63 protein-coding genes (1 of these 63 only partly in view) are annotated in these 54453 nt (G+C 66.0%); 49 read left to right on the forward strand and 14 right to left on the reverse strand.

What is annotated here, in order from left to right; genetic code table 11:
• The 30 genes from ACZ9YD_RS08730 to ACZ9YD_RS08875 form a co-directional block, all read left to right on the forward strand.
• Window positions 1–258 (forward strand): EF-Tu C-terminal domain-related protein (locus ACZ9YD_RS08730; protein WP_465074787.1); only part of this gene is annotated, 258 nt, incomplete at its 5' end.
• A gap of 542 nt (window positions 259–800) precedes the next feature.
• Complete coding sequence (rpsJ, locus tag ACZ9YD_RS08735; protein WP_047137645.1) at window positions 801–1112, forward strand: 30S ribosomal protein S10; 312 nt, start codon at window positions 801–803, stop codon at window positions 1110–1112.
• Between the two features lie 10 nt (window positions 1113–1122).
• Entirely contained in the window at window positions 1123–1776 is a 654-nt protein-coding gene (gene rplC / locus ACZ9YD_RS08740) for a 50S ribosomal protein L3 (RefSeq protein WP_465074788.1), read from the forward strand.
• Between the two features lie 11 nt (window positions 1777–1787).
• Complete coding sequence (gene rplD / locus ACZ9YD_RS08745; protein WP_232134459.1) at window positions 1788–2393, forward strand: 50S ribosomal protein L4; 606 nt, start codon at window positions 1788–1790, stop codon at window positions 2391–2393.
• A complete protein-coding gene (gene rplW, locus ACZ9YD_RS08750) occupies window positions 2390–2689 on the forward strand; it encodes a 50S ribosomal protein L23 (protein WP_232134460.1) in 300 nt (99 codons plus the stop codon). Before rplD ends, rplW begins: the two co-directional genes overlap by 4 nt.
• Before the next feature lie 10 nt (window positions 2690–2699).
• The gene (rplB, locus tag ACZ9YD_RS08755; protein WP_159679901.1) at window positions 2700–3527 is read left to right on the forward strand and encodes a 50S ribosomal protein L2; all 828 of its coding nucleotides are present in this window, start codon (window positions 2700–2702) and stop codon (window positions 3525–3527) included.
• A gap of 6 nt (window positions 3528–3533) precedes the next feature.
• Window positions 3534–3806 (forward strand): 30S ribosomal protein S19, encoded by a 273-nt coding sequence (rpsS, locus tag ACZ9YD_RS08760; RefSeq protein ID WP_055246837.1) that lies wholly within the window; start codon window positions 3534–3536, stop codon window positions 3804–3806.
• A 10-nt stretch (window positions 3807–3816) separates the two neighbouring features.
• Complete coding sequence (gene rplV / locus ACZ9YD_RS08765) at window positions 3817–4209, forward strand: 50S ribosomal protein L22 (protein ID WP_055246839.1); 393 nt, start codon at window positions 3817–3819, stop codon at window positions 4207–4209.
• Window position 4210: 1 nt separating this feature from the next.
• Window positions 4211–4951, forward strand: coding sequence for a 30S ribosomal protein S3 (gene rpsC, locus ACZ9YD_RS08770; protein ID WP_310236748.1), 741 nt, complete (start codon window positions 4211–4213; stop codon window positions 4949–4951).
• Window positions 4952–4953: 2 nt separating this feature from the next.
• Window positions 4954–5367, forward strand: coding sequence for a 50S ribosomal protein L16 (rplP, locus tag ACZ9YD_RS08775; RefSeq protein ID WP_232115896.1), 414 nt, complete (start codon window positions 4954–4956; stop codon window positions 5365–5367).
• Window positions 5367–5555 carry a 50S ribosomal protein L29 gene (gene rpmC / locus ACZ9YD_RS08780; protein ID WP_159679895.1) on the forward strand — a complete coding sequence of 63 codons (189 nt, stop codon included), beginning with the start codon at window positions 5367–5369 and terminating at the stop codon, window positions 5553–5555. Before rplP ends, rpmC begins: the two co-directional genes overlap by 1 nt.
• A 10-nt stretch (window positions 5556–5565) precedes the next feature.
• A complete protein-coding gene (rpsQ, locus tag ACZ9YD_RS08785) occupies window positions 5566–5826 on the forward strand; it encodes a 30S ribosomal protein S17 (protein ID WP_150928979.1) in 261 nt (86 codons plus the stop codon).
• Between the two features lie 15 nt (window positions 5827–5841).
• A complete protein-coding gene (rplN, locus tag ACZ9YD_RS08790) occupies window positions 5842–6210 on the forward strand; it encodes a 50S ribosomal protein L14 (RefSeq protein WP_159679893.1) in 369 nt (122 codons plus the stop codon).
• 14 nt (window positions 6211–6224) lie between these two features.
• Entirely contained in the window at window positions 6225–6542 is a 318-nt protein-coding gene (gene rplX / locus ACZ9YD_RS08795; protein ID WP_465074789.1) for a 50S ribosomal protein L24, read from the forward strand.
• A 10-nt stretch (window positions 6543–6552) separates the two neighbouring features.
• On the forward strand, window positions 6553–7095 hold the full coding sequence (gene rplE, locus ACZ9YD_RS08800) for a 50S ribosomal protein L5 (protein WP_159679889.1): 543 nt from the start codon (window positions 6553–6555) through the stop codon (window positions 7093–7095).
• An 18-nt stretch (window positions 7096–7113) separates the two neighbouring features.
• Window positions 7114–7419: a 30S ribosomal protein S14 gene (rpsN, locus tag ACZ9YD_RS08805; protein ID WP_465074790.1), complete on the forward strand. Its 306-nt coding sequence runs from the start codon at window positions 7114–7116 to the stop codon at window positions 7417–7419.
• Window positions 7420–7560: 141 nt separating this feature from the next.
• The gene (gene rpsH / locus ACZ9YD_RS08810) at window positions 7561–7956 is read left to right on the forward strand and encodes a 30S ribosomal protein S8 (RefSeq protein ID WP_465074791.1); all 396 of its coding nucleotides are present in this window, start codon (window positions 7561–7563) and stop codon (window positions 7954–7956) included.
• Window positions 7957–7970: 14 nt separating this feature from the next.
• Complete coding sequence (gene rplF / locus ACZ9YD_RS08815; RefSeq protein WP_232134466.1) at window positions 7971–8498, forward strand: 50S ribosomal protein L6; 528 nt, start codon at window positions 7971–7973, stop codon at window positions 8496–8498.
• A 29-nt stretch (window positions 8499–8527) separates the two neighbouring features.
• Window positions 8528–8884 (forward strand): 50S ribosomal protein L18, encoded by a 357-nt coding sequence (gene rplR, locus ACZ9YD_RS08820; RefSeq protein WP_465074792.1) that lies wholly within the window; start codon window positions 8528–8530, stop codon window positions 8882–8884.
• A 167-nt stretch (window positions 8885–9051) separates the two neighbouring features.
• The gene (rpsE, locus tag ACZ9YD_RS08825; RefSeq protein WP_465074793.1) at window positions 9052–9585 is read left to right on the forward strand and encodes a 30S ribosomal protein S5; all 534 of its coding nucleotides are present in this window, start codon (window positions 9052–9054) and stop codon (window positions 9583–9585) included.
• The gene (rpmD, locus tag ACZ9YD_RS08830; RefSeq protein WP_310150837.1) at window positions 9578–9775 is read left to right on the forward strand and encodes a 50S ribosomal protein L30; all 198 of its coding nucleotides are present in this window, start codon (window positions 9578–9580) and stop codon (window positions 9773–9775) included. The genes rpsE and rpmD overlap by 8 nt, the downstream gene beginning before the upstream one ends.
• Before the next feature lie 5 nt (window positions 9776–9780).
• Complete coding sequence (gene rplO / locus ACZ9YD_RS08835) at window positions 9781–10215, forward strand: 50S ribosomal protein L15 (protein WP_465074794.1); 435 nt, start codon at window positions 9781–9783, stop codon at window positions 10213–10215.
• Between the two features lie 5 nt (window positions 10216–10220).
• Window positions 10221–11597 (forward strand): preprotein translocase subunit SecY, encoded by a 1377-nt coding sequence (gene secY, locus ACZ9YD_RS08840; RefSeq protein WP_465074795.1) that lies wholly within the window; start codon window positions 10221–10223, stop codon window positions 11595–11597.
• A gap of 386 nt (window positions 11598–11983) precedes the next feature.
• Window positions 11984–12340, forward strand: a complete 357-nt coding sequence (gene rpsM, locus ACZ9YD_RS08845) for a 30S ribosomal protein S13 (protein ID WP_232134471.1) — start codon at window positions 11984–11986, stop codon at window positions 12338–12340.
• A gap of 11 nt (window positions 12341–12351) precedes the next feature.
• The gene (rpsK, locus tag ACZ9YD_RS08850) at window positions 12352–12744 is read left to right on the forward strand and encodes a 30S ribosomal protein S11 (RefSeq protein WP_096297427.1); all 393 of its coding nucleotides are present in this window, start codon (window positions 12352–12354) and stop codon (window positions 12742–12744) included.
• Window positions 12745–12758: 14 nt separating this feature from the next.
• Entirely contained in the window at window positions 12759–13394 is a 636-nt protein-coding gene (rpsD, locus tag ACZ9YD_RS08855; RefSeq protein ID WP_465074796.1) for a 30S ribosomal protein S4, read from the forward strand.
• A gap of 55 nt (window positions 13395–13449) precedes the next feature.
• A complete protein-coding gene (locus tag ACZ9YD_RS08860; protein ID WP_310236754.1) occupies window positions 13450–14448 on the forward strand; it encodes a DNA-directed RNA polymerase subunit alpha in 999 nt (332 codons plus the stop codon).
• A 180-nt stretch (window positions 14449–14628) separates the two neighbouring features.
• Window positions 14629–15009 carry a 50S ribosomal protein L17 gene (gene rplQ / locus ACZ9YD_RS08865; RefSeq protein ID WP_232134474.1) on the forward strand — a complete coding sequence of 127 codons (381 nt, stop codon included), beginning with the start codon at window positions 14629–14631 and terminating at the stop codon, window positions 15007–15009.
• 130 nt (window positions 15010–15139) lie between these two features.
• A complete protein-coding gene (locus ACZ9YD_RS08870; RefSeq protein WP_465074797.1) occupies window positions 15140–15640 on the forward strand; it encodes a disulfide bond formation protein B in 501 nt (166 codons plus the stop codon).
• 68 nt (window positions 15641–15708) lie between these two features.
• Window positions 15709–17112 (forward strand): class II 3-deoxy-7-phosphoheptulonate synthase, encoded by a 1404-nt coding sequence (locus ACZ9YD_RS08875; protein ID WP_465074798.1) that lies wholly within the window; start codon window positions 15709–15711, stop codon window positions 17110–17112.
• Here ACZ9YD_RS08875 and ACZ9YD_RS08880 read toward each other — a convergent pair whose 3' ends face one another.
• The 4 genes from ACZ9YD_RS08880 to typA all read right to left on the reverse strand — a co-directional run bounded on the left by ACZ9YD_RS08880 (window position 17113) and on the right by typA (window position 20582).
• Window positions 17113–17643, reverse strand: a complete 531-nt coding sequence (locus ACZ9YD_RS08880; protein ID WP_465074799.1) for a hypothetical protein — start codon at window positions 17641–17643, stop codon at window positions 17113–17115.
• 70 nt (window positions 17644–17713) lie between these two features.
• Entirely contained in the window at window positions 17714–18172 is a 459-nt protein-coding gene (locus ACZ9YD_RS08885) for a DUF2127 domain-containing protein (RefSeq protein WP_465074800.1), read from the reverse strand.
• Window positions 18172–18756 carry a 2'-5' RNA ligase family protein gene (locus ACZ9YD_RS08890; RefSeq protein WP_465074801.1) on the reverse strand — a complete coding sequence of 195 codons (585 nt, stop codon included), beginning with the start codon at window positions 18754–18756 and terminating at the stop codon, window positions 18172–18174. The genes ACZ9YD_RS08885 and ACZ9YD_RS08890 overlap by 1 nt, the downstream gene beginning before the upstream one ends.
• Complete coding sequence (typA, locus tag ACZ9YD_RS08895) at window positions 18753–20582, reverse strand: translational GTPase TypA (protein WP_465074803.1); 1830 nt, start codon at window positions 20580–20582, stop codon at window positions 18753–18755. The genes ACZ9YD_RS08890 and typA overlap by 4 nt, the downstream gene beginning before the upstream one ends.
• Window positions 20583–20766: 184 nt before the next feature.
• On the opposite strand from typA, the gene ACZ9YD_RS08900 reads away from it, so the two are divergent.
• The 5 genes from ACZ9YD_RS08900 to ACZ9YD_RS08920 all read left to right on the forward strand — a co-directional run bounded on the left by ACZ9YD_RS08900 (window position 20767) and on the right by ACZ9YD_RS08920 (window position 25444).
• Window positions 20767–21261: a peptidylprolyl isomerase gene (locus tag ACZ9YD_RS08900; RefSeq protein ID WP_465074804.1), complete on the forward strand. Its 495-nt coding sequence runs from the start codon at window positions 20767–20769 to the stop codon at window positions 21259–21261.
• A 52-nt stretch (window positions 21262–21313) separates the two neighbouring features.
• Complete coding sequence (locus ACZ9YD_RS08905; RefSeq protein ID WP_465074806.1) at window positions 21314–22096, forward strand: hypothetical protein; 783 nt, start codon at window positions 21314–21316, stop codon at window positions 22094–22096.
• 116 nt (window positions 22097–22212) lie between these two features.
• A complete protein-coding gene (locus tag ACZ9YD_RS08910) occupies window positions 22213–23412 on the forward strand; it encodes an aminotransferase class I/II-fold pyridoxal phosphate-dependent enzyme (RefSeq protein WP_465074807.1) in 1200 nt (399 codons plus the stop codon).
• 67 nt (window positions 23413–23479) lie between these two features.
• A complete protein-coding gene (locus tag ACZ9YD_RS08915; RefSeq protein WP_465074808.1) occupies window positions 23480–24466 on the forward strand; it encodes a malate dehydrogenase in 987 nt (328 codons plus the stop codon).
• A 12-nt stretch (window positions 24467–24478) separates the two neighbouring features.
• On the forward strand, window positions 24479–25444 hold the full coding sequence (locus tag ACZ9YD_RS08920; RefSeq protein ID WP_465074809.1) for a glycosyltransferase: 966 nt from the start codon (window positions 24479–24481) through the stop codon (window positions 25442–25444).
• On the opposite strand, the gene ACZ9YD_RS08925 is transcribed toward ACZ9YD_RS08920, so the two are convergent.
• Complete coding sequence (locus ACZ9YD_RS08925; protein WP_465074810.1) at window positions 25374–26951, reverse strand: ArnT family glycosyltransferase; 1578 nt, start codon at window positions 26949–26951, stop codon at window positions 25374–25376. The two genes, ACZ9YD_RS08920 and ACZ9YD_RS08925, sit on opposite strands and share 71 nt — an antisense overlap.
• Here ACZ9YD_RS08925 and prpE point away from each other — a divergent pair.
• Entirely contained in the window at window positions 26950–28851 is a 1902-nt protein-coding gene (gene prpE, locus ACZ9YD_RS08930) for a propionate--CoA ligase (RefSeq protein WP_465074811.1), read from the forward strand. The two genes, ACZ9YD_RS08925 and prpE, sit on opposite strands and share 2 nt — an antisense overlap.
• Before the next feature lie 265 nt (window positions 28852–29116).
• Here prpE and ACZ9YD_RS08935 read toward each other — a convergent pair whose 3' ends face one another.
• The gene (locus ACZ9YD_RS08935; protein ID WP_465074812.1) at window positions 29117–30334 is read right to left on the reverse strand and encodes a citrate synthase family protein; all 1218 of its coding nucleotides are present in this window, start codon (window positions 30332–30334) and stop codon (window positions 29117–29119) included.
• 104 nt (window positions 30335–30438) lie between these two features.
• On the opposite strand from ACZ9YD_RS08935, the gene prpB reads away from it, so the two are divergent.
• The 5 genes from prpB to prpF all read left to right on the forward strand — a co-directional run bounded on the left by prpB (window position 30439) and on the right by prpF (window position 37024).
• The gene (gene prpB, locus ACZ9YD_RS08940; protein WP_465074813.1) at window positions 30439–31323 is read left to right on the forward strand and encodes a methylisocitrate lyase; all 885 of its coding nucleotides are present in this window, start codon (window positions 30439–30441) and stop codon (window positions 31321–31323) included.
• A 52-nt stretch (window positions 31324–31375) separates the two neighbouring features.
• A complete protein-coding gene (prpC, locus tag ACZ9YD_RS08945; protein ID WP_465074814.1) occupies window positions 31376–32536 on the forward strand; it encodes a bifunctional 2-methylcitrate synthase/citrate synthase in 1161 nt (386 codons plus the stop codon).
• 72 nt (window positions 32537–32608) lie between these two features.
• Window positions 32609–35206, forward strand: a complete 2598-nt coding sequence (gene acnD / locus ACZ9YD_RS08950) for a Fe/S-dependent 2-methylisocitrate dehydratase AcnD (RefSeq protein WP_465074815.1) — start codon at window positions 32609–32611, stop codon at window positions 35204–35206.
• A 10-nt stretch (window positions 35207–35216) separates the two neighbouring features.
• Window positions 35217–35795: a 2'-5' RNA ligase family protein gene (locus ACZ9YD_RS08955; protein ID WP_465074816.1), complete on the forward strand. Its 579-nt coding sequence runs from the start codon at window positions 35217–35219 to the stop codon at window positions 35793–35795.
• 32 nt (window positions 35796–35827) lie between these two features.
• Window positions 35828–37024 carry a 2-methylaconitate cis-trans isomerase PrpF gene (gene prpF, locus ACZ9YD_RS08960; RefSeq protein ID WP_465074817.1) on the forward strand — a complete coding sequence of 399 codons (1197 nt, stop codon included), beginning with the start codon at window positions 35828–35830 and terminating at the stop codon, window positions 37022–37024.
• Between the two features lie 90 nt (window positions 37025–37114).
• On the opposite strand, the gene ACZ9YD_RS08965 is transcribed toward prpF, so the two are convergent.
• From ACZ9YD_RS08965 to ACZ9YD_RS08975, 3 genes are all read right to left on the reverse strand, one after another.
• A complete protein-coding gene (locus tag ACZ9YD_RS08965) occupies window positions 37115–37729 on the reverse strand; it encodes a glutathione S-transferase family protein (RefSeq protein WP_465074818.1) in 615 nt (204 codons plus the stop codon).
• Between the two features lie 72 nt (window positions 37730–37801).
• Window positions 37802–38281, reverse strand: coding sequence for a cell wall hydrolase (locus ACZ9YD_RS08970; RefSeq protein WP_232134491.1), 480 nt, complete (start codon window positions 38279–38281; stop codon window positions 37802–37804).
• Between the two features lie 373 nt (window positions 38282–38654).
• Window positions 38655–40700, reverse strand: coding sequence for an oxidoreductase (locus tag ACZ9YD_RS08975; protein WP_465074819.1), 2046 nt, complete (start codon window positions 40698–40700; stop codon window positions 38655–38657).
• Between the two features lie 126 nt (window positions 40701–40826).
• Here ACZ9YD_RS08975 and ACZ9YD_RS08980 point away from each other — a divergent pair, with 126 nt between their 5' ends.
• The 4 genes from ACZ9YD_RS08980 to ACZ9YD_RS08995 are packed head-to-tail and all read left to right on the forward strand — an operon-like array spanning window position 40827 to window position 46112.
• Window positions 40827–42281 carry a hypothetical protein gene (locus tag ACZ9YD_RS08980; RefSeq protein WP_465074820.1) on the forward strand — a complete coding sequence of 485 codons (1455 nt, stop codon included), beginning with the start codon at window positions 40827–40829 and terminating at the stop codon, window positions 42279–42281.
• Window positions 42278–43000, forward strand: coding sequence for a hypothetical protein (locus ACZ9YD_RS08985; protein ID WP_465074821.1), 723 nt, complete (start codon window positions 42278–42280; stop codon window positions 42998–43000). Before ACZ9YD_RS08980 ends, ACZ9YD_RS08985 begins: the two co-directional genes overlap by 4 nt.
• Complete coding sequence (locus ACZ9YD_RS08990) at window positions 42993–45803, forward strand: AAA family ATPase (protein ID WP_465074822.1); 2811 nt, start codon at window positions 42993–42995, stop codon at window positions 45801–45803. Before ACZ9YD_RS08985 ends, ACZ9YD_RS08990 begins: the two co-directional genes overlap by 8 nt.
• Before the next feature lie 15 nt (window positions 45804–45818).
• A complete protein-coding gene (locus ACZ9YD_RS08995) occupies window positions 45819–46112 on the forward strand; it encodes a hypothetical protein (protein ID WP_465074823.1) in 294 nt (97 codons plus the stop codon).
• A 54-nt stretch (window positions 46113–46166) separates the two neighbouring features.
• Here the strand turns inward: ACZ9YD_RS08995 and ACZ9YD_RS09000 are convergent, their stop codons facing one another.
• On the reverse strand, window positions 46167–47192 hold the full coding sequence (locus ACZ9YD_RS09000; protein ID WP_465074824.1) for a zinc-binding alcohol dehydrogenase family protein: 1026 nt from the start codon (window positions 47190–47192) through the stop codon (window positions 46167–46169).
• A gap of 106 nt (window positions 47193–47298) precedes the next feature.
• Between ACZ9YD_RS09000 and ACZ9YD_RS09005 the strand changes: the two genes are divergently transcribed.
• The 4 genes from ACZ9YD_RS09005 to ACZ9YD_RS09020 all read left to right on the forward strand — a co-directional run bounded on the left by ACZ9YD_RS09005 (window position 47299) and on the right by ACZ9YD_RS09020 (window position 51165).
• The gene (locus tag ACZ9YD_RS09005; RefSeq protein ID WP_465074825.1) at window positions 47299–48216 is read left to right on the forward strand and encodes a LysR family transcriptional regulator; all 918 of its coding nucleotides are present in this window, start codon (window positions 47299–47301) and stop codon (window positions 48214–48216) included.
• Window positions 48217–48518: 302 nt separating this feature from the next.
• Entirely contained in the window at window positions 48519–49592 is a 1074-nt protein-coding gene (locus ACZ9YD_RS09010) for an OmpA family protein (protein WP_465074826.1), read from the forward strand.
• A gap of 243 nt (window positions 49593–49835) precedes the next feature.
• Window positions 49836–50336 carry a hypothetical protein gene (locus ACZ9YD_RS09015; protein ID WP_465074827.1) on the forward strand — a complete coding sequence of 167 codons (501 nt, stop codon included), beginning with the start codon at window positions 49836–49838 and terminating at the stop codon, window positions 50334–50336.
• A gap of 58 nt (window positions 50337–50394) precedes the next feature.
• Window positions 50395–51165, forward strand: a complete 771-nt coding sequence (locus ACZ9YD_RS09020) for a pseudouridine synthase (RefSeq protein WP_465074829.1) — start codon at window positions 50395–50397, stop codon at window positions 51163–51165.
• Here the strand turns inward: ACZ9YD_RS09020 and ACZ9YD_RS09025 are convergent.
• From ACZ9YD_RS09025 to tdh, 4 genes are all read right to left on the reverse strand, one after another.
• Window positions 51125–51520 (reverse strand): HNH endonuclease, encoded by a 396-nt coding sequence (locus ACZ9YD_RS09025; protein WP_465074831.1) that lies wholly within the window; start codon window positions 51518–51520, stop codon window positions 51125–51127. The genes ACZ9YD_RS09020 and ACZ9YD_RS09025 overlap by 41 nt on opposite strands.
• A gap of 145 nt (window positions 51521–51665) precedes the next feature.
• On the reverse strand, window positions 51666–52859 hold the full coding sequence (gene kbl, locus ACZ9YD_RS09030) for a glycine C-acetyltransferase (RefSeq protein ID WP_465074832.1): 1194 nt from the start codon (window positions 52857–52859) through the stop codon (window positions 51666–51668).
• 31 nt (window positions 52860–52890) lie between these two features.
• Window positions 52891–53799 carry a hypothetical protein gene (locus ACZ9YD_RS09035; protein ID WP_465074834.1) on the reverse strand — a complete coding sequence of 303 codons (909 nt, stop codon included), beginning with the start codon at window positions 53797–53799 and terminating at the stop codon, window positions 52891–52893.
• Window positions 53800–54011: 212 nt separating this feature from the next.
• Window positions 54012–54453, reverse strand: the end of a protein-coding gene (gene tdh, locus ACZ9YD_RS09040; RefSeq protein WP_465074836.1) for an L-threonine 3-dehydrogenase. Its footprint extends 593 nt past the window's final position; the window shows 442 of its 1035 coding nt (coding positions 594–1035); its start codon lies beyond the right edge, outside the window; its stop codon occupies window positions 54012–54014.

Consider the following 54453-nt stretch of genomic DNA (forward strand, 5'->3'; position numbering starts at 1 on the left):
TATGTCCTGTCGAAGGACGAAGGCGGCCGTCACACGCCGTTCTTCAAGGGCTACCGTCCGCAGTTCTACTTCCGCACCACCGACATCACGGGTGCGTGTGAACTGCCGGAAGGCACCGAGATGGTGATGCCGGGCGACAACGTGAAGATGGTGGTCACGCTGATCAACCCGGTGGCGATGGACGAAGGTCTGCGCTTCGCGATTCGCGAAGGCGGCCGTACCGTCGGCGCCGGCGTGGTGGCCAAGATCATCAAGTGACGTATTGGCCCGAGCGCGCCTAGCGCGCTCGGCTGCCAGCACGTCATCCCCGCGAAAGCGGGGATCCAGCGACTTCCGGGCAGTCACGCGGATGTCGACGAAAGAAGTCTCTGGATCTCCGCTTTTTCGGCAATGGCGATCGAAAAACGGACCGGCCCAGTTGGTCCGTCCGGTCTTCGAAGAGCAGGGCTTGCGCCCACCCGTCCAGACCCGCTATGATGCAAGACCATCGCGGGCAGGCCTTTATTGGATGTCCGCGAAATCGCGAAATGAGGTGCAGGATGCCCTCGTCTTCGCCAGACACGGAAATGTCGCGAGGCTGTGCTCCACCCGTTCCGGAAATGTCCGGAGCACGAAGGGATGGAGCGGATCACCGCGTCTGAATTTCTGATGTCTGGGCGGATCGGGAAACCGGTCTGCCTTTTGTGTTTGCACGGAACGGTCCCGAAGCGCGGGTGAATGCTTCGGATAGCCACGAATCAATGGGGTTCTGCGCACCCAGCCGCAGGCCCGTCGCTCTTTCAACCAAGGATATTTCCGTCATGACGGACCAAAAAATCCGGATCCGCCTCAAGGCATTCGATCACCGTCTGATCGATCGCTCTGCAAGCGAGATCGTCGAGACCGCAAAGCGTACCGGTGCACAGGTGCGCGGCCCGATCCCGCTGCCGACCAAGATCGAGCGTTACACCATCCTGACGTCGCCGCACGTCGACAAGGATGCGCGTGACCAGTACGAGACCCGCACGCACAAGCGTGTGCTGGATATCGTCGACCCGAATGACAAGACCGTTGATGCGCTGATGAAGCTTGAGCTCGCAGCCGGCGTCGACGTCCAGATCAAGCTGACCTGAGGACCGCACCATGACCGCGAAGATTCATTCGTTGGGCATCGTCGGCCGTAAGGCCGGCATGAGCCGAGTGTTCACCGAAGACGGCAAGTCCGTGCCGGTGACGCTGATCGAGGCAACCCCGAACCGCATTACCCAGATCAAGACCGTCGAGACCGACGGTTACAGCGCCGTGCAGATCACCGCAGGCGTCAAGCGCGCATCGCTGCTCAACAAGCCGGAAACCGGTCACCTCGCCAAGGCGAAGGTCGAAGCCGGCCGCGGCCTGTGGGAGCTCCGCGTGGCCGACGACAAGATCACCGACTTCATCGTCGGTGGCGAGATCAAGGCCGACATCTTCGAAGTGGGCCAGATCGTCGACGTCCAGGGCGTCACGAAGGGCAAGGGCTTCCAGGGCACGATCAAGCGCTGGAACTTCAAGATGGGCGACGCGACGCACGGTAACTCGCTGTCGCACCGCCAGCCGGGTTCGCTCGGTCAGCGCCAGACGCCGGGCCGCGTGTTCCCGGGCAAGAAGATGTCCGGTCACATGGGTGCCGACGTGCAGACCACGCAGCGCCTGCAGATCGTGCAGGTCGACGCCGAGCGCGGCCTGATCGCCGTCAAGGGCGCCGTACCTGGCGCGCCGGGCGGTGACGTGATCGTGCGTCCGTCGAGCAAGGCATAAGGAGTAGCACGATGGAACTCGCAATCAACAACAGCAGCACGAAGCTGTCGGTCTCCGACGAAGTCTTCGGCCGCGATTTCAGCGAAAACCTGGTCCACCAGGTCGTCGTTGCCTATCGCAACGCCGGTCGCGCTGGCACCAAAGCGCAGAAGACGCGCTCTGAAGTCAACGGCACGACCAAGAAGTCGAAGAAGCAGAAGGGCGGCGGCGCGCGTCACGGCGCGCTGACGGCTCCGATCTTCGTCGGCGGTGGCGTGACGTTCGCGGCCAAGCCGCGCAGCTTCGAGCAGAAGGTCAACCGCAAGATGTACCGCGCGGCGATGTCGGCGATCCTGTCCGAACTCAACCGCCAGGGCCGTCTGACCGTCGTCGAGACGTTCGACCTCTCCGAGACCAAGACCAGCGGCATGGTCGCCAAGCTCAAGGAATTCGATCTGGGCAAGCGCCCGCTGATCGTGACCGAAGACGCTTCGGAGCACCTGTACCTGTCGGCACGCAACCTGCCGTACGTCGAGATCCGCGACGTGCAGGGTCTGGATCCGGTCGCGCTGGTCGGCGCCGATACCGTGCTGATCACCACCGATGCGGTGAAGAAGATCGAGGAGTGGCTGGCATGAACGACGCCAAGCTCTATGAAGTGATCCGTGCGCCGCGTGTGTCCGAAAAGACCGCGCGCCTGCAGGAAGTGTCCAACCAGTACGCGTTCGAAGTCTCGACGGTCGCCACCAAGGCGGACATCAAGGCCGCGATCGAGAAGCTGTTCGACGTCAAGGTCGAGGCGGTCAATGTGTTGAACGTGAAGGGCAAGAACAAGTCCTTCCGTCAGCGCCAGGGCACCCGCGGCGATTGGCGCAAGGCCTACGTGAAGCTGGCCGACGGCCAGTCGATCGACGTCATGAACGCGAAGGTCTGAGGAAGCCCCGATGCCATTGATGAAGTTCAAGCCCACTTCGCCCGGCCGCCGTTCCGCGGTCCGCGTCGTGCACCCCGATCTGCACAAGGGTGCGCCGCACGCTGCGCTGGTCGAGAAGAAGACCAACACCGGTGGTCGCAACCACCACGGCCGCATCACCACCCGTCACATCGGTGGTGGCCACAAGCAGCACTACCGCATCGTCGATTTCAAGCGGGACAAGGAAGGCATTCCGGCGCGCGTCGAGCGCATCGAATATGACCCGAACCGTACCGCCCACATCGCACTGCTGTGCTATGTCGACGGCGAGCGCCGTTACATCATCGCGCCGAAGGGCCTGAAGGCCGGCGACCAGGTGATCTCCGGTTCGGATGCCCCGATCAAGACGGGCAACACGCTGCCGCTGCGCAACATCCCGGTCGGTTCGACGATCCACTGCATCGAGATGAAGCCGGGCAAGGGTGCGCAGATCGCGCGCGCCGCCGGTGCCGGCGTGCAGCTGGTGTCGCGCGAAGGCGTCTACGCCACCGTGCGTCTGCGTTCGGGCGAAGTGCGTCGCGTGCCGTCCGAGTGCCGCGCCACGATCGGCGAGGTCAGCAACGACGAGCACAGCCTCGAGAAGCTGGGCAAGGCCGGTGCGAAGCGCTGGCGCGGTGTCAAGCCGACCGTCCGCGGCGCGGCCATGAACCCGGTCGACCATCCGCACGGCGGTGGTGAAGCGAAGGCCGGTCAGGGCAACCCGCACCCGGTTACTCCCTGGGGCGTTCCGACCAAGGGCTACAAGACCCGCCATAACAAGCGGACGCAGCAGTTCATCGTGCGCGATCGCAGGAGCTGATAGACCATGGCACGTTCACTCAAGAAGGGTCCGTTCGTCGACCACCACCTCGTCAAGAAGGTGGAAGCCGCGGGCACCAACACCAAGAAGCCGATCAAGACCTGGTCGCGTCGCTCGATGGTTCTGCCGGACATGATCGGTTTCACCATCGCTATCCACAACGGCAAGAACCACGTCCCGGTGCTGGTCAACGAGAACATGGTTGGCCACAAGCTCGGCGAATTCGCGTTGACGCGGACCTTCAAGGGTCACGGCGGCGACAAGAAGTCGGGCAGGTAAGGAGCGCACAATGGACAAGGCAACGAAAGCCCGCCTCGAAGAGCAGAAGCGCGCTCGCACCGAGGTCAACAAGCGCACCGCGATCCTTCGCACCGCGCGCATCTCGCCGCAGAAGGCACGTCTGGTCGCTGACCAGGTCCGTGGTCTGCCGGTCGAACGCGCCGTCGGCCTGCTGAAGTTCTCGGACAAGAAAGCCGCTCACATGATCAAGAAGGTCGTCGAGTCGGCCATCGCCAACGCTGAGAACAACGCTGGCGCGGACGTCGACGAACTCAAGATCGCCACCATCACGGTCGACGAAGGTCCGACGCTGAAGCGCTTCATGGCGCGCGCAAAGGGACGCGGTACCCGCATCCTCAAGCGCACCAGCCACATCACCGTCGTCGTGGGAGAGGGCAAGTAATATGGGTCACAAAGTTCATCCCATCGGCTTCCGTCTGGGTATTTCCAAAGACTGGAACTCCAAGTGGTATGCCGGCAAGAAGGAATATGCCGACTACCTCGTCGCTGATCTGAAGGTTCGCGAGATGCTGCGCAAGCGTCTCGCCTCGGCCGGCATCAGCAAGATCCTGATCGAGCGTCCGGCAAAGACGGCGCGCGTGACGATCCACACCGCCCGTCCGGGCGTGGTGATCGGCAAGCGCGGCGAGGACATCGAGAAGCTCCGCAAGGACGTCAGCGACATGATGGGCGTTCCCGCGCACATCAACGTCACCGAAGTCCGCAAGCCGGAACTCGATGCGCAGCTGGTGGCCGAGTCGATCGCGCAGCAGCTCGAGCGTCGCATCATGTTCCGCCGCGCGATGAAGCGCGCTGTCGGTAACGCGATGCGCCTCGGCGCGCTGGGCATCAAGGTCAATGTCGCCGGTCGCCTCAACGGCGCCGAGATCGCGCGTTCGGAGTGGTACCGCGAAGGCCGCGTGCCGTTGCACACTCTCCGCGCCGACGTCGACTACGGCTTTGCCGAAGCCAAGACGACCTACGGGATCATCGGCATCAAGACCTGGATCTACAAGGGCGAGATCTTCGATTTCAGCCAGGTGGGCCAGGAGAAGCAGGACGACACGCCGCGTGGCGGCGACCGTGGTGATCGCAATGACCGCGATCGTCGGGGTCCGCGTCGCGAGCGCGAGGCGAGGGACTAATCATGTTGCAACCCAAGCGAACCAAATACCGCAAGATGCACAAGGGTCGTAACGACGGCCTGGCATGGAGCGGCAACGCAGTCAGCTTCGGCGAGTTCGGTCTGCGGTCCACCGCAACCGGCCAGCTGACCGCACGTCAGATCGAAGCCGGTCGTCGTTCCATCAGCCGTCACGTCAAGCGCGGCGGCAAGATGTGGATCCGCGTGTTCCCGGACAAGCCGATCACCAAGAAGCCGATCGAAGTCCGAATGGGCTCCGGCAAGGGCAGCGTCGAATACTGGGTCGCGCAGATCCAGCCCGGCCGCATGATCTTCGAGATCGAGGGTGTCGAGGAGGAGGTGGCGCGTGAAGCGTTCCGCCTGGCCGCCGCGAAGCTGTCGGTCACCACCCAATTCGTGACCCGGACGGTGCGCTGATGGCTACGACGAAGGAACTCCGCGAAAAGTCGGTCGAGGATTTGCAGTCGCATCTCCTCGAACTGCACAAGGAGCGTTTTTCGCTCCGCATGCAGAAGGCCACTGGCCAGCTGACCAAGACGCATGACACCCGTCGGGTGCGCCGCGAGATTGCGCGCGTCAACACCCTGATCGGTCAGAAGAAGTAAGGACCCGACCATGAATACCGAAAAGAAGCAGCGTACGGTCCAGGGCCGCGTGGTCAGCAACAAGATGGACAAGACCGTCACCGTGCTGGTGGAGCGTCAGGTCAAGCACGCGTTGTACGGCAAGTACATCAAGCGTTCGACCAAGCTCCATGCCCACGACGCCGAGAACGCGTGTCAGGAAGGCGACCTGGTAAAGGTTGTCGAGATTGCACCGATGTCCAAGACCAAGAACTGGCGCGTGGCTGAAATCGTCACGCGCGCCGCCGAATAACGAGGAGGGCATACCATGATCCAGATGCAGAGCCACCTCGATGTGGCGGACAACAGCGGTGCCAAGGAAGTGATGTGCATCAAGGTGCTGGGCGGTTCCAAGCGCCGTTATGCCGGCATCGGCGACATCATCAAGGTGTCGATCAAGGAAGCGATTCCGCGTGGCAAGGTCAAGAAGGGCGAGGTCTATGACGCCGTCGTGGTGCGTACCCGCAAGGGTGTGCGCCGTCCCGACGGTTCGTTGATCCGCTTCGACGGCAATGCCGCGGTGTTGCTCAACAACAAGCAGGAGCCGATCGGCACCCGCATCTTCGGGCCCGTGACCCGTGAACTGCGTTCCGAGAAGTTCATGAAGATCGTCTCGCTCGCGCCTGAAGTGCTCTGAGCGGAGAAACGAAAATGGCTAATCGAATCAAGAAGGGCGACCACGTGATCGTGATCGCCGGCAAGGACAAGGGCAAGCGCGGTGACGTGGTGCGCGTGATCGGCGAGAAGGTCGTCGTCTCGAACATCAACCTCGTCAAGCGCCACACCAAGCCGAACCCGCAGGCGGGTCAGGCCGGTGGCGTGATCGAGCGCGAAGCGCCGATCCATGCTTCGAACGTGATGCCGTTCAACCCTGCCACCGGCAAGGGCGAGCGCATTGGAACCAAGACACTCGAGGATGGCCGCACGCTGCGCGTGTTCCGCTCGAGCGGTGAGGCGCTCGACGCCTGAGGATGCAGAAATGACGACCCGTCTGGAACAGTTCTACAAGGATGAGGTGGTACCGAAGCTCATGGAGCAGTTCGGTTACGCCAACATCATGCAGGTCCCGCGCCTGAGCAAGATCACCATCAACATGGGCGTGGGCGAAGCTGCCGCGAACAAGAAGGTGCTCGAGAACGCCACTGCCGACATGGCCAAGATCAGCGGCCAGAAGCCCCTGGTGACCAAGTCGCGCGTGTCGGTGGCCTCGTTCAAGATCCGCGATGGCTGGCCGATCGGCTGCAAGGTCACGCTGCGTCGCAATGGCATGTACGAGTTCTTCGACCGCCTGGTCAACGTCGCGCTGCCGCGCGTCCGCGACTTCCGTGGTGTCTCCGGCCGGTCGTTCGACGGTCGTGGCAACTACAACATGGGCGTGAAGGAACAGATCATCTTCCCGGAAATCGACTTCGACGCAGTCGACGCGATCCGCGGTATGGACATCGCCATCACCACGACCGCCCGTACCAACGAAGAAGCCAAGGCCCTGCTGGAAGCCTTCCGCTTCCCGTTCCGCAACTGATCCGAAGGCAGAGCACTTATGGCAAAGACGTCCATGATCAACCGCGAGGTCAAGCGCAAGAAGCTGGCCAAGCAGCACGCCGAAAAGCGTGAAGCGCTGAAGAAGATCATCAGCAGCCCGACCGCCGGTTATGAAGAAAAGACCGACGCAGTCAACAAGCTGCAGAAGCTGCCGCGCGACTCGTCGCCGGCTCGCCAGACCACGCGTTGCGCGCTTTCGGGTCGCCCGCGTGCGGTCTACAGCAAGTTCGGCCTGGGCCGTAACAAGCTGCGCGAAGCCACCATGCGTGGCGACGTGCCTGGCCTGCGCAAGGCCAGCTGGTAAGAGCGTCGCACTGCAGGTCTGGCGTTCGCGCGCCGGACCTGTAGAATACCGGCCCTCACGTTGTACCCCGCACGAAGTCCGTGCGGGTCAAAAACTAGTGTTCGCGCAAGCGGATATCGGTGCACTCAGAAGGTAATCATCATGAGCATGACTGATCCCATCGCCGACATGCTGGTCCGCATTCGAAATGCGGCAGCGGTTGGCAAGCAGACGGCTGCGATGCCCTCGTCCAAGATCAAGGTCGCAATCGCCACCGTCCTGAAGGACGAGGGTTACATCAGCGACTTCCGCGTGACCGAGAACGGCGCCAAGTCCGAACTCGAGATCGTCCTCAAGTATTACGAAGGCCGTCCGGTCATCGAGACCCTGAAGCGTTTCTCGCGCTCGGGTCTGCGTCAGTACCGCGGCAAGGACGCGCTGCCGAAGGTCCTCAACGGCCTGGGCGTGTCCATCATTTCCACGTCGAAGGGCATCATGACCGACGCGCAGGCACGCCAGCACGGTGTCGGCGGTGAAGTCCTGTGCTTCGTGGCTTAAGGGAGTAACGCACAATGTCCCGAGTTGCCAAGAAGCCGATCGCCCTTCCGAAGGGCGTCGAGCTCAACATCCAGCCCGAGCTGGTCAGCGTGAAGGGCCCGAAGGGCACCCTGTCGCTCATCAAGCCGTCGGATATCGAGATCACCATCGAAGACGGCAATGCGCTGCTTTCGGCCAACGATCCGTCGCAGATTCCGCTCACCGGTACCCTGCGCGCAATCGTCGCGAACATGGTGCACGGCGTGTCGCAGGGCTTCGAGCGCAAGCTTGAGCTCGTGGGCGTCGGTTACCGCGCAGCAGTCCAGGGCAAGGACCTGAACCTCTCGCTCGGTTTCTCGCATCCCGTCGTGTTCCAGGCGCCGGAAGGCATCACGCTGACCACGCCGACCCAGACCGAGATCCTGGTCCAGGGTGCAGACAAGCAGCTCGTCGGTCAGGTCGCCGCCAAGATCCGCGGATTCCGTCCGCCGGAGCCGTACAAGGGCAAGGGCGTGAAGTACTCCGACGAAACCATCATTCGCAAGGAAGCCAAGAAGGCCTAAGGCCCATCCGCTTTCCGGGGATCAAGATCATGAGCATCAAGAACAACGCCCGCCTGCGCCGCGCCAAGACCACGCGTTCGCACATCCGTGTCCTCGGCGTGCCGCGCCTGTCGGTGCTGCGCACCGGCCAGCACATCTACGCCCAGCTGTTCAATTCGGATGGTTCCAAGGTGCTGGCTGCGGCCAACACCACGCAGGCCGGCGTCAAGGACGGCCTGAAGAACGGCAAGAACGCCGACGCCGCCACCGCGGTGGGTCGTGCGATTGCAGAGAAGGCCAAGGCCGCGGGTATCGAGAAGGTCGCATTCGACCGTTCGGGCTACCGCTACCACGGTCGCATCAAGGCGCTCGCCGACGCTGCCCGCGAGGGTGGTCTGCAGTTCTGATTCAATCGCTGTCGACGCCGGGCCTCGCGCCCGGCGTCGCCTGACCCGCCGGCACGGGATGTGTCGGGCGCCCGCGGCCTTATGCGCCGCGTCTGCGTTTCACGGATTCATTTCCCAACTCCAAGCGGCATCAGCCGTACATCCTTCTTCCAATACAGGCAATCCAGATGGCAAACGAAAGGGACAACCGCGGCCGCGGCCGCGACCGTGAGGAGCTCGACGACGGCATGATCGAAAAGCTGATCACGGTCAACCGTGTCAGCAAGACCGTCAAGGGCGGTCGCCAGTTCACGTTCACCGCGCTGACGGTCGTCGGCGACGGCAACGGCAAGGTCGGTTTCGGTTACGGCAAGGCGCGCGAAGTGCCGGTCGCGATCCAGAAGTCGATGGAGCAGGCCCGCAAGAATCAGAAGGCCGTTGATCTCAACGGCAGCACCCTCTGGCACACGGTCAAGTCGCGCCACGGCGCCGCGAGCGTGTTCATGCAGCCCGCGTCCGAAGGTACCGGCGTGATCGCCGGTGGCGCGATGCGCGCCGTGCTCGAAGCCGTCGGTGTCAAGGACGTGCTGGCCAAGGCGGTGGGTTCGCGCAATCCGATTAACCTCGTGCGCGCCACGATCCGCGGCCTCAACGAAATGCATTCGCCGGCGCAGATCGCTGCCAAGCGCGGCAAGAAGGTGGAGGATCTGATCAATGGCTAAGAAGGAATCCGCCGGCGGCACCGTCAAGGTGCGTCTGGTCAAGGGTCTGCGCGGTTCGCAGGCCAAGCACCGCCTTTCGGTGAAAGCACTCGGTCTGGGCAAGCTCAACGACGTGCGCGAACTGAAGGACAGCCCGCAGGTCCGTGGCCTGATCAACAAGGTCCACTACCTGGTCCAGGTCGAGGAATAATCGAAATGAAGCTCAATTCTCTCAAGCCCGCACAGGGCGCCCGCACCGAGCGCACGCGCGTCGGTCGCGGTATCGGTTCGGGCCTGGGCAAGACTGCCGGCCGCGGCCACAAGGGTTCGTTCGCGCGCTCGGGCAAGGGCAAGATCAAGGCCGGCTTCGAAGGCGGCCAGATGCCGCTGCGCAAGCGTCTGCCGAAGGTCGGTTTCCGCTCCAAGCTGAAGCTCGATTGCGCCGAAGTGATGCTGTACCAGCTCGACAAGCTCGACGGTGACGTGGACTTTGCTGCGCTCCGTGCCGCCAAGCTGGTGCCGAGCACCGCCAAGCGCGCGAAGATCGTCCTCAAGGGCGAGATCGGCAAGAAGCTCGTGCTCAAGGGCCTGCTGGCCACGGCCGGTGCCCGCGCGGCGATCGAAGCCGCTGGCGGCAAGGTCGAGGAGTAAGCCGGATGTCGCGAAGCGGCAGCGCAATGGGTGGGGTCGGCGCCGGGCTCGGTAAATTCACCGAGCTCCGCCAGCGCCTGCTGTTCGTGCTCGGTGCTCTCGTCGTCTATCGCATCGGGTGTTTCATCCCGGTGCCGGGCGTCAATCCCGAGGCCATGCTGCAGCTGATGGAACAGCAGCAGGGCACCATCGTGGACATGTTCAACATGTTCTCCGGTGGTGCGCTGTCGCGTTTCAGCCTGTTCGCACTGAACGTGATTCCGTACATCTCGGCGTCCATTGTGATGCAGTTGCTGGTGCAGGTCGTGCCCAGTCTGAAGGCCATCCAGAAGGAAGGCGAGTCGGGCCGGCGCCGGATCACCCAATGGTCGCGCATCGGTGCGATCCCGCTGGCGATCTTCCAGTCAGCGGGTATCGCGGTCGCGTTGCAGAGCTCGGGTGCCAACAACGGGATTCCGGTCGTCTACTCGCCGGGTATGGGCTTCGTGCTGACCGCGATCATCGCGCTCACCGCCGGCACCATGTTCCTGGTGTGGTTGGGCGAGCAGGTGACCGAGCGCGGCATCGGCAACGGTGTGTCGCTGATCATCTTCGCAGGCATCGTGGCGGGTCTTCCGGGCGCCGTGCTGGGCACGTTCGATTCGTTGCGCAGTGGTGACATGAGCCCGATCGCAGCGATCCTGCTGGTGATCGTGGTGTTGGCCGCAGTGTTCTTCGTGGTGTTCGTCGAACGTGGTCAGCGTCGGATCACGGTCAACTACGCACGTCGCCAGGGTGGTCGCAACGCGTACATGAACCAGAGTTCGTTCCTGCCGCTGAAGCTCAACATGGCAGGCGTGATTCCGGCGATTTTCGCGTCCTCGATCATCATGTTCCCGGCAACAGTGACCACGTGGTTCGGTGAAGCGACCTCGTCGAGCGGCTGGCAGCAGACGCTGCAGCGCATCGCGCAGGCGATCTCGCCCGGCGAGCCGCTGTACGTGCTGCTGTTCGGTGCGCTGATCGCCGGTTTCGCGTTCTTCTATACCGCGCTGGTGTTCAACAGCCAGGAGACGGCCGACAACCTGAAGAAGTCGGGTGCGCTGATTCCGGGCATCCGTCCGGGCAAGGCGACTGCCGACTACATCGATGGTGTGCTGACACGCCTGACGGCGGTCGGCGCGGCGTATCTGGTGCTGGTCTGTCTGTTGCCCGAGTTCATGCGTGCCGAGTTTGGCAGCTCCTTCCACTTTGGCGGCACGTCGCTGCTGATCGTGGTGGTGGTGATCATGGACTTCATCGCGCAGGTCCAGTCGCACCTGATGTCGCACCAGTACGAAAGCCTGCTGAAGAAGTCGAACCTCAAGGGTTCGCGCAGCGGCGGCGGTCTCACCGGCCGTTGACGGTTCGCCGGATGCCTCTCGGGGTGTCCGGCACAGTTCTCGCGGCATGGGCACTCCCCATGTCGCATCGCACCGCCCGATGGGGCGGTGCACGAAGTCCGGACCTACGCGCCGGACTTCAGATGGGCGACTCGCGCGGCGGTCTCGTGTGCGAGTGGTCCAGGAAGATCCGCACGCCAGAGTAGCGAGCGGGGCAGGTGAAGGGGATTCGTCTCCTGAAAGCTGCCGGTCCTGGACTGTCGCCGGAGCATGGGCACGCTCCCCATGCCGGGTTCAATGGCGCCTTGGCGCCGTGGGCTTCCAGAAACCACGAGGCCCTGCTATTATTTCTTGTTCCCTTTTGCCGGGATTGAACCCCTGGCAGCAAACCAGTTGGAGATCCGCGCATGGCGCGTATTGCAGGTGTGAACCTGCCTGCCCAGAAGCATGTCTGGGTTGGGCTTCAAAGCATTTTCGGCATTGGCCGTACCCGTTCGAAGAAGGTCTGCGAGGCTGCAGGCGTGACCTCGACCACGAAGATCCGCGATCTGTCCGAACCGGAAGTCGAGCGCCTGCGCTCGGAAGTCGGCAAGTACGTGGTCGAGGGCGACCTGCGTCGCGAAGTCGGCATGGCCATCAAGCGTCTGATGGACCTGTCGTGCTACCGCGGCCTGCGTCACCGTCGTGGTCTCCCGCTGCGTGGCCAGCGCACCCGGACCAATGCACGCACCCGTAAGGGTCCGCGCAAGGCCATCAGGAAGTAAGGAGCACAGCCATGGCCAAGCCCGCAGCAACCAAGACCAAGAAGAAGATCAAGCGCGTTGTCACCGACGGCATCGCGCATGTCCACGCTTCGTTCAACAACACGATCATCACGATCACCGACCGCCAGGGCAATGCGCTCTCGTGGGCGACCTCGGGAGGCGCGGGTTTCCGCGGCTCGCGCAAGTCGACCCCGTTCGCAGCCCAGGTCGCCGCAGAGAAGGCCGGAAAGGCCGCTCTCGATTACGGCGTCAAGTCGCTTGAAGTCCGCATCAAGGGCCCGGGTCCGGGTCGTGAATCGGCCGTGCGCTCGCTGAACAACGTGGGCTACAAGATCATCAACATCATCGACGTGACGCCCATCCCGCACAACGGATGCCGCCCGCCGAAGAAGCGTCGCGTCTAAAGGAGCGATAAGAAATGGCTCGTTATATCGGTCCTACCTGTAAGCTCGCGCGCCGTGAAGGCGCCGACCTGTCCCTCAAGAGCCCGACCCGCGCGCTCGACTCGAAGTGCAAGCTGGAGCAGAAGCCCGGCCAGCACGGTGCCGGTACCGGCGCGCGTCGCAGCAAGCTCTCGGATTACGCCACCCAGCTTCGCGAGAAGCAGAAGGTCAAGCGTATCTACGGTCTTCTCGAGCGTCAGTTCCGCAACTACTACAAGAAGGCGTCGAACAAGAAGGGCAACACGGGTGAAAACCTGCTGCAGCTCCTCGAGACGCGTCTCGACAACGTCATCTACCGCATGGGCTTCGCGGTGACCCGTCCGGCCGCGCGCCAGCTGGTGTCGCACCGTGGTGTCACGGTCAATGGCCAGTCGGTGAATCTGCCGTCGTACCAGGTCAAGGCAGGCGATGCGATCGCACTGTCCGAGAAGGCACAGAAGCAGCTTCGCGTGCAGGAAGCGCTCACCGTGTGGTCGACGATGGACCTGGCGCCGTCGTGGGTCGAAGTCGACTCCAAGGCGTTCAGTGGTGTGTTCAAGTCCGTCCCGGATCGTGCTGATCTGCCGGCAGACATCAACGAAGCGCTGATCGTCGAGCTGTACTCGAAGTAATTCAACCAGGTACCGCCGCGTGGAAAGCGCGGCGGTCCTCAGGAGACACACACACATGACGGCTACTGCCAACCAGGTCCTGCGTCCCCGCGGCCCTCAGATCGAACGTCTCGCGGGCAACCGCGCGAAGGTCGTGATCGAGCCGCTGGAGCGTGGGTATGGGCACACGCTGGGCAATGCCCTGCGTCGCGTGCTCCTGTCGTCGATTCCGGGCTTCGCGATTACCGAAGTCGAGATCGACGGCGTGCTGCACGAGTACAGCACCATCGAGGGCCTGCAGGAAGACGTGCTTGAAGTTCTGTTGAACCTCAAGGACGTCGCCATCCGTATGGGCACCGGCGAAGCGTCCACGCTGTCGCTGTCGAAGACGGGCGCGGGCGTCGTGACTGCCGCTGACATCAAGACCGACCACAACGTCGAGATCCTGAATGGCGAGCACATCATCTGCCATTTGACCAAGGACGCGTCGATCAATATGCGTCTGAAGATCGAGCGCGGCTTCGGCTATCAGCCGGCGTCCGCACGTCGTCGTCCGGACGAGGAGACCCGCGCGATCGGTCGCCTGATGCTGGACGCGTCGTTCTCGCCGGTCCGCCGCGTGGCCTATGAAGTCGAAGCGGCCCGCGTCGAACAGCGTACCGACCTCGACAAGCTGGTCCTGGACATCGAGACCAACGGCACGATCGATGCCGAGGAAGCCGTGCGCACCGCCGCCGACATCCTCACCGATCAGCTGTCGGTGTTCGGCGACTTCACGCACCGCGATCGCGGCGCGGCGAAGCCGCAGGCACCGGGCGTCGACCCGATCCTGCTGCGTCCGATCGACGATCTGGAGCTGACGGTGCGTTCGGCCAACTGCCTCAAGGCCGAGAGCATCTATTACATCGGCGACCTGATCCAGAAGACCGAAGTCGAACTGCTCAAGACCCCGAACCTCGGCAAGAAGTCGTTGACCGAGATCAAGGAAGTCCTGGCGCAGCGCGGCCTGGCACTGGGCATGAAACTCGAGAACTGGCCGCCGACCGGCGTGTCCGCTCACGGCATGCTCGGCTGATAGACCCGGAAGGCGTGCCCACGGGCACGCCTTTCGACCGTCGTGAGACAGGCCTCAAGGCCCGCCACGATTGCCGGTGAAGGACGACCGGTTCCGGACCATCCGCAGTCCAAGTTCCAACGCCAGGACGGCGCCAAAGCCTCACACAGACCCACCATTCCCATCTGAAGGATCCATCCCATGCGCCACCAGAAAGCCGGTCGCAAGTTCAACCGCACCAGCGCCCATCGTGAAGCGATGTTCCGCAACATGGCCGCTTCGCTGATCAAGAGCGAACTCATCAAGACGACCCTGCCGAAGGCCAAGGAACTGCGTCGCGTCGCAGAGCCGCTGATCACCCTCGGCAAGATCGACAGCGTCGCCAACCGTCGTCTCGCCTTCGCGCGTCTGCGCGACAAGGAAGCCGTAGGCACGCTGTTCACCACCGTCGGCCCGCGCTACAGCGCGCGTCCGGGCGGCTACCTGCGCATCCTCAAGTGCGGCTTCCGTGCCGGCGACAACGCGCCGATGGCGTACGTCGAGCTGGTCGATCGCCCGCAGGCGTCGGTCGAAGCCGAGTAATCCCGATCGTGACGACCTGCGCCACGCGCGCAGGTTCCCGTCATCGATGGAACGAAGCCCCGGCATCCGCCGGGGTTTTTGTTTGCGCGGCGCGGGACGATAATCGCGACACCCTATCGACGGTCTGCCCATGAATCCTGTCCGCTGGTCGTTCCGCACGCTGATGCTCGTCGGCGCCGTCGTCTGCTTCGCGCTGATCGGTTTCGCGATCTATTCGCAGCTGCAGTGGGGGCTCGAGCCCTGCCCGCTGTGCATCTTCCAGCGCCTGGCCTTCGCGGCGCTCGGTGTGGTGCTGTTGATCGCCGGCATCCACGCGCCTCGAGGTCGCAGTGGCCGCACGACCTACGGCTTGCTGGGTTTCGCAGCGGCCGCGGTCGGCGTCGGCATCGCCGCACGTCATGTGTGGCTGCAGATGCACCCGCCGGGCTTCGCGACCTGCGGCGCGCCGTTCGCCTTCATGCGTGAAACGATGGATACGCCGACGCTGATCCAGAAGGTGCTGACCGGCTCCGGCGACTGCGGCACCGTCGACTGGACGTTCCTGGGCCTGTCGATGCCGGCCTGGAGCCTGGTGTGGTTCCTGCTGCTGGCCGCTGTCGCGTTGTTCGCCGGCCTGCGCACCCGCCGCTGAGCGGTTGCCGGCAAAATTGACGCAGGGCAGCAAACTGCGATGATGGCCGCCCGCGAGAGGAACATTCCATGTCGTCGTCCAACGAGCGCAGCCTGCATCCCGTGAACCTGCCCGAGAACTGGCAGCCGGAGAGTTGGCGCACGCGCCCGGCCAAGCAGCTGCCGACCTATCCCGATCAGGCCGCGCTGGCGGCGGTGCAGGAAGAGCTGCGTGCGCTGCCGCCTCTGGTGACGTCGTGGGAGATCCTCAGCCTCAAGCAGCAACTGGCCGAGGCCCAGGAAGGCCGCCGCTTCCTGCTGCAGGGTGGCGACTGCGCCGAGAACTTCGGCGACTGTACGTCCGACGTCATCTCCAATCGGCTCAAGGTGCTGCTGCAGATGAGCCTGGTGCTCGTGCACGGTATGCGGTTACCGGTGGTGCGCGTCGGCCGGTTTGCCGGCCAGTACGCGAAGCCGCGCTCGGCCGACACCGAGACGCGCGATGGCGTCACCCTCCCGTGCTACCGCGGCGACGTGGTCAACGCGCCGGCGTTCACGCCCGAGGCGCGCATTCCGGACCCGCGCCGCATGGTGCGCGCGCATGCGCGTTCGGCGATGACGATGAACTTCGTGCGTTCGCTGATCGACGGCGGCTTCGCCGATCTGCACCACCCCGAGTACTGGGGTCTGGAGTGGGTGGGCGAATCGCCGCTGGCCGAGGAATACCAGCGCATGGTTTCGGGTCTCGGCGACGCCGTGCGTTTCATGGAGACGCTGGCGGGCACGCAGGTGCACAACCTCAACCGCGTCGATTTCTACACCTCGCACGAAGCGCTGCTGCTGCCGTACGAAGAAGCGAACACGCGTCAGGTGCCGCGCCAGTGGGGCTGGTTCAATCTCAGTACGCATTTCCCGTGGATCGGTGTGCGCACCGCAGCGCTTGACGGCGCGCACGTGGAGTACTTCCGCGGGCTGCGCAATCCGATCGGCGTCAAGGTCGGCCCGACATCGACGCCTGACGAACTGCTGCGCCTGATCGACGTGCTCAATCCCGACGACGAACCGGGCCGCCTGAGCCTGATCCACCGGATGGGCGCGACACAGATTGCCGAACGCCTGCCGGCATTGCTCGAAGCGGTGCGCCGTTCCGGCCGTCGCGTGCTGTGGATCTGCGATCCGATGCACGGCAATACCGAGTCGACCAGCAACGGCTACAAGACGCGCCGCTTCGACAACATCCGCAGCGAGATCGAGCAGGCGTTCGACCTGCACGCCGCGGCGGGCACGCGCCTGGGTGGTGTGCATCTGGAACTGACCGGCGAAGACGTTACCGAGTGCATGGGCGGCGCACGTGCGTTGACCGAAACCGATCTTGAGCGTGCCTACAAGAGCCAGGTCGATCCGCGTCTGAATTACGAGCAGGCGCTGGAGACGGCGATGCTGATCGTGCGCAAGCAGGTGCAGGTGGGTCGCGCGTCGGGCGTGACCCCCTGATCAATCCGCGTGGCGCCGCACAAGTTCGGCGCCCATCTGACGGAAGGTTTCGACGACGCGGGAATCGTTGGCGACATCGAACGTGCCCGCGTCCACCGCCTCGACGATGCGTGCGCAGTCGACCTGCGTCACCTCGCCGTCCGAGAACAATGCCTGCTGCATGCGCGCGACGGCATCGCCGAATTCGGCTTTGCGCTGATCGTGGAACTGGACGCCCGCGGCGTCGCCCATACGCGTGGTGACGGCATGACCCAGGGCCTGGATCCACAGGCTGCCTACGAGGAAGGGCTCGGCGTTGCGGCGTTCCCAGCCGGCCTGCGCCGCCCGAGCGCACGGGCCGTCCGGCGCAGGCAATGCGCCGCACCAGTGCCCCAGCGTGACGTCGACGAACATGGCGTGCGTCATCACAAGACCGGCCGCGGCGTTGCGTGTCTCGATCGTGTCGGCGGCCTGCACTGCGCCGCCGACGGCGGCCAGCAGCAACGCAAGTGCGCCTCGCGCACTGCGGGAAACGGGAAGTGCGATCTTCATCGTCGCGTCCTGGCGTACGGCGGAGTGCCGTCACACCAGTCTGGCGACGCCGTTGCTGGCGACGATGGGCTCAGGCCGCGCTGCGGCGTCGGCGCAGGTCGCGGGCGAGCACCAGCACGATCATCACATTGAGCAGGAAAACACCCCAGGTCATCCAGTCCGGGTGCTGCCACAGCGCGTAGATCTCGAACGGGAGATACGCGGCCGCACCGATCACGCCGAGCCACGAGGCCCACGCGCGATGGCCCCACAGACCCCAGCCTTCGAACAGGCGCATCACCGCATAGATCACCGCGACGCCGATGGCGATGTGCAGCCGTTCCGGCGTGATCGCATCGAGCATCGCGGTGCCGCTGCGTTCGGCGTCGACACCGAAGCGCGCGAGCACGCGCTCGAGCTCATGCTGCAGCGCGTCCGGGCCGATCGCCGCGAGTGCGCCGGCGACGAGCAGGGCGAAGACGCCCTTGGCGGCCTCGAACAGCGCGATCGCGCGCAGGCCTTTGTGGGTGTCGGGGCGATCGTCGGTCATCAGAACAGCGCGTCCTGTCGAGGTGGCGCGGGCAATGCCGCGCCGGTCAATGGCCACGCGCCGAGCGCGTCGTAGCGGCCACCGGGATTGAACAGCAATTCGAATCTATCGGCGTCGAGGCGATCGGCGCCGCAGTCCACCGTATCGAGCCACGTCTGCGGCGGCAGTCCCCGTTCGAGAAACGCAAGCGTGACATGCGGGCGCGTGGTCCGCTCCATGGGCGCGATACCCGCGCGGCGGACCGCGTCATAGCTCGCATCGCAAAGAGCCTGCAGTGCGGGGCAGGGCACCGGCAACGCGACGACTGCGCCAGAGTGGCGCCAGTAGGCGAGACGTTCGATGGTGAAGTGGTGTGGCGGAATCCGGGTCGCCGCGTTGGCGAACGCATTCAGAAGCGCCGGTGCGACCACAGGGCCGGCGGAGTCACCCACGAAGCACAGGGTGACGTGCCACTGGTCTGCGCGCCGCACCTGCAAAGACGGCGCGTCCAAAGGACGCGCCGTCTGCAATCGTTGCGACACCGTCGCGAGCACTGCCCGGCCGTCGGCACTGGGCCGCCACGCCGGGAACAGCGCCTGGCTCACCCGCCGCGGGACGCGCGCTTGCGGTCGTTCTCAGTCAGGCCCTTTTTGCGCAGTCGGATTTCCTTCGGCGTGACTTCGACCAGTTCGTCGTCCTCGATGAAGTCCAGTGCCTGCTCCAGCGTGTACTTGATCGCCGGGCTGAGCTGGATCGCATCATCCTTGCCCGACGCGCGCATGTTGGTCAGCGGCTTGGTCTTGATCGCGTTGACGGTCAGATCGTTGTCCTTGGAGTGGATCCCGATCAGCTGGCCTTCGTACACGTTGTCGCCTTCGGCGGCGAACAGCTTGCCGCGCTCCTGCAGCGGTCCGAGCGAATACGCAGGCGTGGCGCCCGCGGCGTTGGCGATCAACACGCCGTTCTGGCGCTTGGCGATCGCACCGGTTTCCCGGGGGCCGTAACGGTCGAACACGTGGAACAGCAGGCCCGAGCCCTGGGTCAGGGTGCGGAATTCGTTCTGGAAGCCGATCAGGCCACGCGCCGGGATTTCATAGTCCAGGCGCACGCGGCCCTTGCCGTCCGATTCCATGTTCTTCAGCTGGCCCTTGCGGATGCCGAGCTTCTCCATCACGCCGCCCTGGTGCTGCTCTTCGATGTCGACGACGAGCTGCTCGACCGGCTCCATCTGCTGGCCGTCGATTTCCTTGACGATGACTTCCGGGCGCGATACGGCCAGTTCGAAGCCTTCGCGGCGCATGTTCTCGATCAGGACCGACAGATGCAGCTCACCGCGGCCCGAGACCAGGAACTTGTCCGGGTCCGAACCTTCCTCGACCTTCAGCGCGACGTTGTGCAGCGTCTCGCGCTCCAGACGCTCGCGGATCTGGCGGCTGGTGATGAACTTGCCGCCGCTGTGTTCCTTGCTGCCTGCGAACGGCGAGTTGTTGACCTGGAAGGTCATCGAAATCGTCGGCTCGTCGACGGTCAGCGCCGGCAGCGCTTCCGGCGTATCGAGCGCGCAGACGGTGTCGGAGATGCCCAGTTCCTGGATGCCCGAGATGGCGACGATGTCACCGGCCTCGGCTTCCGGGGTTTCCACGCGCTCCAGACCCATGAAACCCAGGACCTGCAGGATCTTGCCCTGACGCTTCTTGCCTTCGCGGTCGACGATGCTGACCGGCATGTTGGTGCGGACCTTGCCGCGCTGGATGCGGCCAATGCCGATCAGGCCGACAAAGTTGTTGTAGTCGAGCTGGCTGATGCGCATCTGGAACGGGCCGTCCGGATCGACCGCCGGCGGAGACACGTGCTGCATGATCGCCTCGTACAGCGGCGTCATGTCGCCCGAGCGTGCGGCGTCGTCGAGGCTGGCGTAACCGTGCAGCGCCGAGGCGTAGACGATCGGGAAGTCCAGCTGCTCATTGGTCGCGCCGAGCTTGTCGAACAGGTCGAACACCTGATCGATCACCCAGTCGGGACGCGCGCCCGGACGGTCGATCTTGTTGACCACGACGATCGGCTTGAAGCCCATCGCGAACGCCTTCTGGGTCACGAAGCGGGTCTGCGGCATCGGGCCGTCCATCGCATCGACCAGAATCAGCACCGAGTCGACCATCGACAGCACGCGCTCGACCTCGCCGCCGAAGTCGGCATGGCCCGGGGTGTCGACGATATTGATGCGGTTGCCGTTCCAGGTGATCGCCGTGTTCTTGGCGAGGATCGTGATGCCACGTTCCTTTTCCTGGTCGTTGCTGTCCATCACGCGCTCGGCAAGCACGGTGCGCTCGGAGAGGGTGCCCGACTGCTTCAGCAGACAGTCGACGAGGGTGGTCTTGCCATGGTCGACGTGGGCGACGATGGCGATATTGCGCAGGCGTTCGATGGACATGGGCAAGGCTGCGCCAGAGTCGAAGACCGGGGCGCACAAGAGTCAGTGAAAGAGCCCCGCATTATAGCGTGTTGCGCTGCCGCATGGCGGAGCCGCCCAAACGCCGCTTGAAACCGGTTGCCAGGGGCCGCATGTCGCGGGTTCGTCGGTGCGCCGATGATTGTCCCTCCAACCAGGATTTCCCATGTCCCTGAACGCTGTATTCGATACCGACCGTGGCCAGATCACGGTCGAGCTGCATGCCGACAAGGCGCCGCTGACCGTGGCCAACTTCGTCAATCTCGCCAAGCGGGGCTTCTATGATGGCCTCAGCTTCCACCGCGTGATCCCGGACTTCATGGTCCAGGGTGGCTGCCCCGAAGGTTCCGGCCGTGGCGGCCCCGGCTACAAGTTCGAGGACGAGACCAATAACGGCGTCAAACACGACCGTGGCGTGCTGTCGATGGCGAACGCGGGCCCGAACACCAACGGCAGCCAGTTCTTCATTACCCACATCAAGACCGACTGGCTGGATGGCAAGCACACTGTATTCGGCAAGGTCACCGAAGGTCTGGACGTGGTCGACGCCGTGAAGCAGGGCGATGCGATCAAGTCGATCAAGATCGTTGGCGACACCGAAGCGGTGCTGGCGGCCAAGGCCGACCGCGTCGCCGAGTGGAACAAGACGCTCGCTGCCTAAGCGAGACCGACAGGCCGGCCATTCGCCGGCCTGTTTTCTTTGGGGGAATGGAATGGCCTCGAGCAGCACATGGTGGTGCGGTCTGGTGTTGGCGCTGGGCGTCGGTGCGTTGTCCGGGTGCGGGCCTTCTTCGCCCGATTCCGACATCGACTCTGTGGGTCCTGATGTCGCGGATGCGCCGCAGGCGCAGGATCTCGAGCGCAGTCTCGAAGGCATCTGGAGCACCGGGGTTTCCGGCGGCGACGATGCCGAAACGATCTACGCCATCGAATGGCAGAGCGTCGGCGGCCTGCGGATCCTGCGCGACGGCAGCTGGCTCGCAGGCACGGTCGAGGATGTCGATGTCGACAACCAGACCCTGGCTTTTCACATCACCCGTGAGAACGGCCCCGACGAGACGGTGACCCTGCGCAAGGTGCAGGACGCGGCGTCCGGCGAGGGCGTCCACCTGCGCGTCACTTGGGCGCAGGGACAGACCGAGACGTTGGGCTTCGTGCGCCGGCTGACCGATCGCGACCGGCAGGAGATCGTGCTTGAAGTCCGTCAGAGCGCAGTGCTGCCCGAGGCTGTCGCGTGTGGCGGCGATGCACCGACCGGCAGCCTGCGGGCGACGCTGGCCTGCAGCCAGAGCGAGTTCGCGGAACTCGATCGCGGCCTGCGCACGCAGTTGGTCGAACTGTCGGCGCGGTATCCCGACGGCGATCGCACCGCGGCCGCGGTCGTCCAGCAGCTCGATGCCTGCAAAACACCCGAGTGCCTGCGCGACGCCTACGCGCAATGGCAGACCTATTTCGACGAGAACTACGACCTCGGCGACGTGCTCGATTACCTCTGAAGCCGCGCCTCGCCGCGCGTCGCGCGGGCAGTCGCCACAGGGCTGCGTGGTACCATCTGCCGCCGAAAATCAGCGCTTCCGCCGCATTCCCGACGCTCCACGAAGAGATTTCTCCGATGCCCCAGCTCGCCGCGCGGACCGCTCGCGCCAAGCCCAGCGCCATCATGCAGGTCGCCGAGATGGCGAAGCGCCTGAAGGCCGAAGGCCGGGACATCATCAGCTTCTCGATCGGCGTGCCGAACTTCCTGCCCGGCCCGCACGTGTATGCGGCGGCGCGCGAGGCGCTCGACCACGACAGCGGGCAGTACGGCAGCAACCGCGGCAGCGATGCGCTGCTCGACGCGTTCATCGGCCATCTCGATCGCATCGGCCTGCCGGGCTACACCCGCGCGCACTGCGCCAGCGGCATCGGCGCCAAGCACATCCTCTACACGCTGGCCGAAGTGCTGCTCGACGAAGGCGACGGCTTCGCGTTCGCCACGCCGTACTGGACGACGTATCTGGACATCGCCGAGATCGTCGGCGCCGACATCCAGCTGCTGCCGTGCCCGCCCGAACAGGACTACAAGCTGACCCCGGCGCAGCTCGATGCCGCGCTGGCGCGCAAGCCCAAGGTCTTCCTGTTCAACAACCCGTCGAACCCGACCGGCATGGTCTACACGCGCGACGAGATCGCCGCGCTGGCCGACGTACTGGTGCGCCATCCCGACACGTGGATCGTCACCGACGACATCTACAACCGGATGGTCTTCGACGGCATCGGCTACCACAACGTCGTGCAGGCGCGGCCCGAACTGCGCGAGCGCACCATCTTCGTCGACTCGCTGTCCAAGACCTACGGCATGCCGGGCTGGCGCGTCGGCCTGCTGGCCGGTCCCGAGAACGTCGCAAAAGCGTTCGCGACGATGAACTCCAATCACATCACCAACGTGCCGGAAGTCGTGACCGCGGCCGCGGTCGCCGCGTTGTCCGGCCCGCAGGACGTGCCGACGGCGAAGTGCGCCGAATTCCAGGCGCGCCGCGACGTGGTGATGGCGGCGCTGGCGGAGATTCCGGGCGTGGTCTGCCCGAAGCCTGCCGGTGCGTTCTACGTGTTTCCCGACATCAGCGTCGCGTTCGGCAAATCGCATGGCGACCTGCGCATCGGCAATGACGTCGACCTGTGCAATGCGCTGCTCGAAACCAAGGGCGTGGCCTGCGTGCCAGGCTCGGCGTTCGGCGAGCCGCGCGCATTGCGCATCAGCTACACCTGTCCCGAAGCGCAACTCGCGCCCGGGCTGGCCCGCATCCGCGAATTCTTCGCGGAGCTGACCTGACCGGCCGGCCCCGCCGACCGGATGCTTCCCACCCACGTGACCGTTTGAACGAACGAGAGGAATGACGATGAAGAAGCCCGTCCGTGTTGCCGTGACCGGCGCTGCCGGCCAGATCGGCTATGCGCTGCTGTTCCGGATCGCCTCCGGCGAAATGCTGGGCAAGGACCAGCCGGTGATCCTGCAGCTGCTCGAACTGCCGATCGACAAGGCACAGGCCGCGCTGAAGGGCGTGATCATGGAACTCGAGGATTGCGCGTTCCCGCTGCTGGCCGATGTCGTGGGCACCGACGATCCGGACGTCGCGTTCAAGGACGCCGACATCGCCCTGCTGGTCGGCGCGCGTCCGCGCGGCCCGGGCATGGAGCGCAAGGATCTGCTGCTCGAGAACGCCAAGATCTTCACCGCGCAGGGCGCGGCGCTGAACAAGGTCGCCTCGCGTGACGTCAAGGTGCTGGTGGTCGGCAACCCGGCCAACACCAATGCCTACATCGCCATGAAGTCGGCGCCGGATCTCAACCCGCGCAACTTCACCGCGATGCTGCGCCTCGACCACAACCGCGCGCTGAGCCAGCTGGCGACCAAGGCCGAGTTGGCCGTGGGCGACATCGAAGGCCTGATCGTGTGGGGCAACCACAGCCCGACCATGTACCCGGACTACCGCTTCGCGACCGCGAACGGCCAGAACCTGAAGGACAAGGTCAACGACGCCGACTGGAACGCCAACACCTTCATCCCGCAGGTCGGCAAGCGCGGCGCGGCGATCATCGAAGCGCGTGGCCTGTCCTCGGCCGCATCGGCCGCCAACGCCGCGATCGACCACATCCATGACTGGGTGCTGGGCAGCAACGGCAAGTGGGTGACGATGGGCGTGCCCTCCGACGGCAGCTACGGCATTCCCGAAGGCGTGATCTTCGGCTTCGCGGTGACCACCGAGAACGGCGAGTACACGCTGGTCAAGGACATCGAAGTCGACGACTTCAGCCAGAAGGCCATCGACAAGACCCTGGCCGAGCTCGAGGAAGAGCGCAGCGGCGTGGCGCATCTGCTGGGCTGATCGGCGCGTCTCTTGGAATTCCGCAGCGGAACGGCGCCCCGGATCGCCGTCCTCGTGCCTTGTTACAACGAGGCATCGACGGTTGAAAAGGTGGTCGCCGATTTCACTGCGGCGATTCCGGGCGCGCGCGTCCATGTGTTCGACAACGGATCCGCGGATGGCACGCGCGCGCTCGCGGAGCGAGCCGGCGCGCTGACCCGCTCCGTGACGCTTCGGGGCAAGGGCAACGTTGTGCGCAGGATGTTCGCCGACATCGAGGCGGACATCTACGTGCTGGTCGACGGCGACGATACGTACTCGGCCGACGATGCCCTCCGCTTGGTTGCAGGTGTACGCGCAGGTCACGACATGGTCGTGGCCTTGCGTGAGGCCACTGGCGAAGCCGCCTACCGTGCAGGCCACGTTCTCGGCAATCGGATGCTCACCGGTTTTCTGTCGAAGCTTTTCGGTCGGCCGTGCCGCGACATCCTCTCCGGTTACCGGGCGTTTTCACGGCGTTTCGTCAAGAGCTTCCCGGCGCATGCCGCGGGGTTCGAGACCGAGACCGAACTCACGGTCCACGCGCTCGCGTTGCAGATGCAGGTGCTCGAGGTGCCGACGCCCTACAAAGAGCGCCCGGTGGGGTCGACCAGCAAGCTCAACACCTGGCGTGACGGGTTCCGCATTCTCCGCACGATGTTGACGTTGTTCGCGACGCAACGCCCCATCCCGTTCTATGGCGCGATCGGCGGCGGCCTGCTCGCCGTGGCGGTCATGCTGTCCGGACCTCTCCTGGTGACCTATCTGGAGACGGGGCTGGTGCCACGGCTGCCGACCGCGGTCCTGGTGGCGGCGCTGCTGGTGATCTCCGCGCTGTCGACCGTCATCGGCATCGTGCTCGATTCGGTCGCACGCGCGCGCCTCGAACTCAAGCGCTTGGCCTACCTGCAGATTCCGGGGCCTGCGCTGTCGGGCGAGCGCGGATCAGTAGACTGCTGAGCACGGCGAGGTTCGCGAACACGAACCACGAGAACGGATGCAGGTAGCGGAACGACACGATGTGCGCGAACAGGACGTGGTTCGCGACCAGCCCGAGCGACGCGAGTGCCAGCAGCAGGTAGAACACGCGCTGGGGACGCCGCCAGCCGACAGCCGCAGTCAGCAGGCCCAACGGCGCGAGGGCAAACAGGCAGAACGTGAGCCAGGGCGTCGAGGCCGCAAAAAAACGACGCGCGGGCGTCTCACGTTTGTCGATGCCGGTCGGATCCCAGCCGGTCCAGGTCTTGATCAACTCGATGTCGTGGGCCGCCGGCGCAATGACCCCCTTGTCGTCCAGCATCCGCCAGTACACCCGCTTCTCTTCGAAATAGCCGCCCATCGTGTCGAGATTCATCGCCACGAGGCCCAACGGATCGTCGAGCATTGCGCGCCGGGTGATCGTGCGGGCGACCGCCTCCGGATCATCGCTGTGCTTCTGCAGCGCGGGCCACAGACCGTCGGCTTCCCAGATGTGATGGCCCCGCTGCCAATGATCCTGCAGGGGGCGCTTCACCTCTTCCAGGATCTCGCCGGAGACGCCGGTCCCCTCGAAGTGTTCCGGCCGGATCAGTGGCGCCACGAGGCCGATGCGCATCATGCCGGTGTAGGCCAGGTAGCCCGGGGGATAGTGCGTCGCCAGGCCATAGGCGTGTACGTAGGCGGTATGCGTGCCGACCAGCATGACCAGCGCGAGCAGAAGATGCGCGATGCGTTGCCGGCCCCGGATGCGGGGTCCGCGCGTGCCGAGCCACAGATAGAGCACGGGCGCCACGACCGCCAGACCGATCGCGACAGGAAGAAAGCTCGTGCGGAAAGCCGTCGCGGCCAGGCCGCCCAGGCAGGCCAGCAGATACCAGCCGAGTCGTCCGGTGGCGAGGTAGCGGGCGAACACCAGCACGGTCGTTACGAACGCGAGCAGCCCCAGCGTTTCCGCCATCACCATGCGCTCCATGAAGATCTGTGCGGGCTCGGTCGCGAGCAGCCACGCGGGCACCGCGGCCACCCAGTAACGCAGGCCGAGCGCGTAGCGCAGGAACACGTAAAGGGCCAAGCAGATCAGGACCGACCACACCGCCTGCACCACGATGATCGATACAGGCGGTCCGAATGGCAGCGCGACGAAGTGCAACACCCATCCATACAGGAACGAGCGACCGCCGCTTCCGGTCAGCAGCGCTGCGGATTGCAGGTAGACCATGGAGTCGCCCATGTAGACCCGGAGCGTGGGATCCGCGACCAGCCAGATCGCCTTGATCAGCAGGGCGACGGCGGCGACACCCGCGAGTTGGCGGGGATGAAAGGTGCTCAGGTTGGATCGGGATGCGGATGTCATGGGGCAATCGGCGTGTCTGGTCGAAGAATTGTAGGCGACCGCGCCAGCGGGGTCGGCGCCTCGACGAAGGTCTGAGAGGCTGCGTCCATTCCGGGGGGTATGCTCGAATGCTCCGGCATGCTGGACGATCGACATGGGCTACGAGGAATTCCACCGCCGCTCCATCGAGGATCCCGAAGGGTTCTGGGGCGAGCAGGCGCAGGCAATCCACTGGCACAAGGCGCCGGATCGGATCCTCGACTATTCGAATCCGCCATTCCGCAAGTGGTTCGTCGGCGGCGAAACCAATCTGTGTTTCAACGCCGTCGACCGGCATCTCGAGGCGCGTGGCGACCAGCTCGCCCTCGTTGCGATCTCGACCGAGACCCACGAGACGCGCGAGATCACGTACGCGCAGCTGTATCGCGAGGTCAACGATTTCGCCGCGGTGCTGGTCGCGCTCGGCGTCGGCTGCGGCGATCGCGTGGTCATCTACATGCCCAACATGGTCGAGGCCGCGTTCGCGATGCTGGCCTGTGCGCGGATCGGCGCCGTGCACTCGGTGGTCTTCGGCGGGTTCGCCGCGCACAACCTCGCGCTGCGCATCGACGATGCCGCGCCCAAGCTGCTGATCGCTGCCGATGCCGGCAGCCGCGGTGGCAAGACGATTCCCTACAAGCCCCTGATCGATGCCGCATGCGCGGAGACGACGTCCCCGCCGCCGCACGTGCTGATCGTCGATCGCGGACTTGATCCCGGCTACACGCGTGTCGAAGGACGCGACGTCGATTACGCGACGATCCGCGCGCAGCACGCTGGCACCGACGTGCCGGTGGCCTGGCTGGAATCCAACGAACCCAGCTATCTGCTCTACACATCCGGCACCACCGGCAAGCCCAAGGGCGTGCAGCGCGATGTGGGCGGGTATGCGGTGGCGATGGCGCTGTCGATGTGGTCGATCTACGACATCCGCCCCGGGCAGGTGATGTTCACCACGTCCGACGTGGGCTGGGCGGTCGGCCATTCCTACAACGTCTACGGACCGCTGATCGCCGGTGCGACCGTGATCCTTTACGAGGGCCTGCCGATCAATCCGGATGGCGGCATCTGGTGGAAGATCTGCGCCGACTACGGCGTGCGCACGATGTTCTCGTCGCCGACGGCGATCCGCGTACTGAAGAAACAGGATGCGAAATTCCTGACGCAGTACGACCTGTCGAAACTCGAATACCTGTTCCTGGCCGGCGAACCGCTCGACGAACCCACCGCGAGCTGGATCAGCGCAGGCCTCGGCGGCACTACCATCATCGACAACTACTGGCAAACCGAAACCGGCTGGCCAGTGCTGGCGCTGATGCCGGGTGTCGAGATGAAACCCGTCAAGTTCGGCTCGCCTGGCCTGCCCACGCCGGGCTACGACCTGCGCGTGATCGATGAAGCCACCGGCGAGCGGGTGCCACCCGGCACCAAGGGCGTGCTGGTGATCCAGCCGCCGCTGCCGCCCGGTTGCATGACCACGGTCTGGAAGGACGACGCGCGCTTCCTGTCGAGCTACTTCTCGCACTTCGAGGAACTGCTCTACAGCTCGCTGGACTGGGCGATCCAGGACGAGGACGGCTACACCTTCATCCTCGGCCGCACCGACGATGTCATCAATGTCGCCGGCCATCGCCTCGGCACACGCGAGATCGAGGAAGCGGTGTCCAGCCATCCGGCCGTCGCCGAGGCCGCGGTGATCGGCGTCGCTGACGAACTGAAAGGCCAGGTGCCGATCGTCTTCGTGACGCTCAAGCAGGCATCGGCGGATGCGGACGCGCAGCACGCGACCGCTGGCGAAATGATGCGCACCGTCGCGGATCAACTCGGCGCCGTCGCGCGTCCGGCGCGGGTCTACGTGGTCAACGCCTTGCCGAAAACGCGTTCGGGCAAGCTGCTGCGGCGTTCGTTACAGGCGCTGGCGGAATCGCGTGATCCCGGTGATCTGTCGACGCTCGACGACCCGAATGCGCTGGAGGAAGTGCGCCGCGTGCTGGCGCGGGGCGCGGACGCGGGCTGATTCCTGCGGCACGTGCGGGGTGGGTTCGTGGGCGCACGTCTGTTCGGAGCACGCGATCGGTTTCAACGGGAATGCCCATCGCGCGCAAGCGCGCTCCTACAGGTCCGGCGCAGCGGCGCCGCGACGTGTGTTCCTTGGCGCAGTCCGATAGTTCTCTGCTGCACTTGTAGGAGCGCGCTAGCGCGCGATGTGGCTGTCCCGGAAATGCGTCATCGCGCGCAAGCGCGCTCCTGCAAGGGCGCATCCGACACAACGAAACGCATCGCTATTCCGCCGGCGCGACGCCGCTGTAATGCGCGCGCGGCCGGATCAGCGTGCCGAGTTCCTGTTGCTCCAGCGCATGCGCCAGCCAGCCGGCAAGCCGGCCGGCGGCGAACATGCACAGCGCCGGCGTGGCCGGCAGGCCGTGCACGAAGCAGATCGCCGCGAGCATGCCGTCGATGTTGGGATGGCGGCCGCTGGTCTCGGCCGCGGAGGTGAGCACCGCTTCGACCTGCTGCATGCGTGCATCGTCCGCATGACGCGCGCGCAGCATCGTCAGCACTTCGGCGGCGCGCGGATCGCCGTCGGGGTACAGCACGTGGTGGAAGCCGGGCAGGTCGTCGCCGCGTTGCCAGCGCTCGGCGACGAAGGCAGCGGGCGAGGGCGCATCGCAGGCCTCGCGGATCAGCGCGTGCGCACGCGCGGTCGCGCCGCCATGGCGGGGGCCCGACAAAGCGGCGAGTCCTGCGCAGACGGTCGCATGCAGATGTGCGCCGGTCGACGCGACCACGCGCGCGGCAAAGGCCGATACGTTGAGTTCGTGGTCCGCGCACAACACCAGCGCCGCGCGCACGAGCTCGGCGAATGCCGCATCGCCGGGGCGCCAGGCATCGGCGAGCAGGATGTGCACCGGACGCGCGTCCGGCGAGCCTGCGACCAGTAGCGCCGCGTTCTGGCGCAGCAATGTCGCGGCGACGCCGCGCTTGGCCGCGGGCGCGGCGCTCAGCGAATGCCGCAGGTCCGGGGCGAGCAGCGGGATCGCCGCCATCGCGCGCTCGATCGGCGGCAGGCTGGCATCGCCCGCGATTGCCGCGACGCGCGCGGGCCAGTCGCCGGTCTCGGCGTCGAAGGGATCGGCATCGCCGCAATCCCACAGCAGACGCGCGGTGTCTTCGAGCGTGGCGCCGCTGCGGACCATCGCGACCGCCGAACGCCCGCGGTAATACGGACTGTCGGGGCGGATCAGCGAGATGCGCGTTTCCATCACTGGCAGGCCGCGGTCGAGGCTCTGCGCCGCACCGCGGGCCGCGCCACGGCCGGCGCGCTTGCGCTGAGTCAGGCGCTCTACGTCCTGGCGCAGGTACACGCGGCTGCGATGGTCGGCGCCGGGGCGCGACTCCAGCAGGCCCCGGCTGACATAGGCGTAGAGCGTCGCGGTGCTGATGCCGAGCGCGGCGCAGGCCTGCGCCGCGGACATCAGGTCGCCATCGTTCGCATTCACAGTGAATTCCGATGTATTGATTGATTCGATCAAGATTGATCAACCAGTCGGATGGTGCCAGATTGCACGGCATCGCGGTACACCGCAGTCCCGGAGTCGACCCCATGTCCACCGTTTCCGCAGGCGCACGGTTCCGCGCCGCCCTGATCGCCGAATCGCCGCTGCAGGTGATCGGCGCGATCAACGCCAACCACGCGCTGCTGGCCAAGCGCGCCGGCTTCCAGGCGATCTATCTGTCGGGCGGCGGCGTGGCCGCGGGCTCCCTGGGTCTGCCGGACCTGGGCATCAACACGCTCGAAGACGTGCTGATCGACGTGCGCCGCATCACCGACGTCTGCGATCTGCCGCTGCTGGTCGACATCGACACCGGCTTCGGCGCGAGCGCGTTCAACATCGAGCGCACCGTGAAGTCGCTGATCAAGGCGGGCGCGGCGGCGTGCCATATCGAGGACCAGGTCGGCGCCAAGCGCTGCGGCCATCGGCCGGGCAAGGAGATCGTGTCGCAGGGCGAGATGGTCGACCGGGTCAAGGCTGCGGCTGACGCGAAGACCGATCCCGACTTCTTCCTGATCGCGCGCACCGATGCGATCCAGGTCGACGGTGTGGACGCTGCGATCGAACGCGCCGTCGCCTGCGTCGACGCCGGCGCCGACGGCATCTTCGCCGAGGCCGCCTATGACCTCGACACCTATCGCCGCTTCGTCGATGCGGTCAAGGTGCCGGTGCTGGCCAACATCACCGAGTTCGGCGCCACGCCGCTGTTCACGCGCGACGAACTGGCGTCGGCTGGTGTCGCGATCCAGCTGTTCCCGCTGTCCGCATTCCGCGCGGCGAACAAGGCCGCCGAAGCGGTGTACACCGCAGTGCGCCGCGACGGTTCGCAGCAGGCCGTCGTCGAGACCATGCAGACCCGCGAGGAACTCTACGAGCGCATCGGCTATCACGCGTTCGAACAGCGCCTCGACGCGCTGTTCGCCTCCAAGAAATAAGCGACTTCCGATCATTCCATCCGTGCCTGCGGGCATCCAACGGAGATTCCAGATGAGCGACACCGCCACCACCGCCCCCGGTTTCAAGCCGAAGAAGTCCGTTGCACTGAGCGGCACGGCCGCCGGCAACACCGCGCTGTGCACCGTCGGCCGCAGCGGCAACGATCTGCACTACCGCGGCTACGACATTCTCGATCTCGCGCGCACCAGCGAATTCGAGGAAATCGCCTATCTGCTGGTGCACGGGAAGCTGCCGACCGAAGCGGAACTGCGCGGCTACAAAGCCAAGCTGAAATCCCTGCGCGGTATTCCGGCGGCGGTAAAGTCGGCGCTCGAGGAACTGCCGCCGTCGGCGCATCCGATGGACGTCATGCGCACCGGCGTGTCGGTGCTCGGCTGCGTGCAGCCGGAAAAGGACGACCACAACCATCCGGGCGCGCGCGACATTGCCGACAAGCTGATGGCGTCGCTCGGTTCGATGCTGCTGTACTGGTATCACTGGAGCCACAACGGCCGCGCAATCGACGTCGAGACCGATGACGATTCGATCGGCGGGCACTTCCTGCACCTGCTGCACGGCCACGAGCCGCGCGAGTCGTGGGTCAAGGCGATGCACACCTCGCTGATCCTGTACGCGGAGCACGAGTTCAACGCGTCGACCTTCGCCTGTCGCGTCATCGCCGGCACCGGCAGCGACATGCACAGCGCAATCACCGGCGGCATCGGCGCGCTGCGTGGCCCGAAGCACGGCGGCGCGAACGAAGTCGCGTTCGAAGTGCAGAAGCGCTACGACACGCCGGACGAAGCGGAAGCCGACATCAAGGCGCGCGTGGAGAAGAAGGAAGTGATCATCGGTTTCGGCCATCCGGTCTACACCGTCAGCGATCCGCGCAATGAAGTGATCAAGCAGGTCGCCAAAGAACTTTCGGACGAAGTGGGCAGTCGCAAGATGTACGACATCGCCGAGCGCCTGGAAACGGTGATGTGGGACATCAAGAAGATGTTCCCGAACCTCGACTGGTTCAGCGCGGTGAGCTACCACATGATGGGTGTGCCGACGGCGATGTTCACCCCGCTGTTCGTGATCGCCCGCACCGCCGGCTGGAGCGCGCACGTCATCGAGCAGCGCATCGACGGCAAGATCATCCGCCCCAGCGCGCACTACACCGGCCCCGAAGACCAGGCGTTCGTGCCGATCGCCGAACGCACGTAAGGCCGTCTGCATCGGTCCCCGCAAGCGCGGGGACCTCGCGTTTCCGCTCCTTCCGAATTGTTGAAGCCAGCCATGAACAGCCAGCACCGCAAACCCCTTCCCGGCACGCAGCTCGACTGGTTCGACGCGCGCGCGGCCGTCGAAGCCCTCGCGCCCGGCGCCTACGACCGCATGTCCTACACCGCACGTGTGCACGCCGAGAATCTGGTGCGACGCTGCGACCCCGCGCAGCTCGACGATGCGCTGCGGCAGTTGATCGAGCTGCGGCAGGACATCGACTTTCCGTGGTACCCGGCGCGCGTGGTCTGTCACGACATCCTGGGCCAGACCGCGCTGGTCGATCTCGCCGGTCTGCGCGATGCGATCGCCGACCAGGGCGGCGATCCGGCGAAGGTCAATCCGGTCGTGCCGGTGCAGCTGATCGTCGACCATTCGCTGGCGGTGGAATGCGGTGGCTACGATCCGGATGCGTTCGCGAAGAACCGGACGATCGAGGATCGCCGCAACGCCGACCGCTTCCACTTCATCGACTGGACCAAGCTCGCGTTCCACAACGTCGAGGTGATTCCGCCGGGCAACGGGATCATGCACCAGATCAATCTGGAGAAGATGTCGCCGGTGGTCTACGTGCAGGACGGCGTCGCGTTCCCGGATACCTGCGTCGGCACCGACAGTCACACGCCGCACGTCGATGCGCTGGGCGTGATCGCGGTCGGTGTCGGTGGACTCGAAGCCGAGAACGTCATGCTCGGCCGCGCGTGTTGGATGCGGACGCCGGAGATCGTCGGTGTCGAACTGGCAGGCCGTCCTGGCCCCGGCATCACCGCGACCGATGTCGTGCTGGCGCTGACCGAATTCCTGCGCAAGTCGAAGGTGGTCGGCGCGTATCTGGAATTCCGTGGACCCGGCGCGGCTGCGCTGTCGGTCGGCGACCGCGCGACGATCTCCAACATGGCGCCCGAGTACGGCGCCACCGCGGCGATGTTCTTCATCGACGACAACACGCTCGACTACCTGCGCCTGACCGGTCGCGAAGACACCCAGGTCGCGCTGGTCGAAACCTATGCGAAGGCCGCCGGACTGTGGGCCGATTCGCTGGTCAGCGCCGAGTACGTGCGCACGCTGCATTTCGACCTGTCGAGCGTGGTGCGCAACATGGCCGGCCCATCGAACCCGCACAAGCGTGTGGCGACCAGCGATCTCGCCGCGAGCGGCATCGCCGGCGCATGGGAGATGCCGACCGACGGCACGATGCCCGACGGCGCGGTGATCATCGCCGCGATCACTAGCTGCACCAACACCTCGAACCCACGCAACGTCATCGCCGCCGCGCTGCTGGCGCGCAACGCGAACGCACGCGGCCTCATGCGCAAGCCGTGGGTCAAGAGCTCGCTCGCGCCGGGCTCCAAGGCCGTGCAGCTGTATCTCGAGGAGAGCGGCCTGCTGCCGGATCTCGAGCAGCTCGGCTTCGGCATCGTCGCCTTCGCCTGCACCACCTGCAACGGCATGAGCGGCGCGCTGGACCCGGCGATCCAGCAGGAGATCATCGACCGCGATCTCTACGCGACCGCCGTGCTCAGCGGCAACCGCAATTTCGACGGCCGCATCCATCCCTACGCCAAGCAGGCCTTCCTCGCGTCGCCGCCGCTGGTCATCGCCTACGCGATCGCGGGCACCGTGCGCTTCGACATCGAGAAGGATGTGCTCGGCATCGACCACGATGGCAACGCGGTGACACTCAAGGATCTCTGGCCGTCGGATGAAGAGATTGACGCGGTGGTCAAGGCCAGCGTCAAGCCGGAACAGTTCCGCGCCGTCTACGGCCCGATGTTCAAGCTGCACGTGGATACCGGCGAGCGCGTCGCGCCGCTGTACGACTGGCGCGAGATGAGCACCTACATCCGCCGTCCGCCGTACTGGGAAGGTGCGCTGGCCGGCGCGCGCACGTTGACCGGCATGCGCCCGCTCGCGGTGCTCGGCGACAACATCACCACCGATCATCTGTCGCCGTCGAACGCGATCATGGCCGACAGCGCGGCCGGCGAATACCTCGCCAAGATGGGCGTGCCGGAAGACGACTTCAATTCCTACGCGACCCATCGCGGCGATCATCTGACCGCGCAGCGCGCCACGTTCGCCAATCCGAAGCTCGTCAACGAGATGGCGATCGTCGACGGCACGGTGCGCCAGGGCTCGCTGACGCGCATCGAGCCGGAAGGCCAGGTCGTGCGCATGTGGGAAGCGATCGAGACCTACATGGACCGCAAGCAGCCGCTGGTGATCATCGCCGGCGCCGACTACGGCCAGGGCAGCTCGCGTGACTGGGCGGCCAAGGGCGTGCGTCTGGCGGGCGTGGAGGCAATCGTCGCGGAAGGCTTCGAGCGCATCCACCGTACCAACCTGATCGGCATGGGCGTGCTGCCGCTGGAGTTCCAGCCCGGCGTGACCCGCCTGACGCTCGGCATCGACGGCACCGAAACCTTCGACGTCACTGGCGACCGCACCCCGCGCGCGATGCTCACGCTGGTGATCCACCGCCATGACGGCACGCAACTGTCGGTGCCGGTGATCTGCCGTCTCGATACCGCGGAAGAAGTCTCGATCTACGAAGCCGGTGGTGTGCTGCAGCGGTTTGCGCAGGATTTTCTGGAATCTTCGAAAGTCGACTGAGATCACTGCAATGTCTTCATCACCGCGGATTTTCTTCGCCATCCTGCCGCCCGAGCAATGGCGCGCGGAAGCGCTGCAGCGTTTGATCGAGCTCGGGCTGGAGAGTGCGCTAGGTGGAGAGATGTTCTCGCCAGAGAACTGGCACCAATCGCTTTCGGAGAGGATCTTCAATCCGACGGCGGAGCAATGCGAACGGCTGCAGCGTGTCGGCGCGAGCATCTCAGCGCACGCATGCACGCTGCAGTTCAACCGCATCGAAGGGCCGGATCTCGAGAGTGGCCATCAGCACTGCACGCTGCGCGCTTTTGGTGTGCCGAAAGCATTCAAGGCGCTGCACAAAGCGGTGAAGGCGGCGCTTGTGAAAGCTGAGTTCGCAGAGATCGCGACCGGTGTAACACCGCACATCACCTTGAGCTACAAAGCCAAGAGGTCCTTCGCGAACATCACGATCGAGCCTCCCATTCCGTGGGCTCTCAGCGAGTTGTGCCTCATCGTCGGCGGCGGAGATCCTTACCGTTATGAGGTGATTGGCCGCTGGCGATTGCTGCGCGAGCTGGACCCGCCAGTCGCGCAGGAAGAACTCTTCTAGTACCCCATCCGTTATCCACGCCGGAATCCGTCATGGCATTTGTCCCCCAACTCCGCATCCCCGCCACCTACATGCGCGGTGGCACCTCCAAAGGCGTGTTCTTCCGCCTAGAAAACCTGCCCGCTACCGCGCAGGTGCCCGGTTCCGCGCGCGACGCATTGCTGATGCGCGTGATCGGTTCGCCCGATCCCTACGCCAAGCACACCGACGGCATGGGCGGCGCGACCTCGTCGACCAGCAAGTGCGTGATCGTCGGGCCGGCGTCGGTGCCGGATCACGATGTCGACTATCTCTACGGACAGGTCTCGATCGATACCGCGTTCGTCGACTGGAGCGGCAACTGCGGCAACCTCAGCACCGCGGTCGGTCCGTTCGCGATCGCCAACGGCTTCATCGACGCTTCGCGGATTCCGCGCGACGGCACCGTCGCAGTGCGCGTGTGGCAGGCGAACATCGGCAAGACCATCATCGTGCACGTGCCGGTCGCCGACGGGCAGGTGCAGGAAACCGGCGATTTCGAACTCGACGGCGTGACGTTCCCGGCCGCGGAGATCGTGCTGGAGTTCGTCGATCCCGCCGATGAAGGCGAGGGTGAGGGCGGCGGTGCGATGTTCCCGACCGGCCATCTCGTCGACGATCTCGACGTGCCGGGCGTCGGTACCTTGCGCGTGACGCTGATCAATGCCGGCATTCCGACGATCTTCGTGGACGCCGCCTCGATCGGGTACACCGGCACCGAACTGCAGGACGCTATCAACGGCGATGCGAAAGCGCTCGCGATGTTCGAGACGATCCGCGCGCATGGCGCGGTGCGCATGGGCCTCATCCGCGATGTCTCCGAGGCGTCGAAGCGTCAGCACACGCCCAAGGTCGCGTTCGTCGCGCCGCCGCGTGATCACGTGGTGTCGAGCGGCAAGGCCATCGCGGCCGGCGATGTCGATCTGCTGGTGCGCGCGCTGTCGATGGGCAAGCTGCACCACGCGATGATGGGCACGGCCGCGGTCGCGATCGGCACGGCGGCGGCGATTCCCGGCACGCTGGTGAATCTGGCCGCGGGCGGCGGCGCGCGTACCTCGGTGCGCTTCGGGCATCCCTCGGGCACCCTGCGTGTCGGCGCGGAGGCGGTCGAGGTCGACGGACAGTGGACCGTGTCGAAGGCGACCATGTCGCGCTCGGCGCGCGTGCTGATGGACGGCGCGATCCGCGTGCCCGGCGATACGCTGGGCTGATTCCAGCGGCCTGGGCGGCGCGAGCGCGTCGAGGGCAGGCCTGCCAACCGGCGCGCCGCGCAGAGGCGACGCGCTGGTCGGACAGATCGATCAGATCAGGCCTTCGGCCGTCATCGCCGCACGAACGCCGTCGTCGGCGAGCATGCGAGCGTCGAACGCGTGCAGGTGATCGAGACCACCCAGATCGAGCTTCAGGCGCTTGGCCCATTGCAGGGTCACGAACAGGTAGGGATCGGCGATCGAACGCGTGCCGGTGAGGTAGTCGCGGCCTGCGAGCTGCGCGTCGATGCGCTCATACAGGCCGCGGATCTTCTGCATCGCGTGCTTGCGCGTGCGATCGATGGCGTCCGCGTCTTCCAGATATTTGGTGCTGCCGAACAGCGGATGGAACGACGGATGCAGATCGGCATTGAGCAACGCGAGCCAGCGGTTGACCTCGGCGCGGCCCTGCGGTGAACCGTCGCCACCGAGCTTCGCGTCGGGATGGCGGTCGGCCAGATAGTTGAGGATCGCGGCGTTCTGGGTCAGCACCCAGTCGCCTTCCACCAGCACCGGCACCGCGCCGGCGGGATTGAGTGCGAGGAACGCGGGTTCCTTCATCTGCGTCGCGTCGACGACGCGCGCTTCGAACGGGGCGCCGATCCACTGCAGCACGATGTGGTCGGCCAGCGAACAGGCGCCGGGTTTGGTATGGAGGATGCGCATGGCGGTCCCAGGGTTGGACGGGCCGCCATCATGCGCCGGGCGTCGCGGCCGGGGAAGCCGGGACGCCGGCGGTCAGCCGCGCTCGCTGTCGGTCGTCGGACGCGCCGGGCGCAGCGACTGCACGCGCAGGAAGGTGTGATCGCCGATCGTCGCCACCTGGTGCGCACTGCGCCAGGCCGGCGCGGCAATCGCGTGGGCCATGAAGTGGCTCGCGCCGGGCACCACCTGACGGCGTTGCTCGGGCGGCAGCGACCAGTTGCGCTCCGACTCCAGCGCCACGCTGACCGCGCGGGTCCATGCATTGGTGTTGGCGAGCTTGGTGTTCGGCGACAGGATCGTCGGCGCGAACTGCTTGCGCGCGGTGACCACTTCGCACATCGACTCACCCCACAGACCGCTCTCCTGGCGGCGCAGGGCCACCTCGGCGACGGCTTCCTGTCCACGGACGGACTGGTCGCGGGCTTCCAGATACACCGTCGTGCTCAGACAGAGCGAATCGGCGGCGGGGGGCGGCAGCACGGAGGCGAGCCACATCACCCATTCAAGTTTCATCAACGACTCCTTGCTGCGTTGCGCCGGGCCGCACGTCGTCTTCCTCCTCATCGGAAGAAACGCAGACGACTGCTGGAACCGGCATGGCGTATTGGGGAGGGCGGCGGACTCTGTGGTGCGCTTGATCGCCCGGGCACCGAAGTCCGCAGAAGGCGGGTCGGGCCGGTGTCCCGCCGAAGGGGGCGGAACGAAGAGACGGCACGGTAGCCCTGGTTTTTCGAATCACAGATGAATGCGGGGCACTGGCGCCGGGGCGAGATGTGTGGCTGGCCGGGCCGTTCGGCGGCCCCTATTCAGGTTTATCACGCTCGCATGGCGGCTCGTTCAGCGGGCAAGCCACCGCATCTGGAACCTGAACGGGCCGACGTTTTCTTCAGAGGTGCGCCGCGAGGCGGCTCGCCTGCGCGATCGCACGCTTGGCATCGAGTTCGGCGGCCACATCGGCGCCGCCGACCAGATGCACCACGGCGCCGTTCGCCTGCAAGGCTTCAAACAGCTCACGGCGCGGTTCCTGGCCGGCGCAGATCACCACGTGATCGACATCGAGTGTCTGCTCCGCGCCATCGACGCGGATGCGCAGGCCGGCATCGTCGACACCGAGGTACTCCACGCCGCCGAGCATCGTCACGCCCTTGGCCTTGAGCGTGCTGCGATGGATCCAGCCGGTGGTCTTGCCGAGTCGCGCACCCGGGCGACCGGGACTGCGCTGCAGCAGCCACAGCGTTCTTGCGGGCGGCGCGGGCGCGGCCGGCACCAGGCCGCCGGGTTGTTCGAAGCTCGGGTCGATGCCCCATTCGCGCATCCAGGTATCCGGGTCGAGACTGGGTGACTGCCCCGGGTGTTCGACCAGGAATTCGCCGACATCGAAACCGATGCCGCCGGCCCCGATGATCGCGACGCGCGCCCCGGGCACGACGCGGCCTTCGATGACATCCACATAGCCGACCACCTTGGGATGCGCGCTGCCCGGGAATTCCACGGCGCGCGGCACCACGCCGGTCGCCAGCACCACGGCATCGAATCCGCCGAGATCCGCGGCCGTGACGGGCGTCGACAGGCGCACGTCGACGCCGGTCTCGACCAGCCGTGTGCGGAAGTAGCGCAGCGTTTCGTCGAATTCTTCCTTGCCCGGAATACGCCGGGCGAGGTTGAACTGGCCGCCGACCTCGGCTGCGGCATCGAACAGCGTCACTGCATGCCCGCGTTGCGCGGCAACCGTCGCGCAGGCGAGGCCCGCCGGGCCCGCGCCGACCACGGCGATGCGCAACGGTGTCGCCGCCGGGAAATAGTTGAGTTCGGTTTCCGCGCATGCGCGCGGATTGACCAGGCAGCTCGCGGTGCGGTTCGCGAACACGTGGTCGAGGCAGGCCTGGTTGCAGGCGATGCAGGTATTGATGCGCTCGGGCGTGCCGGCGCGGGCCTTGGCGACCCACTGCGGATCGGCCAGCAGCGGCCGCGCCATCGACACCATGTCGGCGTCGCCTCGGCTGAGGATGCGTTCGGCGACCTCGGGCATGTTGATGCGGTTGGTCGCGACCAGCGGCAGCGTCACATGCGGGCGCAGCTTGGCGGTAACGCCGGCGAACGCGGCGCGCGGCACCGAGGTGGCGATCGTCGGCACGCGTGCCTCGTGCCAGCCGATGCCGGTGTTGATCAGCGTCGCGCCGGCTGCTTCGACGGCCCGTGCCTGCTGCACGATGTCGTCCCAGGCCGAGCCGTCCGGCACCAGTTCCAGCATCGATAGGCGGTAGACGATGATGAAATCGTCGCCCGCCGCCGCGCGCACCCGGCGCACGATCTCGGTCGCGAAGCGCATGCGCTGCGCGGTGTCGCCGCCCCAGGTGTCGTCGCGTGCATTGGTGCGACGACTGAGGAACTGGTTGATCAGATAGCCCTCGCTGCCCATCACTTCGACGCCGTCGTAGCCGGCCTCGCGGGCGAGCTTCGCGGCATGCGCGTAGGCGTCGATCGTGCGTTCGACGCCGCGCGCCGACAGCGCCCGCGGGGTGAACGGATTGATCGGCGCCTTGATCCGGCTCGGCGCGACCTGCAGCGGGTGATAGCCGTAGCGACCCGCATGCAGCAACTGCAGGCAGATCTTCGCGTCATGGCCGTGCACGGCGTCGGTCACCTGACGGTGCCGCCGCGTTTCCCAGCGCCACGACAGCTTGCCGCCGAAGGGTTTGAGCCAGCCGGCGATATCGGGCGAGAAGCCGCCGGTGACGATCAGGCCGACGCCGCCTTCGGCGCGCTCGGCGAAGTAGCGCGCGAGCTTGGGGAAATCCGCCGCGCGATCTTCGAGGCCGGTGTGCATCGAGCCCATCAGCACGCGGTTGCGCAAGGTGGTGAAGCCCAGATCGAGCGGCGCCAGCAGATGCGGATAGGAAGCGGCGACGGGCTGGCCGGAGGCTGGCGTCATGATCAGGATACGCGTGCGTATGGATCGCCCAGCGTGCCGGGAAAGCCACGTCCGGGCAAGCGCGGCGGACGCAAGCGGCCACGCGCGGGCTGTCAAGAGTTGCCAGTGCCGGGCCGCGCCCTGAACATGTCGCGCCCCGCACCAGGGACGGCTGCCATCCAACCTTTCCAGGATTACCTGCGCGACGGCATCGTCGCCGCCGATCTGCCGGACCTGCATCCGCTGCTGGCGGCGCGCGAACAGCTGCGTGCGTTCTCGACGCTGTTTCATGGCGGCGAGGAGATCGTGATGGTGCGCCTGCTGGTGCTGCGCGCGATCGGCGAACGCGGCGACGCGCCGGACTGGTCGCCACAGGAACTGCGCGAGCACTTCGCCTGGCTCGATCCGATCAAGTTCGACACGGTGATCGGCCGCCTTCGCGACAACGGCCTGCTGGCCTGGGACGCGCACAGCCAGCGTTACCGCATCAGCCCAGTGGGCCGGCAGGCGCTGTCGGCGCTGGGCCTGTTGGTGCAGTTCAATGCCGAGGGCGACGAACTGGCCTATGTCACTGCGCAGCTCGCCGCCGGCCAGGCGGTCGGCAAGGTCGGCGCCGCGGACCTGCAGCATTTGCTATCGCGGCTCAACGAACTACGCGAGGACTTCGACCAGGCCGTGCTCAGCGGTTCGGAGCACCGCATCCGCCAGGCCGCGGACACGTTGCAGTCGGTCTGGCACTGGGTGGAGAAGGGTACCGAGCTGATCCGCGCGATCGCGGCGGACGACGATCTGGATGTCGCCACGCATCGCGTCGCGCAGCAGATCGGCCGCGCGCAGAGCGCGATGCTGCGCCAGGCGTCGGTGTTCCAGCGCGCCTTGAACCAGCTCGACCGGCATCGCGTGCATCTGGGCGCGAGCGGCTTGTCGTCGTCGGACGTCAACCGCTTCCTGCGCGCCTGCGATCCGGCCGCGCTCGCCGACATGGCCAACGACGCGCTGACCATCGCGCCGCAGCCGGCGTTCGTGCTGGGGCCGATCGCGCTGGACGTCGCCGAGTACGAACTCGTCGAGCGCGAGCGCGAAGCGGCCGCCGATGCCGGCCTGCCGCCGCCGCGCGATGCGCCCGAAGACCTGCAGGCACCGGTCGCCGCCGACGACTATGCACACGCCGCGCAATGGCTCGACCAGCTGAGCGCGCTGGATGTGGCCGCGCCACTCGGCGACTGGGTGCCGCAGGACAGTTTCGCGGTGAGTGCGTATCGCCTGTCGCTGCTGGGCCTGATCGGCGATGCCGGCGCGGAGCACCGCAGCGGCGTCAGCGCGCGGCTCGCGCAGTTGCCGATGCAGTGGCGCGTCGACGCCGCCTTTGATCGTATCGACCGCGCCGGTGTCGCACTGATGAGCCGTGGTCGCCTGCTCCCCGTGGGCGTCGACGACGAAGCCCAGCCCGGAATCGAGATGCCCGACATGACCGCGCACGGCATCACCGACGACGGCAACGAGGCCGCCGCCGCGCCTGCACCGCGCCGTCGACGCGCCGCCCCGCCTTCCGTGGAGACCGGCACGCCGCCGACACCCGCACGACGCAAGAAGACCGCATGACCGACTCCACCGCTTCCCTGATCGCGCGGCTGCTCGCCGAGCGCTGGCTGCCGCGCGAAGACCGCGCCGTGCGCCAGATGCTGGTCGATGCCGAGCTGCGCGAGGACATCGACCGCCGCCTCGCTGCCGCCGGCCTGCGCCTGCTCGAACATCCCTACGCGGCGCACGTCGCGATCGGCATCGCGCGCCAGCACGAGGCCGACGTGTTCGGCCACGGCGATGCCTGGGCCGCGAGCAATCTGCAGCTCAGCCGCGATGCGCTCGCGCTGCTGGTGGTGTTGTGGTCGCTGCTGGTGCTGCCCAAGCGCCAGCGGCAGATCGCGCGCCAGCAGACCGATCTGTCGCAGGACCAGGAGCAGATGTTCGCCGAACTCAAGCCGGTGCCGGTCGGCGCCGAAGTCGTCGAGCCGGTCAACGAGCGCACGCTGCTCGCGGACTTCGGCGCGCAGCTCGGCGGCAAGGGCCGCATCCACATGAATCTCGGCACGCTGCAGCGGCAGGGATTCATCGCGCGGCGCAAGGAGCGGATCCACGAAGGCCCGCTGCTCGACCTCGCGTTCGACTACGAGCGCATCGCGAGTCGCGTGATGGACGGCGCGCTGGCGCACGTGATCGCCGAGAGTCGCGTCGGTCGAGGGCTGGACGTGGAAGACGCCGATGGACTGGACGACATGACCCACGACACCGGAACGACCGGAGAGGCGCAGGCCGATGTTTGAATTCCGCAGTCTCGAAGTCGTGCACTGGGATTACTGGCAGCGTTATTCGCTGCCGCTGGATGCCTCCATCATCACCGTCGTCGGACCGAACGGTTCGGGCAAGACCACGCTGCTCGACGCGCTGCGCACGCTGTTGGCCATCGATGATCGCGACATGGCGCGCGACTACAAGACCTATCTGCGCCACAACGGCAAGCCGTTCGCGTGGCTGCGCGCGGTGGTGAGCAATCCGGTCGATCGACGTGGCCGCCGCGCGTTCTTCCCGTGCATGGACGAGCAGGTGACGATCGCCTGCCGCGTGCGCAAGCGCGGCGGCGACTGGACACGCGATTACCAGATCGTCGCCGGCGACGTGCCGGTCGAAGCGCTCGACGCTGGCGGTGAGTGGTTGGGCGTGCGCGATTACCGTGTGCGCCTCGCCGGCGCCGGCCTGAGCCGCGCGATCTGTCGCGTGCTGACGCTGGAGCAGGGCGCCACCGACAAGCTGTGCCAGCTGTCGCCACGCGAACTGCTGCAACTCGTCTTCGACGTGTTCGAGGACAAGGCGGTGATGGACGACTACCAGCGCGCCCGCGCCGAGCAGTTCGACATCGACAAGGAAATCGCCGAACTGCAGCAGGGACTCGCCGAGCTGCACATGCGGCTCGAATCGTCGCGCGCCGATGTGCGGTCCTACGAGGACGGCATGGCGCTGCGCAACCAGCGGCAGATTCTGGAAGCGGAAATCGCGCCGAAAGTCGAACTGGCCGACCTGCGCGCGACCATCGATGGCGCGAAGCCGCGACTCACCGGCCTGCGTCGTGGCCTGCGCGAACGCAGCCAGGCGCACGACGCACTGCAGGCCGAGGACACGGCGTCGATCGACGCACGCGCTGGCCTGCAGCAGTCGATCGCCGATGCCCGCGCGGCGTTGAAGTCGGCCGAGACGCGGTTCACCGGCGCGCGCGACCAGACGCGTGACGCCGAGCAGCTGGTGCGGCGCCACGATGAACTCGCGCGTCTCCAGGCCGAACGCGGCGGCGCGGATGTCGATGCGCTCAGCCGCGAGGTCGAGCAGGGCCGTCGTCGTCAGGCCGAACTGCGCCTCGAGGCCGAGCGCGACCGCGCGCGGGGTGGCGAGGTCGCTGCCCAGGTGGCCGCGCTGCGCGGCGGCGGCCGCGTCGTCGAACCCTTCGAGCGCGAGTTCCGTGCCGCGCTGGATCGTGCCGACATCGGCCATGCGGTGCTCACCGAACTGGTCGAGATCGCCGATCCGCAATGGGCGGTCGCGCTTGAGGCGGTCCTTGCGCCGTACCGGCATCTGCTGGTACTCGACGCGGCGAAGGATGCGCGCCAGGCCTGGCAACTCGGCGAGCGCCTGCAGTACCGGCATTTCGTCGTCGCCGAACGCGCGCCGGCCGGTCCGGCGACGCGTGGCTCGCTGCTCGAGGTCGTGCGTTTCAATGCCGATCCGCCGGCGTGGCTGCCGCGCCAGCTCGATCGCGTGCAGCGCGTCGCCGATGTCGAAGCCGGCCAGCGCCTGCCCAAGGGCCAGGACTGGATCACCGCGCAGGGCTATCTGCGCGAGCACCGCGGCGGTCGCCATATCGGCGGCGGCCAGCATCACTTCGGTACCGGTGCACGCGAGGCGCGGCTCGCGTCGCTGCATGCCGAAGCCATCGCGTTGCAGGAGCGCGCACAGGCACGCGAAGACGCGCTGACCACACTGGGTCGTGAGGTCGATACGGCGCAATCGCGCTTGCTCGGTCTCGATGCCGGCCAGGAACTGGTGACGCGCGCGGCCGAATTCGCCGATGCGCAGTCGCGCCTGCCGGCGCTGGCCGAGGCCGCGCAGGCTGCCGCCGAATCGCTGACCGACGCGCGCGCTGTGCTGGATGCCTGCGAGCGGCTCGACAAGGACGGCAGCATTGCCGCCGCCACGCGCGCGGGCGAACTGCGCACGCTGGCGCAGGAACTGCGCGACCGCGGCAGCCAGATCGCGCAGGAGCGCGTGGCGCTGGTGCAGCGTCTGGTCGATTTCCGCAAGCGGCGTGCGCGCATGCCGGCTGCATGGCGCACGCGCGACGCGTTGCGCGAGGCGCGCGATGCGTATGAGAGCGCAGGCGCGGTGCGGCGCGAACTCGAACGCATCGACGAGCGGCTCGCACGCGGCAGCTTTGTCGAGGACGCCGCCTGCGTGGCGATGCGCGACAAGTTCGCTGCCGATCACGAGTCACTCGAAGCGGCGATCGGCAAGCGCGAGGCGCATCTGCACCGCGCGCGCCGTCTCACCGAGGACGCGCGTGGCGCCTACATCAACGTGCTGCGCGCGACCGTACGCCGCTACCGCAAGAACCTCACCGCGCTCGGTGAACTCGCCGGCATCGGTGTCGATGTCGGCATGCCGGAACTGGCGAACGAGGATGTCGCGCTGGCGCAGGCCGGGCTCACCGTGCGGTTCGATTTCGACCGCAAGGGCTGGATCGGCCTCGACGACGGCGAGGCGTCCGGCGGCCAGCAGGTGATGAAATCGCTGCTGCTGCTGGTCGCACTGCTGCGCGACGAGGACCAGCCGGGCGGCTTCGTCTTCATCGACGAACCGTTCGCACATCTCGACGTCGCCAACATCGAGAAGGTCGGCCGCTTCCTGCGCAGCACGGATGCGCAGTACATCCTGACCACGCCGATTACCCACAACCTCAACGTGTTCGAGCCATCGGATCTGGTGCTGGCGACCAGCAAGCGGCGCGCGGGCAGCGCGTGGGCGGAGCCGGTCGCAGTGCTCAAGCGCGACCGGACGGATTCGGTGCACGCCGCGGCGTGATCGCGGCCGCAGTGCATGCGCGAAAGCGTCGCCACGACGGTGACGCACGTACTGCGCCGTTCAATGCGTTGGCGTGACCTGCGCCGGCCAACGTCCGGCGCGCTGCACGCCAGCGTGCGCCAGCCAACGTTGCTGCCCAGCCGCCCGCCGATCGTCAGCGCCAGCGTCTCGACGCGCGTCCTCGCGATCCGGATGGGCACGCCCATACCGATCAGCGGCGTCGCCCGTCCGAACGCGTTCGACGCGCACGGGATGTGCTGCGTGCAGCCGATGTTCCGGAGGCGCCTACACAGAAACGTCCGACCCTGAGGGGGCCGGACGCGTGGTCCCAAACGACAGTGCGGGACGCTCAGGCCCTACGGGTCATGCCCACCCGGCGACCACCACCTTGCCGATCGTGCTGCCGGATTCGACGCGGCGATGCGCTTCGCGCAGCGTTGCTGCATTGATCGGCGACAGCATGTCCGACAGCGTGCCGCGCAGCGCACCGGTATCGATCAGCTCCGCGACCCGCGCGAGGATCTTGCCCTGCTCGCCCATATCGGCGGTGCGGAAGCGCGGGCGCGCGAACATCATTTCCCAATGGATGCCGATGCTCTTGGCCTTGTAGGGATCGCCAATCTTCAGCGCACCGGCGGGCTCGACGATCAGGCCGACGTGGCCGAGCGGCGCGAGCAGTTCGCCCAGAACCGTCCAGTAGCGATCGGTGTCGGCGAGGTTGAGTGCGGCATCGACGGTCTCGAAGCCGAGCGCCTGGAGTTGCGGCGCGAGATCCTCGCGATGATCGATCACATGGTCAGCGCCCATGATCCGGCACCACGCGATGGTTTCCATGCGCGACGCGGTCGCGATCACGGTGAAGCCGGCCCGCTTCGCGAGCTGGATCGCGATTGATCCGACACCGCCGGCGCCGGCGATCACCAGCAGGGTCTTGCCGGCGCCGGCGCCGCCGCCGTCGATGTCGAAGGGCATGCGCTGGAACAGCAGCTCCCACGCGGTGATCGCAGTCAGGGGCAGAGCGGCAGCCTGGGCGAAGTCGAGCGAGTTCGGCTTTTTCGCGGCGATGCGCGCGTCGACAAGCTGGAACTCTGCGTTGCTGCCCGGACGGGTGATGTCACCCGCGTAGTAGACCGCGTCGCCGACGTCGAAGCCGGTGACCTCGCTGCCGATGGCGTCGATCACGCCGGCGGCGTCGTATCCGAGGACCTTCGGATTCGCTTCGGTCTGCGGCTTCGGCGCGCGTACTTTGGTATCGACGGGATTGACCGACACCGCCTTGATGCGCACACGCAGATCGTGCGGTCCGGGTTCGGGCAGGTCGAGTTCGACATCCTGCAGCGATTGCGGGTCGTCGATCGGGAGGTAGCGGGTCAGGGCGACGGCTTTCATGGGAAGTCCTTGGGGAGGTGATGCGACCTCCGCATTGTCGACCTCTCGCGTTCCGGTCGAACAGCGATAGGATCGCCAATCACCTTCAAGGGATTCTTTCGAATCGATGGACCGGATCGGCGACATCGCCCTGTTCCTGCGTGTGCTCGACACCGGCTCGATCAGTGCCGCCGCGCGCAGCCTGGATCTGTCGCCCGCATTGGCGAGCCAGCACCTGAAACGGCTGGAGGACGCCTTGGGCGTGCGGCTGCTGCATCGGACCACGCGGCGCTTGCATCCCACGCCTGAAGGCCTTCGGCTGGCGGGCGAGGGACGTGCACTGGTCGAAGCCCTCGACGGCCTCGCCGGCAGCCTGCGCGAGAGCGGCGGGCAGGCGGTCGGCGGGACGTTGCGGGTGACGATGTCCGCTTCGTTCGGCCGCCAGCACATTTCGCCACGCCTGCCGCGCTTTCTCGGCGCGCATCCGGGCCTGCAGCTCAGCGTGCACATGAGCGACCAGCAGGTCGATTTGGTCCGGGAAGGGTTCGATCTAGCGATCCGGATCGGCGATCTCGACGATTCGCAACTCGTCGGGCGGCAGATTGCGGCCAATCCGCGCGTACTCGTCGCCTCGCCTGATTACCTGGCGCGCCGCGGCATGCCGGCCAGTCCCGACGATCTCGACGCGCACGACTGCCTGATTCTCGTAGGGAGCCGCGGGCGGCAGGATCGCTGGCAGCTGGTCGACGGCGCCGGCGTCGATTCGACCATCACCGTGAACGGGCCGCTGGAAAGCAATCTCGGTGAAGTGCTGCGTGACGCGGCGCTGGAAGGGGCGGGTGTCGCGATGCATGCGCTGTGGCATGTGGCGGGCGATCTGCAGGCCGGTCGCCTCGTACGGGTGCTGCCTCGATATGCGCCGCCGGAGACCGGAATCCATGCGGTCATGCCCGACCGTATCTTCGTGCCGCCACGCACGCGTGCATTCGTTGCGTTTCTGCAGTCCGAGTTCGGATCCGATCCGAGTTGGCACGGGGTCGGCTGATATGAGAAGAAATGCGTGAAAGCTGGCAAACGTCAATTCCAGATCAAGCGCCAGTTAAGAAGGGCGAATGTTCTTGACGCCACGCGCACATCCCCTTCACGACAATCTCGCCGCGTTGAGGTTCCTGACCAAACCAAAGCCTGGATGAATACTCGGCATGGCGATCTAGGAAGCTTTCAACCGTTATGTTAGTGTTAACAACGTCTTCACGCTGCTGACTTTAGGCTATGTGCAAGGCGTTTGCGTTTGACGCCTCAATCGATGCCACGACGCATTCCCCCTTTTCTAGGAGCTGAACAAACATGAACAAGAAACTCCTCTGCGCCGCGCTGCTCGGCGGTCTTGGTCTGGCGGGTCACGCCAGCGCCCAGGAGTTCGACGACCGTTGGTACCTCACCGGTTCGACGGGCTTCAACTTCCAGGCAGAAGATCGCCGCACCGACGACACCCCGTTCGTCACGCTGGGCATGGGTAAGTTCATCAGCCCCAACTGGTCGGTCGACGGTGAGCTGAACTACCAGAACCCGGGCTTCGACAGCTCGGTCGAAGGTGCGAACAACGACCTGAACTGGAGCCAGTACGGCGTCTCGGTTGATTTCCGCTACCACTTCATCTCCGAAGGCCGTGGCTGGAACCCGTACCTGCTGGCCGGCGTTGGCTACCAGCGTTCGGAAGAAGAGTTCGACGCGTTCCCGAGCCCGGATTCGCCCGGCGAGCGTAAGGACGGTAACTTCGCAGCCAAGGTCGGTGCTGGTCTGCAGACCACCTTCGACAAGCGCGTCGCCGTGCGTGCCGAAATCGCGTACCGCGCTGATTTCGACGACAGCAGCGTCGCTGCGAACGGTTCGCGTGATTGGGCGGGCTACCCGCACAATGCTGAAGAAAGCTACTTCGGCGACGTGATGGCTTCGGTCGGCGTTGTGATTCCGCTCGGCCCGCCGCCGGCTCCCCCGGCTCCGCCGGCTCCGCCGCCGCCGCCGCCGGCTCCGGCCCCGGCTCCGGCTCCGCCGGCTCCGATCACCATCGATCTGAATGGCGTCAACTTCGACTTCGACCGTGCGACGCTGCGTCCTGACGCAGTGGCAATCCTCAACGAAGCCGTCGAGATCCTGAAGCGTTACCCGGAGCTGCGCGTTGAAGTCGCCGGTCACACCGACTCGGTCGGTACCGATGCCTACAACCAGCGTCTGTCCGAGCGTCGCGCCAAGGCGGTCTATGACCACCTCGCCAGCAACGGCATCATGTCCGACCGCCTTGTGGGTCCGACCGGTTACGGTGAAAGCCGCCCGATCGCGCCGAACACCAATGCTGATGGTTCGGACAACCCGGAAGGCCGTGCGCGCAACCGCCGCACCGAGCTGAACGTTCAGAACTAAGAACGTCCGGTTGTAACACCAGAAAGCCCGGCCTCGTGCCGGGCTTTCTGTTTGTGGGGTTCCAGAGTGTCTTGCGAGCGATGATCGATGCGAGCGCGGGACATTTCCGCATTGGCCGGCCGCGGTCCGGAGAGAGGCGTCGATCCGGCAGTCGCGTGAATGCGCGGGTGCACATTTTTCCCTTGTATGGCGTGTACTTGCCGCCTACACTTCAGGCCAATTCGACCTCGGGGATTGTCTCTCATGCGTGCCTTGTTCCTATTGCCTCTGCTGGCACTGCCACTCGCCGGCCATGCCGCCGATTGCAGCACTCTCGACACCCGGACCGCACGTCCGGTGCAGGCGACGGTGCTCGAGCCGGTCTCTCCGGAGCTTGCCGCGCCCACGTACCGTCTCGGCACCAGCGCCGTACTGGCACGTGCCTATGACGAGGCGCAGTCCGCCGAGCAGGTCGTGCTGCGGCTCGAGATCGAGAAGTGCCAGAACGTTGCGATGGCGGTACCGGCTGCAGGTGCTGTCAGCGCCAACGATCCTGCGGCCTACGTCAAGCAGACCGAGTTCGACAACACCCCCTATCGCTTCAATATGACCCAGGGCGGCAAGCGCATGACGGCCGACGATTTCGACGCGTGGATCAAGGCCAACGGTTACACGGTCGGCAGCCGACGCGCCGATCCGAACGCACCGGCGGCGCCGGCTGCAGCGGAAACCGCGCCTCCCGGCGAGACGCCGCCCGTCGAATGATCGCTGCGCGTCTCTGCATCGCCTGCATGACGACGGCCCGCGCAAGCGGGCCGTTCGCATGTCGAGGTCCTGCGTCTTGAAGCGTGTTGCACGTCCGCCGCGTTACGGGCTGGCGCGCGTGCTGTCCAAGCGTGGGCTGTGTTCGCGCAGCGAAGCCGAGCGGCGCGTGCGCGAGGGACGCGTGCGGGTCGGCGGAACGATCGTCCGCGATCCGGAATTTCCGGTTGCACTCGACGCCTCGGACATCGTGCTCGACGGCGATGCGGCGCACGCAAGCGCACATCACTATCTGGTGCTCAACAAGCCGCGTGGACTGGTGACGACCGCGCGCGATGAGCATGGCCGTGACACGGTCTATCGCTGTTTCGATGGCGCGGATCTCGGCTGGATCGCCCCGGTCGGTCGGCTCGACAAGGCCAGCGAAGGTCTCCTCTTGTTCACCAGCGATCCCGCCTGGGCCGCGCGTGTCACCGACCCGGCGCAGGGGCCGCAGAAGACCTATCACGTGCAGGTCGATGGGCTGCCGGACGCCGTGTTGCTCGAAGCGCTGGTGCAAGGCGTCGACGACGCGGATGAACGCTTGCAAGCTGCAGCCACGCGCCTGTTGCGTCATGGCGCGCGCAATGCGTGGCTTGAGATCGTCCTCGACGAGGGCCGCAACCGGCAGATCCGCAGATTGCTCGCTGCACATGATCTCGGCGTCCTGCGACTGGTGCGGGTCGCGATCGGCACACTCGTGCTGGGCGATCTCGCCAAGGGCGCATGGCGCCTGCTCTCGTCGGACGAGGTCAGCGCGTTGGCGCCGCCTTCGGATCCCACCATCGGCTGAGGCGCGTCGCGAGTAAGGCTTCAACCACTTCGCGCGCGCGCATATCGCCGGGACCCCGTGCGTCGTGGCCCTTGCCCTCGTCGTGGTTGCAGCGTGCGCAGGCCAGCGCGAGGTTGCGCGGATCATTGGCGTCGCCGCCGACCCGGGCTGTCAATGCGGCGGCCGCGCGTCGACCGAACCAGGCCTGCGGTACCACGTGTTCCAGTGTGGCGAGCCCAAGCGGCTCGCCATCGTCGCGGACCTGCAACGCGCTGCGGCAATGCAGGCAACGCGTCGACCAGATGCCGCCGTCGAGCTCAGCGGCGGCATCGGTCTGCGCTGCGATCAGCAGACGCCATCGCAGCGCCGCGCGCATGGCTCAGAACCTGTTCAACGCACGTCGCGAGCGCACCCAGGTGGCGCGTGCTGGAGCGTCGAAAACGCAACGTACGGCAAAGTACAGGCGCACTTGGAGCACCGCACGCGCAGATGGCAAGCGCAGCAGGACGTTGAGCACGTTCTCAGGCCTTCAGCACGCCCAGCTCCTGACCGATGCGGGTAAACGCATCGATCGCGCGGTCCAGGTGTTCGCGCGTGTGCGCTGCGCTGATCTGGGTTCGGATGCGCGCCTGCTCTTTCGCGACGACCGGGAAGAAGAAACCGATCGCGTAGATGCCTTCTTCGAGCAACCGTTCCGCGAAACGCTGCGCGAGCTTGGCGTCGTAGAGCATCACCGGACTGATCGGATGCACGCCGGGGCGCACGTCGAAGCCGGCGGCGGTCATCTTCTCGCGGAAGTAGCGGGTGTTCTCGACCAGCTGCGTGCGCAGGTCTCCGGCGGCGTCGAGCATCTCGAAGGCCTTGATGCCGGCCGCGACGACGTGCGGCGGCAGCGAGTTCGAGAACAGATACGGGCGCGAACGCTGGCGCAGCAATTCGATGACTTCGCGCTTGGCCGTGGTGAAACCGCCGAGCGCGCCGCCCATCGCCTTGCCGAGCGTGCCGGTGACGATGTCGATCTTCTCCAGCACGCCTTTCACTTCCGCCGAGCCGCGGCCGGTCTCGCCGAGAAAGCCGGTGGCGTGGCATTCGTCGATATGCACCAGGGAGTCGTACTTTTGCGCCAGTGCGGTGATCTCGTCGAGCGGCGCGATGAAGCCGTCCATCGAGAACACGCCGTCGGTCGAGATCAGGATCGTACGTGCGCCGTCGGTCCGGGCCTGCTGCAACTGCTTTTCCAGATCCGCCATGTCGCAATTGGCGTAGCGGTAGCGCTTGGCCTTGCACAGGCGGATGCCGTCGATGATCGAGGCGTGGTTGAGCGCGTCGGAGATGATCGCGTCTTCTTCGCCGAGCAGCGGCTCATACAGGCCGCCATTCGCGTCGAAGCAGGCGGCGTAGAGGATCGTGTCCTCCTTGCCGAAGAAGTCAGCGATGGTCTTCTCGAGCTGCTTGTGCAGATCCTGCGTGCCGCAGATGAAGCGCACCGACGCCATGCCGAAGCCGTGTGTATCGAGCGCATTCTTCGCGACGGCGATGATGTCCGGATGGTCGGCCAGGCCCAAGTAATTGTTGGCGCAGAAGTTCAGCACCGTGCGGCCGTCTTCGAGCGTGATTTCCGCCGACTGCGGGCCGGTGATCACGCGTTCGGCCTTGAACAGACCCGCGTCGCGGATCTCGTCGAGGGTGTCGGCGTAGCGCTGGGTGTTGGACATGTCGGGCGCCTTCTGATTCGGGCCCGTGATTCTACTTGGCGCGTCTGGCGGCTGCGTTGCGAAGCTGCTCGAGCCATGCAGTCCAGGCTGTCTCGAGCGCGTCCATGCTGGCAGGCAGGCGGTGGCCCTCGCCCTCACGTGCGAGCCAGTCCTCGAACGTGGCGCCATCGGCGATAGCGGTGCTGATTGGCGCGAGTATCCGCGTGTCGCCGCTGGTTTCGGTGAGGAAATAGCCCAGCAGCAGTGACTGGCCGTAGAACGTATCGAGACCGGGAAAGTCTTCACTTCCGCCGACCGTCACCATCTGTACGCCCGATGTGGACTTCGGTCCGCGCGCAAGTGCGCTTGCCAGTGCCGTCGAACGGACTGGATGTTCCGACGCAACGAACTCTGCCAACGACGGTGTCGATCGCGGATTGCGCTTGGCAACGTCTAGGAACATTGCGGCGTATTTCGCCTGGCTTTCAGGCCCTTCCATCAGGATGGCGGACGCTTCGTCCAGCCAGTCGGGTGCCGGGCTGCCGTACCGCGCATCGCGCGTGCCGGTCGCGTTCGGCCAGTACAGCGCGGCATACATCGCGTGGCCCACTTCGTGCCGCAGCGTGCTCTCGTCCTGTGTAGCCGCGCCTGCGAGCGCACGCTGGATCTGCGCACGTTCCAGGCCGGACTGGCGCAAGGCGCGTTCGGTCATGGCGCGGTTGGCGCTTGCCGGCAACCAGACCTGCGCGAATTCCAGTCCGTGCGTTTGTGCGAATTCGCGGGCGACCAGCGGGTCGAACGTCGCGCTCAACACGAGTGCGCCGGTCGGCGCGCGTCCGAAGTAGCCTGCGAAGCGCTGGGCGGCGTCGCTCAGTGCCCGCGCTGCGCCGCTGGCTTCTTCTTCGCTGTCGGCGTAGGCCAGACCATGCGGCGTCGCGATGCAGACGGGGGCGGGAGGCACGTCCACGTCCGGGCAGGTGGGATCGCTTGCGGCGATATCCGTTGTGGCCAACAGGCAAGCGGACAGCAGACAAGAAGTGGCGATACGCATTTGAACCATCCCTGGTAGAGGGCGCGGCTCGGCACCCTATGGGTCGGCGCCCAACACACGTGTCAGAGCGCCGTTTGCTGGTCCATCAGCTGGCGTTGCGCCAGCCGACAGACCACCCGGCATCAACGCCAGTCAAGAACCACCTTGCCCGACTTGCCCGATTCCATCAGGTCGAAACCCTTCTGGAATTCGTCGGCCGGCAGCTGGTGGCTGAGCACCTTGCCGAGCGGGAAACCCGACAGCACGAGCTGGGTCATCTTGTACCAGGTCTCGTACATCTTCCGGCCGTAGATGCCCTGCACGGTGAGGCCCTTGAAAATGATGCGGTCCCAGTCGATGCCGGCGCCCTTGGGCAGCAGGCCGAGCAGCGCGACCTTGCCACCGTGGTACATGCAGTCGAGCATGTCGTTGAACGCGTGCGGGTTGCCGCTCATTTCAAGACCCACGTCGAAGCCCTCCATGTGGAGGTCCTTCATGACCTCCTTGAGCGAGGTGTTCGACACATTGACCACGCGCGTGGCGCCCATGTCGGCGGCGAGCTTCAGGCGGAAATCGTTGACGTCG

The organism is Luteimonas sp. AC640a, from assembly GCF_979256585.1.

Excerpts from the sequence above, each read along its gene's own strand:
- rpsJ (WP_047137645.1), top strand. The coding sequence starts at position 801 with ATGACGGACCAAAAAATCCGGATCCGCCTCAAGGCATTCGATCACCGT.
- rplC (WP_465074788.1), top strand. The coding sequence starts at position 1,123 with ATGACCGCGAAGATTCATTCGTTGGGCATCGTCGGCCGTAAGGCCGGC.
- rplD (WP_232134459.1), top strand. The coding sequence starts at position 1,788 with ATGGAACTCGCAATCAACAACAGCAGCACGAAGCTGTCGGTCTCCGAC.
- rplW (WP_232134460.1), top strand. The coding sequence starts at position 2,390 with ATGAACGACGCCAAGCTCTATGAAGTGATCCGTGCGCCGCGTGTGTCC.
- rplB (WP_159679901.1), top strand. The coding sequence starts at position 2,700 with ATGCCATTGATGAAGTTCAAGCCCACTTCGCCCGGCCGCCGTTCCGCG.
- rpsS (WP_055246837.1), top strand. The coding sequence starts at position 3,534 with ATGGCACGTTCACTCAAGAAGGGTCCGTTCGTCGACCACCACCTCGTC.
- rplV (WP_055246839.1), top strand. The coding sequence starts at position 3,817 with ATGGACAAGGCAACGAAAGCCCGCCTCGAAGAGCAGAAGCGCGCTCGC.
- rpsC (WP_310236748.1), top strand. The coding sequence starts at position 4,211 with ATGGGTCACAAAGTTCATCCCATCGGCTTCCGTCTGGGTATTTCCAAA.
- rplP (WP_232115896.1), top strand. The coding sequence starts at position 4,954 with ATGTTGCAACCCAAGCGAACCAAATACCGCAAGATGCACAAGGGTCGT.
- rpmC (WP_159679895.1), top strand. The coding sequence starts at position 5,367 with ATGGCTACGACGAAGGAACTCCGCGAAAAGTCGGTCGAGGATTTGCAG.
- rpsQ (WP_150928979.1), top strand. The coding sequence starts at position 5,566 with ATGAATACCGAAAAGAAGCAGCGTACGGTCCAGGGCCGCGTGGTCAGC.
- rplN (WP_159679893.1), top strand. The coding sequence starts at position 5,842 with ATGATCCAGATGCAGAGCCACCTCGATGTGGCGGACAACAGCGGTGCC.
- rplX (WP_465074789.1), top strand. The coding sequence starts at position 6,225 with ATGGCTAATCGAATCAAGAAGGGCGACCACGTGATCGTGATCGCCGGC.
- rplE (WP_159679889.1), top strand. The coding sequence starts at position 6,553 with ATGACGACCCGTCTGGAACAGTTCTACAAGGATGAGGTGGTACCGAAG.
- rpsN (WP_465074790.1), top strand. The coding sequence starts at position 7,114 with ATGGCAAAGACGTCCATGATCAACCGCGAGGTCAAGCGCAAGAAGCTG.
- rpsH (WP_465074791.1), top strand. The coding sequence starts at position 7,561 with ATGAGCATGACTGATCCCATCGCCGACATGCTGGTCCGCATTCGAAAT.
- rplF (WP_232134466.1), top strand. The coding sequence starts at position 7,971 with ATGTCCCGAGTTGCCAAGAAGCCGATCGCCCTTCCGAAGGGCGTCGAG.
- rplR (WP_465074792.1), top strand. The coding sequence starts at position 8,528 with ATGAGCATCAAGAACAACGCCCGCCTGCGCCGCGCCAAGACCACGCGT.
- rpsE (WP_465074793.1), top strand. The coding sequence starts at position 9,052 with ATGGCAAACGAAAGGGACAACCGCGGCCGCGGCCGCGACCGTGAGGAG.
- rpmD (WP_310150837.1), top strand. The coding sequence starts at position 9,578 with ATGGCTAAGAAGGAATCCGCCGGCGGCACCGTCAAGGTGCGTCTGGTC.
- rplO (WP_465074794.1), top strand. The coding sequence starts at position 9,781 with ATGAAGCTCAATTCTCTCAAGCCCGCACAGGGCGCCCGCACCGAGCGC.
- secY (WP_465074795.1), top strand. The coding sequence starts at position 10,221 with ATGTCGCGAAGCGGCAGCGCAATGGGTGGGGTCGGCGCCGGGCTCGGT.
- rpsM (WP_232134471.1), top strand. The coding sequence starts at position 11,984 with ATGGCGCGTATTGCAGGTGTGAACCTGCCTGCCCAGAAGCATGTCTGG.
- rpsK (WP_096297427.1), top strand. The coding sequence starts at position 12,352 with ATGGCCAAGCCCGCAGCAACCAAGACCAAGAAGAAGATCAAGCGCGTT.
- rpsD (WP_465074796.1), top strand. The coding sequence starts at position 12,759 with ATGGCTCGTTATATCGGTCCTACCTGTAAGCTCGCGCGCCGTGAAGGC.
- ACZ9YD_RS08860 (WP_310236754.1), top strand. The coding sequence starts at position 13,450 with ATGACGGCTACTGCCAACCAGGTCCTGCGTCCCCGCGGCCCTCAGATC.
- rplQ (WP_232134474.1), top strand. The coding sequence starts at position 14,629 with ATGCGCCACCAGAAAGCCGGTCGCAAGTTCAACCGCACCAGCGCCCAT.
- ACZ9YD_RS08870 (WP_465074797.1), top strand. The coding sequence starts at position 15,140 with ATGAATCCTGTCCGCTGGTCGTTCCGCACGCTGATGCTCGTCGGCGCC.
- ACZ9YD_RS08875 (WP_465074798.1), top strand. The coding sequence starts at position 15,709 with ATGTCGTCGTCCAACGAGCGCAGCCTGCATCCCGTGAACCTGCCCGAG.
- ACZ9YD_RS08880 (WP_465074799.1), bottom strand. The coding sequence starts at position 17,643 with ATGAAGATCGCACTTCCCGTTTCCCGCAGTGCGCGAGGCGCACTTGCG.
- ACZ9YD_RS08885 (WP_465074800.1), bottom strand. The coding sequence starts at position 18,172 with ATGACCGACGATCGCCCCGACACCCACAAAGGCCTGCGCGCGATCGCG.
- typA (WP_465074803.1), bottom strand. The coding sequence starts at position 20,582 with ATGTCCATCGAACGCCTGCGCAATATCGCCATCGTCGCCCACGTCGAC.
- ACZ9YD_RS08900 (WP_465074804.1), top strand. The coding sequence starts at position 20,767 with ATGTCCCTGAACGCTGTATTCGATACCGACCGTGGCCAGATCACGGTC.
- ACZ9YD_RS08905 (WP_465074806.1), top strand. The coding sequence starts at position 21,314 with ATGGCCTCGAGCAGCACATGGTGGTGCGGTCTGGTGTTGGCGCTGGGC.
- ACZ9YD_RS08910 (WP_465074807.1), top strand. The coding sequence starts at position 22,213 with ATGCCCCAGCTCGCCGCGCGGACCGCTCGCGCCAAGCCCAGCGCCATC.
- ACZ9YD_RS08915 (WP_465074808.1), top strand. The coding sequence starts at position 23,480 with ATGAAGAAGCCCGTCCGTGTTGCCGTGACCGGCGCTGCCGGCCAGATC.
- prpE (WP_465074811.1), top strand. The coding sequence starts at position 26,950 with ATGGGCTACGAGGAATTCCACCGCCGCTCCATCGAGGATCCCGAAGGG.
- ACZ9YD_RS08925 (WP_465074810.1), bottom strand. The coding sequence starts at position 26,951 with ATGTCGATCGTCCAGCATGCCGGAGCATTCGAGCATACCCCCCGGAAT.
- prpB (WP_465074813.1), top strand. The coding sequence starts at position 30,439 with ATGTCCACCGTTTCCGCAGGCGCACGGTTCCGCGCCGCCCTGATCGCC.
- prpC (WP_465074814.1), top strand. The coding sequence starts at position 31,376 with ATGAGCGACACCGCCACCACCGCCCCCGGTTTCAAGCCGAAGAAGTCC.
- acnD (WP_465074815.1), top strand. The coding sequence starts at position 32,609 with ATGAACAGCCAGCACCGCAAACCCCTTCCCGGCACGCAGCTCGACTGG.
- ACZ9YD_RS08955 (WP_465074816.1), top strand. The coding sequence starts at position 35,217 with ATGTCTTCATCACCGCGGATTTTCTTCGCCATCCTGCCGCCCGAGCAA.
- prpF (WP_465074817.1), top strand. The coding sequence starts at position 35,828 with ATGGCATTTGTCCCCCAACTCCGCATCCCCGCCACCTACATGCGCGGT.
- ACZ9YD_RS08965 (WP_465074818.1), bottom strand. The coding sequence starts at position 37,729 with ATGCGCATCCTCCATACCAAACCCGGCGCCTGTTCGCTGGCCGACCAC.
- ACZ9YD_RS08970 (WP_232134491.1), bottom strand. The coding sequence starts at position 38,281 with ATGAAACTTGAATGGGTGATGTGGCTCGCCTCCGTGCTGCCGCCCCCC.
- ACZ9YD_RS08975 (WP_465074819.1), bottom strand. The coding sequence starts at position 40,700 with ATGACGCCAGCCTCCGGCCAGCCCGTCGCCGCTTCCTATCCGCATCTG.
- ACZ9YD_RS08980 (WP_465074820.1), top strand. The coding sequence starts at position 40,827 with ATGTCGCGCCCCGCACCAGGGACGGCTGCCATCCAACCTTTCCAGGAT.
- ACZ9YD_RS08985 (WP_465074821.1), top strand. The coding sequence starts at position 42,278 with ATGACCGACTCCACCGCTTCCCTGATCGCGCGGCTGCTCGCCGAGCGC.
- ACZ9YD_RS08990 (WP_465074822.1), top strand. The coding sequence starts at position 42,993 with ATGTTTGAATTCCGCAGTCTCGAAGTCGTGCACTGGGATTACTGGCAG.
- ACZ9YD_RS08995 (WP_465074823.1), top strand. The coding sequence starts at position 45,819 with ATGCGCGAAAGCGTCGCCACGACGGTGACGCACGTACTGCGCCGTTCA.
- ACZ9YD_RS09000 (WP_465074824.1), bottom strand. The coding sequence starts at position 47,192 with ATGAAAGCCGTCGCCCTGACCCGCTACCTCCCGATCGACGACCCGCAA.
- ACZ9YD_RS09005 (WP_465074825.1), top strand. The coding sequence starts at position 47,299 with ATGGACCGGATCGGCGACATCGCCCTGTTCCTGCGTGTGCTCGACACC.
- ACZ9YD_RS09010 (WP_465074826.1), top strand. The coding sequence starts at position 48,519 with ATGAACAAGAAACTCCTCTGCGCCGCGCTGCTCGGCGGTCTTGGTCTG.
- ACZ9YD_RS09015 (WP_465074827.1), top strand. The coding sequence starts at position 49,836 with ATGCGTGCCTTGTTCCTATTGCCTCTGCTGGCACTGCCACTCGCCGGC.
- ACZ9YD_RS09020 (WP_465074829.1), top strand. The coding sequence starts at position 50,395 with ATGTCGAGGTCCTGCGTCTTGAAGCGTGTTGCACGTCCGCCGCGTTAC.
- ACZ9YD_RS09025 (WP_465074831.1), bottom strand. The coding sequence starts at position 51,520 with ATGCGCGCGGCGCTGCGATGGCGTCTGCTGATCGCAGCGCAGACCGAT.
- kbl (WP_465074832.1), bottom strand. The coding sequence starts at position 52,859 with ATGTCCAACACCCAGCGCTACGCCGACACCCTCGACGAGATCCGCGAC.